The organism is Rhodanobacter thiooxydans, assembly GCF_030291135.1.
GTDB lineage: Bacteria > Pseudomonadota > Gammaproteobacteria > Xanthomonadales > Rhodanobacteraceae > Rhodanobacter > Rhodanobacter thiooxydans_A.
Map to the genome: position 1 here is coordinate 3,342,135 of NZ_CP127409.1, position 57,671 is coordinate 3,399,805.

Genomic DNA, 57,671 nt, shown 5'->3' on the forward strand with positions numbered 1-57,671 from the left:
CCGCAAGACGCAGAAACTTTCGCCGAACGCATCAAATTGCTGATCCAGCGCGTGGGGAGTGCCACGGAGATCGCCCGAATGTGCGGCTTCTCCGAGGGCGTGGTACGCAGCTGGCGCGACGGCAACACCGATCCATCGCGCGCACGTTGCGTGACACTGGCCAAAACGCTGGGCATCTCGCTGGTCTGGCTGGTGGCCGGCGAGGGAACGCTGCAGGTCGACCCCAGCCCCGTCGGCATGGATGAGCAGTACAGCTCGGAAAAGGCCTCGCCGCAGCGCGCCCATGCTCGCCTGGGTGCTGCGCATGACCACATCGCCACCACCACGGCGGTCGATGCGCAGCGGCTGGATACTGCCGTACGCATCCTGCAATCGGAGCTGAGCCTGGCCGACAGCCGTCTGTCGCTGTCCGAGAACACCGACCTGCTCAGTCAACTCTATGAGATGCTCGGTCCCGGCGGGACTCACGTGGATCCACTCGCCATGGTGACGTTCAACCAGCGGCTGGCCGAGCGGATCCGTCAGGAGCGCAACACGGCCTGACTCACGATCTGGTGCACCACCAAGAGAACGCGGCAGCCAACCAGGCTGCCGCGTTTTTTATGGCTTGCTCTCGGACTCAGAGCAGGGCGATGTCGGCGATGGCGCTGAACTGGGCTTTCAGCTGGCTCAGCAGGGCCAGCCGGTTGGCGCGCACTGCCGGGGTATCAGCGTTCACCAGCACGTTGTCGAAGAACGCATCCACCGATGCCTGCAGCTGCGACAGGCGAGCCAGCACCGCGGTGTAGTCGCCGGTGGCCAGGGCAGCCGCGCTGTCCTGCTGTGCCGAGGCCAATGCATCGGCCAAGTCGCGCTCCGCATCCGCCTCGAAGTGCGCCGGGTCGACGACCCGGCCGACCGGCGGCGCGCCGGCCTCTTCGGCCTGCTTGCGCAGGATGTTGGCGACCCGCTTGTTGGCGGCGGCCAGGCTGGCGGCTTCCGGGCGGCGACCGAACTCCGCCACCGCGCGCAGGCGGCGGTCGAAATCCGCCAGGCTGACCGGCTGCACCGCCAGCACCGCCTCGAACTGCGTGTTGTCGAACCCCTGCTCGGCGTAGTAGCCGCGCAGGCGGTCGAACACGAAGTCGTACAGCTCGTCGGTCAGGATCGCCCGCCGCTGGCCCGCGTTCAGGGCCGGCGGCTTGCCATCCTTGCCCGGCTTCAGACCCGCCGCCAGCGCCGCGTCCGGCAGCAGTTCCAGCGCTTCGATGAAGCTGGCACGCAGATCCAGTTCCAGGCCGCCCTCGATCAAGGTGCGGGCCAGGCCCAGCGCGGCGCGGCGCAGGGCGAACGGATCCTTGTTGCCGCCGGGCTTCATGCCTACCGCGAAGATGCCGGCCAGGGTGTCCAGCCGTTCGGCCACGGCCAGTACCTGGCCGAGCCGGTCGGCGGCGATGGTGTCACCACCGAAGCGCGGCTGGTAGTAGCTGTCCAGCGCCTCGGCCACCGCCGTCGTCTCGCCGTCGTGGCGGGCGTAATAGCGACCCATCACGCCCTGCAGTTCGGGGAACTCGCCGACCATGCGGGTCAGCAGGTCGCACTTGCTCAGCGAGGCGGCGCGGGTGGCCGAGGCGGCATCAACGCCGACCCGGTTCGCGACGACCCGTGCCAGTTCGGCCACACGCACGCTCTTGTCCCACAGGCTGCCCAGCGCCTGTTGGTAGGTGACGCCCTTGAGCTGCTCCTGGTAGCCGGCCAGCGGCGTCTTCAGATCCTCGTCCCAGAAGAACTTGGCGTCGGCGAAGCGCGGCCGGATCACCCGCTCGTAACCCTTGCGGATCTCGGCCGGGTCCTTGCTCTCGATGTTCGCGATGCCGATGAAATGCTCGGTCAGCTTGCCGTCGGCGTCGAATACCGGCACGAACTTCTGGTTCGCCACCATGGTGGTCACCAGCGCCTCGGGCGGCACGCCGAGGAACTCGCGCTCGAACGTGCAGGCGATCGCCACCGGCCATTCGGTGAGGTTGGCCAGCTCGTCCAGCAATGCATCGTCCAGCCGCGGCAGGCCGCCGGTGACCGCGGCGGCCACGCCGACCTGGTCGCGGATGCGCTGGCGCCGTTCGTGCGGATCGGCCAGCACGTTGCAGGCGCGCATCGCATCCAGCCAGCCATCCGCGTCGGCCAGGTGCACCGGCTGCGGGTGCATGAAGCGGTGGCCGCGCGACTTGCGGCCGCTGTGCAGGCCCAGCACGCTGCCGTCGATGATGTTGGCGCCGTGCAGGATCACCAGCCAGTGCGCCGGGCGCACGAAGCTGTAGTCATGGTCGGCCCAGCGCATCGGCCGCGGGATTGGTAGCGTCTTCAGCGCCTCGTCGATGATTTCCGGTAGCAGCGCCGCCACCGGCTGGCCCGGCTTGACCGTGCGCCAGACATACCAGCCGCCCTTGTCGGTTTCCAGTTTTTCCAGCTGTTCGACGCCGACGCCGCAGGACTGCGCGAAGCCAAGCAACGCCTTCGACGGCTGGCCCGCCGCATCGAGTGCCGCGGCCAGCGCCGGGCCACGGCGTTCCAGCGCCTGCTCCGGCTGAGTCACGGCTACCGCCGGGATATACGCGGCCAGGCGGCGCGGCGAGGCGTAGGCCTGGGCCAGATCGAGCCCGGCGTCGATGCCGCGCCTGGCCAGGCCGTCGCAGATGCCGCGCAGGAAAGCGGCGGACAGTTCATCCAGCGCCTTCGGCGGCAGCTCCTCGGTGCCCAGTTCGATCAACAGCGACTTGGCGACGCTCATGCGGCCTGCTCCTTCGCGTTCCTGGACGACGCGTGCTTCAGGCCCGGGAAACCGAGCTTCTCGCGCTGCGCCACATAGGTCTCGGCCACGCTGCGCGACAGCGTGCGCACGCGCAGGATGTAGCGCTGGCGCTCGGTGACGCTGATCGCGCGGCGCGCGTCGAGCAGGTTGAAGGTATGGCTGGCCTTCATCACCTGCTCATACGCCGGCAGCGGCAGATTCGCCGCAACCAGCTGGTTGGCAGTGGCCTCGCACACGTCGAACCAGTGCAGCAGCTCGGGCACATTCGCGTGCTCGAAGTTGTAGGTGCTCTGCTCCACCTCGTTCTGGTGGAACACGTCGCCGTAGGTCACGATGCCGCGCGGGCCGTCGGTCCAGACCAGGTCGTAGACGTTGTCCACGTTCTGCAGGTACATCGCCAGCCGCTCCAGGCCGTAGGTGATCTCGCCGGTCACCGGGCGGCATTCGAGTCCGCCAGCCTGCTGGAAGTAGGTGAACTGGGTGACTTCCATGCCGTTCAACCAGACTTCCCAGCCCAGGCCCCAGGCGCCCAAGGTCGGCGACTCCCAGTTGTCCTCGACGAAGCGCAGGTCGTGCACCAAGGGATCGAGGCCCAATTCTTTCAGCGAGCCGATGTAAAGATCGAGGATGTTCTCGGGATTGGGCTTCATCACCACCTGGTACTGGTAGTAATGCTGCAGCCGGTTCGGATTCTCGCCGTAGCGGCCATCGGTGGGCCGGCGCGAGGGCTGTACGTAGGCCGCCGCCCAAGGCTCGGGGCCAAGCGCGCGGAGAAACGTGGCGGGGTGGAAGGTGCCGGCGCCGACCTCGGTATCGAGTGGCTGCAGCAGCACACAGCCCTGCGCCGCCCAGTAGCGGTTGAGGGTCTGGATCACATCCTGGAAGGTGCGTGCGGACATGGTTTTCCGTGACCTTGGGTAAAGCGCGTTAGTATAGCTGCAGCGCGCTTTTCCGCCGGATTCCGGTCGGGAAGCGCATCGCGGGGGACGCATCCGGATGGCCGCTTCACCTCAAATTGCATCCCTGCTCGGCCGGCGTGGCCGACTGGAGCTGGACGAACTGCTGGCGACGCTGGTGGTCGACGGTTACCTGCTGGCCGATGATGCCAAACAGGTGCGCATGGGTGTTCGGGCCGGTCGCAGCACGGTCGAGCTGCATCCGCTGGTGCTGATCGCGAACGCCAGGTTGACGAACCAGCACGATCCGGGCCGCCCACTGAGCCTGGAGGGCCTGACCGAATGGCTGGCCAGCCATGCCGGGCTGCCGTACCTGAAGATCGACCCGATGAAGATCAACGTCGCCGCAGCGACCCAGGTGGTGAGCCACGCCTATGCCAAGCGCCACCGCATCCTGCCGATCGCGGCCGCACCGGGCGAAGTAACGTTCGCCACCTGCGAGCCGTTCGAAGCCGGCTGGGCGCCGGATCTGGCGCAGATGCTGCGGCGGGACATCAAGCGCGTGGTGGCCAGCCCGATCGACATCAACCGCTACCTGCAGGAGTTCTACGGCGTCCAGCGCTCGATCCAGCTGGCGCAGGACGCCAAGGGCGGCAGCGATGCCTCTTCCGCCATCCTCAATTTCGAGCAGCTGGTCGAGTTGGGCAAGAGCGGCGAAGTCGGCGCCGACGACCGCCACGTGGTGCACATCGTCGACTGGCTGTTGCAGTACGCGTTCGAGCAGCGTGCCTCGGACATCCACCTGGAACCACGCCGAGAGACCGGGCACATTCGCTTCCGCATCGACGGCGTGATGCAGAAGGTGTTCGAACTGCCCTCGCCGGTGATGACCGCAGTGACCGCGCGCATCAAGATCCTGGCGCGCATGGACGTGGCCGAAAAGCGCCGCCCACAGGATGGCCGCATCAAGACCCGCTCCTCATCCGGTCGCGAGGTGGAGCTGCGCATCTCGAACATGCCCACCGCATTCGGCGAGAAGGTGGTGATGCGCATCTTCGACCCCGATCTGGTGGTGAAGGATTTCGCCCAGCTCGGCTTCTCGCCAGGTGAGGGCGCCAACTGGCGCAGCATGGTCGAGCGGCCGCACGGCATCGTGCTGGTGACCGGCCCCACGGGCTCGGGCAAGACCACCACGCTGTATTCCACGCTGAAGCACCTGGCCACGCCGGAGCTCAACGTATGCACGGTGGAAGATCCGATCGAAATGGTCTCGCCGGAGTTCAACCAGATGCAGGTGCACGCGGCGATCGAGCTGGATTTTGCCGCCGGTGTGCGCACGCTGCTGCGGCAGGACCCGGACATCATCATGATCGGCGAGATCCGCGACCTGGAGACCGCGCAGATGGCGGTGCAGGCCTCGCTCACCGGCCACCTGGTGCTGTCCACCCTGCACACCAACGACGCACCGAGCGCGGTCACCCGCCTGCTCGACCTGGGCGTGCCGCATTACCTGATCCAGTCCACCCTCACCGGCGTGGTGGCGCAGCGACTGGTGCGCACGCTGTGCCCGCACTGCAAGCGGGCAGCCGCGCAGGACCCGCAGGCCTGGACCGTACTCACTCATGGCTGGAACATGCCGGTGCCGCCGCAGGTGTTCCAGCCGGTCGGCTGCCTGGAATGCCGCAATACCGGCTTCCTCGGCCGCACCGGCATCTACGAGATGCTGAAACTGTCGCCGCGGCTGCGCGGCATGATCTCGGCCCAGCTCGACCTGAGCGGGTTCGGTCAGGCGGCCCTGTCCGAGGGCATGCGCCCGCTGCGCATCTCTGCGGCGGATCAGGTGGCGGCCGGGCTGACCACCGTGCAGGAAGTCCTCACTGTCTTGCCGCCGATCGACGCATTCGATGATACTCAGCCGTAAAGACGTCCAGATGATGCGTGACCGACTCCCTGCATGAAATCCGTACTGATCATCCGCACCGGTCGCGCGCCGGACCGCATCCGGGCCCGTCACGGCGACTTTCCCCACTGGTTTCGGCTTGGCGCTAGATTGCACCCACAGCAGCTGCAGATTGTCGATGTCGCAGCCGGCGAGGCATTACCAGCGCCGCGGGAGGTCGCCGGAGCCATCATCACCGGCTCGGCAGCCATGGTCACCGAACGCTCGGTATGGAGCGAACGCACCGCCGGCTGGATCCGCGATGCGATGGACGTCGAGCTGCCCTTGTTCGGCGTCTGCTACGGCCACCAGCTGATGGCCCACGCGCTGGGCGGACGCGTCGATTATCTGCCGGGCGGTCGTGAAATCGGCACCCAGGCGATCGAGTTGTCAGCTACCGGGGCGCTGGATCCGTTGGCGCGTGGGCTACCGGCCAGCTTCCGCGCGCACACCACGCACGAACAAAGCGTGATCGAGCCACCGGGTGGTGCTGCCGTACTGGCTCGATCGGCGCGGGATCCGCATCAACTGCTGCGTTACGGACCACATGCGCTCAGCGCACAATTCCACCCCGAGTTCAATGCCGATGTGATGCGCGCCTATATCCGTCGCAAGCATGCCGACATGCAGCGCGAGGGTTCGGACCCGCAACAAATCTACAGCGCAGTGGCCGCCACGCCGATCGCCCGCGGACTGCTGCGCCAGTTCTCACGCCGCCACCGCTGGATCGCGGCCGCGGGCTGAAACCTCAGCTGCGCAGGCGGCGGGCGATCGCATCGCGCGAGAACAACGCAAACACCACGCCGAACAGAAAACCGCCGATGTGCGCCCACCAGACATAGGCGCCATAGCTCGGCCCCGCATAGCTGAACAGCAGTTGCAGCAGAACCCAGAGGCCGATCAGCAGGAACGCCGGCACCCGCACGAATTCCAGGTACAGCCCCAGCGGCAGCACCAGGCCGAGCCGCGCACGCGGGAACAGTGCCACATACGTGCCGACCACCGCCGATACCGCGCCGCTGCAACCGATGATCGGCAGGCGGACACCGGTCAGGGACAACGCGCCGATCAGATTCGCCACGACCCCGCCGACCACGAACAGCAGCAGGAACCGCAGCGAACCCAACGCACGCTCGCCCGGCAGCCCGAAGATCGCCAGGAACAGCAGGTTGCTCAGCAGATGCAGCCAGGTCACGTGGATGAACAACGCCGTGAACAGACGCAGCAAGGCCGGATCGGTCAGCTGCGGCAGCAGCGCCTCATGCGGGTCGAAGATATTCGCCGGCACCGTACCCCATTCCAGCAACAGGGAGATTCGCTGCGTGGCAGGCATCAACGCCAGCCCCACGAAACATACCACGCAGACCGTCACCATCAGCAAGGTGGCCCAGTGCCAGCGAGGGCGGCGGCGCGTTTCGACGTGGACAAACAAGGGCGCTCCCCAGGCATGCGCGCGGATCGCGGCGTGCCGACATCATAGGCGATGACGGACGACCCACATAAAGGCAATCAATCGGCCTGTCAGCCGACCGGCAGCCGTTGTTGGTCACGGCCAGCGGTGCCAGCGGCGCAAAAAGAAAAACCCCCACCGTTGCCGGTGAGGGTGTTTCAGGATAAAGCCCCTGGCGGTGACCTACTCTTGCATGGCAAAGCCACACTACCATCGGCGCATGCGCGTTTCACTTCTGAGTTCGGGATGGGATCAGGTGGGACCACGCCGCTATGGCCGCCAGGGAAGGGGTTGAAGCAGCGCAAGATGCGCCCGCTTCAGTCTGGAGACAAAGCCTTTCTGAAGAGTCCGCCATGGATGGCGGGTTTTGCTCTTCGCGAAAAGGACTTCGCGTCAATAAGGTGTAAACGAGTGACAAGCGTCGAGGTGAATTCGAATCAGACAAGCTTCGGGAACAAACGAAGCGTCTTGGGGTTATATGGTCAAGCCGCACGGCTCATTAGTATCAGTTAGCTGAACGCATTGCTGCGCTTCCACACCTGACCTATCAACCACCTGGTCTTGATGGTGCCTTAAGGAGAGTCAAGCTCTCGGGAGATCTCATCTTGGGGCGTGCTTCCCGCTTAGATGCTTTCAGCGGTTATCACTTCCGTTCGTAGCTACCGGGCAATGCCTCTGGCGAGACAACCCGAACACCAGCGGAACGTCCACTCCGGTCCTCTCGTACTAGGAGCAGCCCCCCTCAAATCTCCAACGCCCACGACAGATAGGGACCGAACTGTCTCACGACGTTCTGAACCCAGCTCGCGTACCACTTTAAATGGCGAACAGCCATACCCTTGGGACCGGCTACAGCCCCAGGATGTGATGAGCCGACATCGAGGTGCCAAACACCGCCGTCGATATGAACTCTTGGGCGGTATCAGCCTGTTATCCCCGGAGTACCTTTTATCCGTTGAGCGATGGCCCTTCCATACAGAACCACCGGATCACTAAGACCTACTTTCGTACCTGCTTGATCCGTCGATCTCGCAGTCAAGCACGCTTATGCCTTTGCACACAGTGCGCGATGTCCGACCGCGCTGAGCGTACCTTCGTGCTCCTCCGTTACTCTTTGGGAGGAGACCGCCCCAGTCAAACTACCCACCATACACGGTCCCTGACCCGGATTACGGGCCGAGGTTAGAACGTCAAGCACTTCAGGGTGGTATTTCAAGGATGGCTCCATGCAAACTGGCGTCTGCACTTCAAAGCCTCCCACCTATCCTACACAGAAGAACTCAACGTTCAGTGTAAAGCTATAGTAAAGGTTCACGGGGTCTTTCCGTCTTGCCGCGGGAACGCTGCATCTTCACAGCGAATTCAATTTCACTGAGTCTCGGGTGGAGACAGCGCCGCTGTCGTTACGCCATTCGTGCAGGTCGGAACTTACCCGACAAGGAATTTCGCTACCTTAGGACCGTTATAGTTACGGCCGCCGTTTACTGGGGCTTCGATCAAGAGCTTCGCCTTGCGGCTGACCCCATCAATTAACCTTCCAGCACCGGGCAGGCGTCACACCCTATACGTCCACTTTCGTGTTTGCAGAGTGCTGTGTTTTTGATAAACAGTCGCAGCGGCCAGGTTACTGCGACCCATCAACGCTCAGTCACGCACGTGACCACGTCGATGGGCGCACCTTCTCCCGAAGTTACGGTGCCATTTTGCCTAGTTCCTTCACCCGAGTTCTCTCAAGCGCCTTGGGATTCTCACCCTGCCTACCAGTGTCGGTTTACGGTACGGTTTTTCTACAGCTGAAGCTTAGTGGCTTTTCCTGGAAGCGTAGTATCGGTCACTTCGTCCAATAGGACTCGTCTCGGTGCTCGGCATAAAGGGTCCCGGATTTGCCTAAGACCCATGCCTACCGCCTTTCCCCGGGACAACCAACGCCCGGTAGACCTAACTTTCTCCGTCCCCACATCGCACTGTAGAAAAGTGCTGGAATATTAACCAGCTTCCCATCGACTACGCATTTCTGCCTCGCCTTAGGGGCCGACTCACCCTGCGCCGATGAACGTTGCGCGAGGAAACCTTGGGCTTTCGGCGTGGGGGCTTTTCACCCCCATTATCGTTACTCATGTCAGCATTCGCACTTCCGATACCTCCAGCAGACTTTACAATCCACCTTCACAGGCTTACGGAACGCTCCTCTACCGCGTGCACACAAGTGTGCACACCCCGAGCTTCGGTGCATGGCTTAGCCCCGTTAAATCTTCCGCGCAGACCGACTCGACCAGTGAGCTATTACGCTTTCTTTAAAGGATGGCTGCTTCTAAGCCAACCTCCTGGCTGTCTATGCCTTTCCACATCGTTTTCCACTTAGCCATGACTTTGGGACCTTAGCTGCGGGTCTGGGTTGTTTCCCTTTTCACGACGGACGTTAGCACCCGCCGTGTGTCTCCCGGATAGTCTGTCCTGGTATTCGGAGTTTGCCATGGTTTGGTAAGTCGCGATGACCCCCTAGCCATAACAGTGCTCTACCCCCAGGAAGATTCGTCCGAGGCGCTACCTAAATAGCTTTCGAGGAGAACCAGCTATCTCCGAGTTTGTTTAGCCTTTCACTCCTATCCTCAGCTCATCCCCATCTATTGCAACAGATGTGGGTTCGGTCCTCCAGTGCGTGTTACCGCACCTTCAACCTGGCCAAGGATAGATCACTCGGTTTCGGGTCTACTGCCAGAGACTATGCGCCCTATTCAGACTCGATTTCTCTTCGCCTCCCCTATACGGTTAAGCTTGCCACTGACAGTAAGTCGCTGACCCATTATACAAAAGGTACGCAGTCACCCTTGCGGGCTTCCACTGCTTGTACGTATACGGTTTCAGGGTCTATTTCACTCCCCTCTCCGGGGTTCTTTTCGCCTTTCCCTCACGGTACTAGTTCGCTATCGGTCAGTCAGTAGTATTTAGCCTTGGAGGATGGTCCCCCCATATTCAGACAAGGTTTCACGTGCCCCGCCTTACTCAATTTCACACAAAGTGCCCTTTCGTCGACTGGGCTATCACCATCTATGGCCGGCCTTTCCATGCCGTTTGACTAGAACACAATGTGCTTTTGGGCTAGTCCCCGTTCGCTCGTCGCTACTCAGGGAATCTCGGTTGATTTCTTTTCCTCCGGGTACTTAGATATTTCAGTTCCCCGGGTTCGCCTTGCATGGCTATGTATTCACCATGCAATACCGCTTGCGCGGTGGGTTTCCCCATTCGGACATTGCCGGATCAAAGCTTGTTGCCAGCTCCCCGACACTTTTCGCAGGCTGCCACGTCCTTCATCGCCTCTGACTGCCAAGGCATCCACCGTATACGCTTAGTCGCTTGACCATATAACCCCAAGTCGCCTCGGGGCATGCACCCTCCTCAGGTGCAGCCAAGTTACTTCGTTTTCGTGCCTTAACACTTGCCTCGGTTCGGTTCGAACCAAGACGCTTGTCACTCGTTTACTTGTTTTCAAAGAACATCACGCCGGCCTCAATGCCGGATGATTTCAAAAATCTTTTGTGTGCTGATACTTCACGCGTAGATCGAACCTTGGTGGAGCCTGTCGGGATCGAACCGACGACCCCCTGCTTGCAAAGCAGGTGCTCTCCCAGCTGAGCTAAGGCCCCAAGGAAACCTTGGCATAATGGTGGGTCTGGGTGGACTCGAACCACCGGCCTCACCCTTATCAGGGGTGCGCTCTAACCACCTGAGCTACAGACCCATGAAGGATGAACCCCAGAACCCGCGAGCCAAACTACCTGGACAAACTGCCTAGGCCCAGATTCGAAGCCGCTGTTGATGAAGAGTCCGACCATGAATGGTCGGTCTTGATCTACGCTCTTCGCGACAGGATGTCGCGTGAAGTACAGGTGTCTTGTGTGGACGTCTTGCGTGAAGACTCACGCCGTCTATTACTTGAAAGGAGGTGATCCAGCCGCACCTTCCGATACGGCTACCTTGTTACGACTTCACCCCAGTCATGGACCACTCCGTGGGCGTCGTCCTCCTTGCGGTTAGACTAACGCCTTCTGGAGCAACCCACTCCCATGGTGTGACGGGCGGTGTGTACAAGGCCCGGGAACGTATTCACCGCGGCATAGCTGATCCGCGATTACTAGCGATTCCGACTTCACGGAGTCGAGTTGCAGACTCCGATCCGGACTGGGATCGGCTTTCTGGGATTGGCTCCACCTCGCGGTATTGCAACCCTCTGTACCGACCATTGTAGTACGTGTGTAGCCCTGGCCGTAAGGGCCATGATGACTTGACGTCATCCCCACCTTCCTCCGGTTTGTCACCGGCAGTCTCCTTAGAGTTCCCGACATTACTCGCTGGCAACTAAGGACAAGGGTTGCGCTCGTTGCGGGACTTAACCCAACATCTCACGACACGAGCTGACGACAGCCATGCAGCACCTGTGTTCCGATTCCCGAAGGCACTCCCGCATCTCTGCAGGATTCCGGACATGTCAAGGCCAGGTAAGGTTCTTCGCGTTGCATCGAATTAAACCACATACTCCACCGCTTGTGCGGGCCCCCGTCAATTCCTTTGAGTTTCAGTCTTGCGACCGTACTCCCCAGGCGGCGAACTTAACGCGTTAGCTTCGACACTGATCTCCGAGTTGAGACCAACATCCAGTTCGCATCGTTTAGGGCGTGGACTACCAGGGTATCTAATCCTGTTTGCTCCCCACGCTTTCGTGCTTCAGCGTCAGTGTTGTCCCAGATGGCCGCCTTCGCCACTGATGTTCCTCCCGATCTCTACGCATTTCACCGCTACACCGGGAATTCCACCATCCTCTGACACACTCTAGCTCGCCAGTATCCATCGCCATTCCCAGGTTGAGCCCGGGGATTTCACGACAGACTTAACGAACCGCCTACGCACCCTTTACGCCCAGTAATTCCGATTAACGCTTGCACCCTTCGTATTACCGCGGCTGCTGGCACGAAGTTAGCCGGTGCTTATTCCTCAGGTACCGTCAGCCCCATAGGGTATTAACCCGTGGTATTTCGCTCCTGATAAAAGTGCTTTACAACCCGAAGGCCTTCTTCACACACGCGGCATTGCTGGATCAGGCTTGCGCCCATTGTCCAATATTCCCCACTGCTGCCTCCCGTAGGAGTCTGGGCCGTGTCTCAGTCCCAGTGTGGCTGATCATCCTCTCAGACCAGCTAGCGATCGTCGCCTTGGTGGGCCATTACCCCGCCAACTAGCTAATCGCACATCGGTTCGTCCTGCCGCGCGAGGCCCGAAGGTCCCCCGCTTTCTCCCATAGGACGTATGCGGTATTAGTCCCGGTTTCCCGAGGTTATCCCCCACGTCAGGGTAGATCCCGATGCATTACTCACCCGTCCGCCACTCGCCACCCATCGTATTGCTACGACTGTGCTGCCGTTCGACTTGCATGTGTTAGGCATGCCGCCAGCGTTCAATCTGAGCCAGGATCAAACTCTTCACTTAAGTTTTCGACAACCTTACCCTCGCGGGCTTGGCCATCTATCTTTCTGAAGCGTTCTTCCCAACCAGTCAAAACTCATTACTGACTTTTTACTTGGTGGGACGCTTGCATTGCTTGGACAGGTCGTAACCCTCCAGCACAAGACGTCCACACAATTCACCTGCGCACACTGTCAAAGATCTTCTTTCGCCAACCACCGTTTCGGTGATCGCCCCAAGACCTTTCGTCCCGGGTGAGCCGCCCATTCTACATCGCTTTTCTTGACCGTCAACACCCTCGGTGAAGCTTCTTCGAGGTCCCGCCAGTCCGTCTTGCGACGTTGGGCGACTGCGGGCCGCGAATAATACGGCCTGTGCTTTTTTTGGCAAGTGTTTCTTGAGAGAAATTTCACGGAACCTGCGTAAACAACTGCAGTGACGGCAAATTTTTCTCTCGGGCGTGCTTGCACAACGCCATCCCTCGCCGGAGCGCACGCATCAGGCAGGCACGAGTCTCACCCGGGCAAAGTTGCGCTTGCCCACCTGCAGCACGCCTTCAAAGCCGGCGTGGAATACGCGTTGTGCATCCTCCGCCACTTCGGCATCGATGCGCACGGCACGCTCCTTCAATTTCCGATTCGCCTCGGAGTTGCTGGCGGTGAGCCCGGCCGCGGTGAGCAGGGTCGCCAGGCGCATGCCCTCGGCCGGCACCACGATATCGGCCTGCGGCAGCAGCGAAGTATCGCCTTCGCCACGGACCACCGCATGCCACCCGGCGAGCGCCTGTTCGGCAGCGGCCACGCCATGGAAGCGCGTGACCAGTTCGCGTGCGAGACGCAGCTTGGCGTCGCGCGGGTTGAGGGCGCCGCTGGCGATGTCCTGTTTCATCCGAGCCAGTTCGTCCAGCGACACGTCGAAACTGAGCAGTTCGAACCAGCGCCACATCAGCTCGTCGCCGATCTTCATGGTCTTGGTGACGATGTCGATCGCCGGCTCGTTGATGCCGATGTAGTTGCCCAGCGACTTGGACATCTTGTTGACGCCGTCCAGGCCTTCGAGCAGCGGCATGGTCAGCACGACCTGCGGCGGCTGGCCGTGGTGTTCCTGCAGCGCGCGGCCCATCAGCAGGTTGAACTTCTGGTCGGTGCCGCCCAGTTCCACATCCGCTTTCAGCGCGACCGAGTCGTAGCCCTGCACCAGCGGATACAGGAATTCATGGATCGCGATCGGCTGCTGCGCCGCGTAACGCTTGGTGAAGTCGTCGCGCTCGAGCATGCGCGCCACGGTGTGCTGGGCGGCGAGCCGGATCATGTCGGCCGCGCTCATTTTGCCGAACCACTCGGAATTGAAGCGCAGCTCGGTCTTCTCGCGGTCGAGCACCTTGTAGACCTGCTCGGCATAGGTCTCGGCGTTGGCCAGCACGTCTTCGCGGCTGAGTGGCTTGCGGGTGACATTCTTGCCGGTGGGATCGCCGATCATGCCGGTGAAGTCGCCGATCAGGAAGATCACCTGGTGGCCCAGGTCCTGGAACTGACGCATCTTGTTCAGCAAGACGGTATGACCCAGGTGCAGATCCGGTGCGGTCGGATCGAAGCCAGCCTTGATCCGCAACGGGCGACCGCTTTTTAGGCGCCCGGCCAGATCCTCCCGCTTGATGATTTCGTCGGCGCCGCGCGCAATCGTGGCCAGCGCCTGCTCAAGCTCGCTCATGGGTCTCCCTCTGATGAAGTGGGCCGCGGCCCGCAATGTGACCGTGCCGTCAACGTTAATTGTGTGTTAACCAGAAATGCGTTGCAAACCCTTGATGCGAAAGGCGTTGACGCCCTTTGCACATGACCGTTATGGTACGCGCAGTTTGTTACTTTGTTGCGCGGGCGTGTACAGCATGGCAGAAGAAAAGCAGGGGGCGCGGCAAGCTCGCAAACAGGCGATCTGTCGCAAGGCACAACGTCGGCACTCCCATTTCTATGAGCGCTGTGCACATTGGTCGTTCAATCGCTCGGGCGAGATCGAGCCGATCCACTGGCACCGCGAACGTCTGGTGCTCGCCGGCACCGCGTTGCTGATCACCCTGCTGTCCGGTTTCATCATGCCCGCCTGGGCCAGCGCCATGCGTCCCGCGCCCGCGCCGGAAATCCATTCACTGCTGCCGCTGGCGCTGCCCAAGATCGCGCCGGTCAGCGTCACCACCGCGACCGTGGACGATTGGCAAGTAGTGCGGGTGCAGCCGGGACAGACATTGTCTGACATCTTCACTGCGCGCGGCCTCGGCATGGCCGACCTGCAGAAGGTGATGGACGCTGCCAGCGGCGCGAAATCCGCCCTGCACAGCATTCGTCCGGGCCAGGAATTCGACTTCCTGCTCGGCAGTGACGGCAGCCTCAAGGGCTTCCGCTTCGACCAGGACCAGGCCAGCCGCGCGACCATCCGCCTCGACGGTGCGCAGCCCACCGTCGCGATCCAGCAGCGCGACATGGACCTGCGTGAACAGGTGGCGCATGGCGTGATCCGCAGCAGCCTGTACGCCGCCGGCGACCAGGCCGGCATGGACGCGGCGATGGTCGGCAAGCTCGCCGACCTGTTCAAGTACGACATCGACTTCGTGCAGGACCTGCGCGTGGGCGACAGCTTCACGGTGATCTACGACGACATCTACCGCGATGGCGTGCGCTACGGCCAGGGCAACATCATCGCCGCCGAGTTCATCAACCAGGGCCAGCGCTACACCGCTTACCGCTTCAAGAAGGCCGACGGCAGCTACGGCTGGTACAGCGAGGACGGCCGGCCGATCCAGAAGTCGTTCCTGCGCATCCCGGTCGACTTCACCCGCATCTCCTCGCAATTCACCGCGGCACGGATGCACCCGATCCTCGGCCGCATGCGTGCGCACAAGGGCGTCGATTACGCCGCCCCCAGCGGTACCCCGATCCACGCGGCCGGCGATGGCGTGATCAAGTACCACGGTTGGGAACGCGGCTACGGCAACTTCGTGGTGATCCAGCACGACAGGAGCATCAGCACCGCCTACGGCCACATGTCGCGCTTCGTGAAGGGCCAGCACGTGGGCGAGCGCGTCCGCCAGGGTGAAGTGATTGGCTACGTCGGCATGACCGGACTGGCCACCGGCCCGCACCTGCACTACGAATTCCGCGTCAACGGCGTGCAGCGCAACCCGCAGACCGTCACGCTGCCGAAGCCCGAGCCGCTGCCAGCCGTGCAGATGGCGCGTTTCAAGGCCGAAGTGGTGAAACCCCAGCTGGCACGGCTGACCGAACTGGACGCCCGCATCAAGCTGGCACGTGTCAGCGCCCCCGCCAACCACGACAACTGAGCGCCCGCCGCGCGTGGACGACGATGCCTCGGCGCTTTACCTCGGGCTGATCTCCGGCACCAGCGCGGACAGCATCGACAGTGTGCTGGTCAGCTTCAGCCGCGGCGCACCGCAACTGCTGGCCAGCCACGCGCATCCCTGGCCCACCACGCTGCGTGAACGGATGCTGGCCCTGGCCCAGGGCGAAACCGCGCTGGACCTGGATGCGTTTGGACGGCTGGACGTCGAAATCGGCCACGGCTTCGCCGACGCCGCGATGCAATTGCTCGAACGCAGCGGCACGCCCGCAGCAGCCGTCCGCGCCATCGGCTCGCACGGCCAGACGCTGCGCCATCGCCCCATCGGGGCGTATCCGTTCACGCTGCAGCTGGGCGATCCCAGCGTGATCGCCGAACGCTGCGGCATCGACGTGGTGGCGGATTTCCGCCGAGCCGACGTCGCCGCCGGCGGGCAGGGCGCCCCGTTGCTGCCGGCGTTGCACGCGATGCTGCTGGCCCGAGCGGGACACACCCGGGTAATACTCAATCTCGGCGGCATCGCGAACATCACCGTGCTCGGCAGCGACGGCCGCGTGCTCGGCTTCGACACCGGCCCGGCCAACGGCCTGCTCGATGCCTGGTGCCTGCGCCAGCGCGGCGAGCCGTTCGACCGCGACGGCGCGTATGCGGCCAGCGGCCGGCCCGATGCCGGCCTGCTCGATGTCCTGCTGGCCGATCCCTACTTTGCGCTGCCGCCACCGAAGAGTACCGGTCGCGAATACTTCCACCTGGACTGGCTGGCCGCACACGCGCCGCTCACCGGGCTGGATCCGGCCGACATGCAGGCGACCCTGCTGGAACTCACCGCGCGCAGCGTGGCCGCGGCGATCACGCGGCACGCGCCGGAAGCGGACGAGGTGCTGGCCTGCGGCGGCGGCGTGCACAACGGTGCATTGATGCGACGCTTGGGCGAACTGCTGGCGCCTCGCGTACTGCTGGGCACGTCGCGCTACGGCATCGACCCGGACTTCCTCGAAGCCACGGCGTTTGCCTGGCTGGCGCGACAGCGCCTGCTCGGCCTGCCCGGCAACCTGCCGGCAGTCACCGGTGCACGTGGCCCGCGGGTCCTGGGGGCGATCTACTCCGCACCCGCCGCGGGTTTGCCGTAACCGATGCGCTCCGGTGCCAGCTGGGTCGGATTCGTCTGCGCCAGTGCGCGCAGCGCTTCCTGGAACGCCCCCTGCTCCGCGGCTTCCCACTGACCTTCGAGTACGGCCAGCGTTTCCGGGTCGCGCAAGCTCTCGCTGAAACCCTGGGCGACGGAGATGCCCAGGCCCATGCGCAAGGCGTGCAGCATCACGTCATTGACCGTGCACTGACGATCCCTGGCCAACGCCCGGATGCGTTCGGTGAGCAGACCATCGACGTGCTGCAAGATCATGTCCGGCACAAGCGTCACTCCCTGTTACACGTGCCCCTGTCGTGCGGATGTTGGCACAGCGATGGCAGCACCGGGCGTCGCAGCCGCGATTTCGTGGGTGACTTGGCAGTTCCGCTGTGAACGCCGCCACGCTGCTCCGGTTGGCCGCCTACGCAGCGGCCTCGACCGCCGCACGCGCACGCTCCTCGCCGCGGAAGTAGCGCCACAGGCCGGCGAACAGCAGCATCGCCGGCAGCACCGCCAGCACCGTGATGACGAAGTAGCCGCCGTAGCCGGTGGCGGTGGCGATGCCGCCGGCGAAGAAACCAAGCAGCTTGCCGGGCAGGTTGACCAGCGAACTCAGCAGCGCGTACTGGGTCGCGGTGTGCTGCCGATTGACCAGCGAGGACAGGAACGCCACCGTCGGCGGCCCCAGCATGCCCAGGGTCAGGTTCTCGCCGGAGATCACCAGGGTCAGCACCAGCAGATTGCCCGGATGGGCGATCAGCAGCAGGTACAGCAGGTTGCTGCAGCCGCACAGCACGATGGTGACCCCGAGCGGGCGCCACGCGCCCCAGCGCGCCACCGCGGCGCCGCCGAGGAACACGCCGACGATGCCGATCCAGATCCCGTAGATCTTGGTGATGGTGCCGATCTCGGTCTTGGAGAAACCCATGTCGCGGTAGAACGGGCTCATGATGCCGCCGATCGTGGCCTGCTCGGGCATCTTGAACAGCAGCAGGAACAGCAGCGTCACTCCGGCCAGCACCCAGCCGTAGCGACGGAAGAAATCGGCGAACGGATCGATCACGCCTTCGCGCATGGCGTCGCGCCAGCGCGCGGCCCGCACCCGCAGCACGTCCGGCTCGCGCGCGACCAGCGTGGTCGCCACCGGCACCGCCATCGCCAGCGCCATCAGTGCGTAGACCAGCCGCCACGGCAGGTGGTCGGCCAGGATCAGCGCCACCGCGCCGGCCAGCAGCAGGCCGATCCGGTAGCCGAGCGAGTAGGTGGCGACCAGCGCGCCCTGCGCCTCGATCGGCGCGATCTCGATGCGATAGGCATCCACCGCGATGTCCTGGGTCGCGCCGAAGAACGCCACCACCAGCGTGGCCGCCACGAACGGCGCCAGCTGCACCGGCGTCAGCAGCGCCATCGCCAGCAGTCCGAGCACCACGCCCAGCTGCGCGAACAGCAGCCAGCCGCGGCGCTGGCCGAGGCGGGCGAAACCCGGAATCCGCCAGTGGTCGAGCAGCGGCGCCCACACGAACTTGAACGCGTAGGTCATGCCGGCACTGGCGATCATCGTGATGTCTTTCAGCTCGATGCCGTTTTCCTTCAGCCAGTACGCCAGCGTGCCGGCCACCAGCAGGAACGGCAGACCGGAGGAGAAGCCGAACAGGAACATCGTCCACGCCGCCGGCTGGGCGAACGCCCGCCATACCGACGGCCTGGCCGGCCGGTCTGCCGACTCAGTCGGCATAGTCGACGGTGTACGGCGCGTGGTCGGAGAAGCGTTCGTCGCGATAGATCGAACAGGCCTTCAGGCGTTCACGCAGACCCGGCGAGACGACCTGGTAGTCGATCCGCCACCCCACGTTGTTCTCACGCGCGCGGCCTCGGTTCGACCACCAGGTGTACTCGACCGCGTCCGGTTTGATCGCACGGAAGCTGTCGACCCAGCCACGCTGATGGAACAGCAGGTCCAGCCAGGCGCGCTCCTGCGGCAGGCAGCCGGAGTTCTTCTGGTTGGACGACCAGTTCTTGATGTCGTTCTTCGTGTGCACGATGTTCCAGTCGCCGCAGATCACGTAATCGCGACCGCTCTTCAACCACGCATCGAAGATCGGCGTGATCCACTCCATCGCCCTGAACTTGAACTGCTGACGCTCGTCGCCGGAAGAGCCGGACGGGAAGTACAGCGAGACCACGCTGAGCTTGCCGAAGCGCGCCTCGATGTAGCGGCCCTCGTGGTCGAACTCGTCCCAGCCCAGTTCGGTCAGCACCTGGTCGGGCTCGCGCTTCGCGTAGATCGCCACGCCGCTGTAGCCCTTCTTGCTGCTGGCGTCGCGGTAGAAGCAGTGATGGCCGTCGGGGCGGAACATCGGGTCGCCCAGCTGGTCCTCCTGCGCCTTGGTTTCCTGCAGGCAGACCACGTCGGCATCCTGCTGGCGCAACCAGTCGAACACGCCCTTGGTCGCGGCCGAGCGGATGCCATTGGCGTTCAGGGTGACGATGCGCATGCTGACTCCCGGGGCAATGCGGCCATCATAGCAACCGCGCCACCCCGTCCGCGCCGCCGTGGGCTGTACCATGGCGCCCGCCGTCCGGCTTTCACCGCTTGAGAGATCCACCGTGCACGACTACCAGCGCGAATTCATCGAACTCACCCTGCAACGCGAGGTGCTGCGCTTCGGCGAGTTCACCCTGAAATCCGGCCGCCACAGCCCGTACTTCTTCAACATGGGGCGGATCGATTCCGGTGCCGCGCTGGCCAAGCTCGGCCGCGCCTACGCCGCCGCCATGGTGAATTCCGGCATCGCCATCGACATGTTGTTCGGCCCCGCCTACAAGGGCATCGCGCTGGCCGCCGCCACTGCCATCGCGCTGGCCGATGGTCACGGCCGCGACCTGCCGTGGGCGTACAACCGCAAGGAGGCGAAGGATCACGGCGAGGGCGGCGTGCTGGTCGGCGCTCCGCTCAAGGGCCGCGTGCTGATCGTCGACGACGTGATGACCGCCGGCACCGCGGTGCGCGAGTCGCTGGCGCTGATCCGTGCGCACGGCGCCGAACCGGCCGGCGTGCTGATCGCGCTGGACCGGCAGGAGCGTGGCCAGGGCGAGCGCTCCGCCGCGCAGGAAGTGGCCGCCGACTACGGCATCCCGGTGATCGCGATCACCAGCCTCGACGACGTGCTGGCCTACGCCGGCGAACACCCCCGGCTGGCCGCCGAGCACGCCCGGCTGCTGGCCTACCGCGAGCGCTACGGAGTTCAGCGCTGAGTTCGACAGGCTCAAGCGAACCCGGTCACACTGGCGGCCGCTAGCGCCGGCACGGAGCTAGGCAGCGCGACGGCGCTGGCTATACTGGGCAACGAGAGGGGTATCCATGCGCAAACCATTGCTCGTCATCGCTGCCGTCGTGCTGGCCACAAGCCTGTCGGCGCACGCCCAGAACACCGGCAACATCCGTTACAAGTGGTACGACGCTCAAGGCCTGATGCACTTCAGCGACAGCCTCACCGCCGAGGCGATGAAGTACGGCTACGACCTGGTCAACGACCGCGGCCTCGTGGTGCAACGCGTGCCGCGCCAGTTGAATGCCGCCGAACGCGCCGCCGCCAACAAGCTGGCGGCCGAACAGGCGGCCCAGCAGCGCGCCGCGCAGGAACGCGCGAACGCCGACTCGCAGATGCTGGCGGCCTACCCGGACGAGGAGTCCTACCAGATCTCGCTGCACCAGGCGCTGGACATGATCGACCAGCAGATCCACACCAGCCAGATCAACCTGCGCAGCCAGGAGAAGGCCCTGACCGACCTGCTCAGCCGCGCGGCTGATCTGGAGAACGCCAAGAGCCCGGTGCCGAAACCCCTGGCCGACAGTCTCACGCAGCAGCGCAACGTGGTCGCCGGACTGCGCGACACGCTGCGCCACCAGCAAGCCCTGCGCGCCGAAACCGTGCAACAGCAGGCCGGGCAGCTGGCGCACTATCGCGAAGTCAGGGCGGCGCAGGAGCGGGCGGCGAAGTAGGGCGACGCCAGCGGAGTGAACCTCTCGGCCATCCTGCCCTGCGCACCACTTCCCCCGCGGAGGGAGCCATCACTCCGCACCCGGGCGCTGCTAGAACGGCAACTTCAATCCCGGGTCCACCGCCAGCAGCTGCTGGCGGAAGACCTGCTGGATCCGCTTCAGTACCGCCGGGTTGTCCGCCTCGAAACGCAGCACCAGCACCGGCGTGGTATTCGACGCGCGAACCAGCCCCCAGCCGTCCGCCCAGTCTGCGCGCAAACCATCGAGGGTGATCAGAGTGGCGTCCTCGAAACTGGCCTGCTGGCGCAGCTGGTCCATGAAGCGGTAGTGCTCACCCTCGGCCAGTTCGACCTTCAGCTCCGGCGTGGAAACGCTCTTCGGCAGCGTGGCGAAGATCTGCTCGGCACTGCGCCCCTGCAGGTCGCCGGCGAGGATCTCCAGCAGCCGCGCGGCGGCGTAGATGCCGTCGTCGAAGCCATACCAGCGCTCCTTGAAGAAGAAGTGCCCGCTCATCTCGCCGGCCAGCTCGGCCCCGGTCTCGCGCATCTTCGCCTTGATCAGCGAGTGCCCGGTACGCCACATCAGCGGGCTGCCGCCGGCGTCCAGGATCTGTCCCTTCAGGTGGCTGGTGCATTTCACGTCGTAGATCACCGTGGCGCCAGGCTGGCGTGACAGCACGTCGCGCGCGAACAGCATCAGCAGGCGGTCCGGGTAGATGATCTCGCCGGACTGGGTGACCACGCCTAGGCGGTCGCCATCACCGTCGAACGCCATGCCCAGGTCGGCGCCGGTCTGCCGCACGGCGTGGATCAGGTCTTCCAGATTGGCCGGATCGGACGGGTCCGGATGATGATTCGGGAACGTGCCGTCGACGTCGCAGTACAGCGGGATCACCTCGCAACCGACGCCCTCCAGCACCTGCGGCGCGATCGCGCCGGGAATGCCGTTGCCGCAGTCGACTACCACCTTCAGGCGGCGCTCGGCCAGCACGTCGGAGATGATCTTCTCGATGTAGTCCGGGGCCACGTCGACCTGGCGCAGGCCACCGCCGCCGCCGCTGGCCAGCGCGCCACCGGCAATGCGCTGGTACAGGTCCTGGATCGCCCCTTCGGACAGGGTCTCGCCGCCGACCACGATCTTGAAGCCGTTGTAGTCCGGCGGGTTGTGGCTGCCGGTGACCGCCACGCCGCAACCGGTGTTGAAGCGGTAGGTGGCGTAATACACCACCGGTGTCGGCACCGCGCCGATGTCGATCACGTCCACGCCGGCCTCGCGCAGGCCTTCGGCCAGCGCCCCGGCCAGTTCCGGCCCGGACAGCCGGCCGTCGCGGCCGACCACGATCTCGCGCAGGCCTTTCTCGGCCATCAGCGTGCCGATCGACTGGCCCAGCGCGCGCGCCACCTCCTTGTTCAAGGTCTTGCCGACCACGCCGCGTACGTCGTAGGCGCGGAAGATGCTCGGGTCCACGCCGACCGCCGCGGCAGCCGACGGCTCCGGCGGCTTGGCCCGGGCCGGGGCACTCTGGCGCGCCGGCAGCGGCAGATCGGGCGCCTCGGCTTCCGGCTGCGCTTTCCAGCGCTGGCGCAGGTATAGCAGATAACCGCCACCGCCAAGACCGAGCAGGGCCAGCAGCCCGCTCAACAGCCACCAGCGCGGCAACACGATGAAGGCGCCGGGCAGGCCGGCGCCCACACTGAACGCGCTGCCCGCCACCGGCTTGCCGGCAACCTCGGCCTCGACCGAACCGTTGCCGTGCGAGAACAGCTGCACGTTGCCGCGATCGTCGCCCTGACGCAGGTCGAGCCGGCCACCGGCCGGCGAAATCGCGTCGAAACGCTGCCTCAGCGGAGCAAACGGCAACTCGACCCAGACCCAGGCCTGGGCCTGCTGCGGCGGCCCCAGCGGAATCACCAGGCTCAGCCGGCGATCGCCGTTGCCGTAGGAGACGCTCTGCGCCAGCGGCACGCCTTCCGCACTCTGCGCGGCCATCAGCTGGGCCGCCTTGGCGTAGCCGAACTCGCGGTAATTGGCCTTGAGCACCTCGTTGAGGTCGCCGCTGTAGATATCCAGCCTCTTCGCCTGTGGCAGCTGCTGGCGCAGCGCCGCGGCGGATTGCGCCGGGTTGCTCAACAGGGTCGTCGGGTCCACCCCGGCCAGTACCTTCTCGACCGCGCCACGCTGGCTGGCGATTTCCCGGGACAGCGCCTGCACGGCCTCGTCCTGGGCCTGGTGCACGCGCCGGATCGCATGGCCCTCGTCGGCAATCAGCCAAGTCTGCCAGGCGCAGAACAGTCCCAGCAGCAGCAGCGCGGTGGCGCCGGCCAGCGGCAACAGGTCCCGCCAGTCGACCTGCAGGTTGCGCAGCCGTTCGTTCGCGATGTTCAACGCCATACCCACCCCTGCGACTGTCACTGTAGGCTGGCCCGATTGCCCGGGCCGACCCTGCTGGTTATTGGATACCGGTCGAGCCAAACCCGCCGCCACCACGCTCGCTGGGCGCGAAGTCGGTCACGATGTTCAACCGCGCCTGCGCCACCGGCACCAGCAGCAGCTGGGCGATGCGGTCGCCCACCGCGATGGTGTACGGCTGGCTGCCGCGATTCCAGCACGAAATCATCAACGGGCCCTGGTAGTCGGCGTCGATCACCCCGACCAGGTTGCCCATCACCAGACCATGTTTGTGACCCAGCCCCGAGCGCGGCACGATCAGCGCGCACCAGCCCGGATCGCCGATGTGGATGGCGATGCCGCTGGGCACCAGCGCGCTTTCGCCCGGCGCCAGGGTCAGCGGCACATCCAGCGCGGCGCGCAGGTCCATGCCGGCGCTGCCGGGCGTGGCGGCCTGCGGCAGCGCGATGCTGTCGCCCAGGCGCGGATCGAGGATCTTCAGCTCGACCTCGATCGTCATCCGCGCGTCGCCCGGTAGCGTTCGGCCACGTGGGCGATCAGCCGGCGCGCCAGTTCGGCTTTCGATGTCCGCGGCAGCTCGGCCACGCCATCGGCCCAGTACAGCGTCAACGCATTGTCGGCCGCCTCGAAGCCGAGGCCGCCGCCCACCTGGTTTGCCGCAATCATGTCCAGCCCCTTGTGGCGCAGCTTGCCCTGCGCATAGCTCGCCACATCATGCGTCTCCGCGGCGAATCCGACCAGGAACGGGTGCGCGGTTTGCGCGGAAAGGCTGGCCAGGATGTCCGGATTCTCGCCGAGGCGCAGGGTGAGTTCGCCGCCGTCGCGCTTCTTCAGCTTCTGCGCGGACACTTCCTGCGGGCGATAGTCGCCGACTGCCGCCGCGCCGATGTAGATGTCCGCCTGCGTCGCCGCTTGCAGTACCGCCGCGTGCATCTGCGCCGCGCTGCGCACGTCGATGCGCTGTACGACACCGGGCGGCGTGGCCAGGCTCACCGGCCCGGCCACCAGGGTCACCTCCGCTCCGGCCTGCGCGGCCGCCGCGGCCACCGCGAAACCCATCCGGCCGGAGCTGCGGTTGCCGATGAAGCGCACCGGGTCGATGTCCTCGTAGGTCGGCCCGGCGCTGACCAGCACCTTCAGCCCGGCCAGCGAACGATCGCCAAACGAGGCCACCAGCGCATCGCGCAATTCGTGCGGCTCCAGCATGCGACCACTGCCGACGTCGCCGCAGGCCTGGTCACCCACCGCCGGCCCCAGTAGCTGCGCGCCGTGCTGGCGCAGGGTGGCGATATTCGCCTGCACCGCCGGGTGCGCCCACATCTGCTGGTTCATCGCCGGCGCCAGGTACAGCGGCGCGGCGCTGGCCAGGCACAGCGTGGTCAGCAGGTCGTCGGCCATGCCGTGCGCCAGCCGTGCCAGCAGGTCGGCGCTGGCCGGTGCGACCAGAACGCGTTCCGCCCAGCGCGCCAGCTCGATATGCCCCATCGCTGCCTCGGCCTGCGCGTCCCACAGGCTGACCCGCACGGCCTGGCCGGACAGCGCCTGAAACGTGGTCGGGCTGACGAAATGGGTGGCGCCCTCGGTCATCACCACGCGCACTTCGGCGTCGAGGTCACGCAGGCGGCGAACCAGTTCGCAGGACTTGTAGGCGGCGATGCCACCCGACACTCCGAGCAGGATGCGGCGTTGGGCAAGACTCATGTAAGGCGGGCCTGACAATCGGGCAGAGGCCTAGCTTACCGGATTCACTCGTCTTGCCCGCTGCCCGGCGGCGGCGCCAGCGGGCAAGTTGGGAAGCATGAGCATCCGCGACTGGCCCGAAGGCGAACGCCCCCGTGAAAAACTGCTGGCGCGCGGCAGCGGCGCGCTGTCCGACGCCGAACTGCTGGCGGTGCTGCTGGGCAGCGGCAGCCGCGGCAAGGATGCGCTGGCGCTGGGTCGCGAACTGCTGAACACCGCCGGCAGCCTGGGCGCCCTGCTCGGCCGGACCGAGCACAACATCCGCGTCGGTGGACTGGGTCCGGCCAAGCGCGCCCGCATCGCCGCCGCACTGGAGCTGGCTCGGCGTAGCCTGGCCGAACAGTTGCTGGAGAAACCCAGCCTGGGCAACCCGCGCGACAGCGGCGACTACCTGCGCGCACGCCTGCGCCACCTTCCGTATGAGGTGTTCGGCTGCCTGTACCTGGACAACCGCCACCGCGTGCTGGCGTTCGAGGAGCTGTTCCGCGGCACCGTCGACGGCGCCAGCGTGCACCCGCGCGAAGTGGTGCGGGCCTGCCTGCAGCACAACGCCTGTGCGGTGATCTTCGCCCACAACCACCCGTCCGGCGTGGCCGAACCCAGCGCCGCCGACCGCGCGATCACGCACGAGCTGCGTGATGCATTGCAGCTGGTCGGCGTGCGTGTGCTCGACCACCTGGTGATCGGCAGCGGCGAGCCGGTGTCGATGGCGGCCCGCGGCCTGATCTGAAACCGGCCGGAGACAAAAAAACGGCGTGGCACAAGCCACGCCGTGAGGCCGATTGGGGGAGGTGGGGAGAGCGGCATCCCCGGTCGCCATGTCATGGAGGGGAGTTCATGTTCTGGCCCGTTCAGTATCGCAGTGCCGCATGACAAAACCATGACGCGAACCTCAACCGGAAGCACCGCCCAAGCCGCCGGGACTTATACACAAAGCAGCAATACCGGCACTTGCCACACCTATCGGGCATCGGCTCTAGGTTGACATCTCAATTCATTGATATTCATATTTAATTTCTTGGGGTGAGTCGATGATTGACGGTCTCCGGACCGGCACGGGCCGCAGTCCGCTGCTTTCCCCACAGACTTATCCACAGGTTGACTCGCCGCGGTGCGTCAAAATTCCGACGCGACCCGAAGTGGCACCAGCCGCCCGCGCCGGGCCTCCCTGCCGATGCGTTTCACCGACAGGCGGTCTGTTAGGATTGGCGGTTCCATCACGAAACCGACCCCACCCGTGAAAGAACAGCTGCGCGAACTGGTGCTGCAGGCGATCCAGGCCCTGCAAGACGACGCCACCCTGCCTGCCGATCTCAGCCTGCCCGGCTTCGTGATCGAGCGCGCGCGCAGCCGCGACCATGGCGATTTCGCCAGCAACGTGGCGATGCTGCTGGCCAAGCCGGCGCGCGCCAAGCCGCGCGAGCTGGCGGAGAAACTGGTCGCCGCGCTGCCGGCGAACGCCCTGGTGGAGAAGGTCGAGATCGCCGGCCCCGGCTTCATCAACTTCTTCCTCGCCCCCGGCGCGTATCACGCCGAGGTACGCCGGATCATGGCCGAGGGCGACGCCTACGGCCGCAACGCCAGCGGCCACGGCAAGACGGTCGGCGTGGAATTCGTCTCGGCCAACCCGACCGGCCCGCTGCACGTGGGTCACGGCCGCGCCGCGGCGATCGGCGACTGCCTGAGCCGGCTGCTCGACGCCAGCGGCTGGCGCGTGAAGCGCGAGTTCTACTACAACGACGCCGGCGTGCAGATCGCCAACCTGGCGATCTCGGTGCAGGCGCGCGCGCGCGGAATCACCCCGGACGACAGCAGCTGGCCGGAAAACGGCTACCGCGGCGACTACATCGCCGAGGTGGCGCGCGCCTACCTCGATCGCGAATCGGTGATCGCCGATGGCGAGACGGTGACCGGCGCGGGCGACGTGGACGACCTCGACGCGATCCGCCGCTTCGCCGTGGCCAGCCTGCGCCACGAGCAGGACCTGGATCTGCAGGCGTTCGGCGTGGGTTTCGACACCTATTTTCTGGAGTCCTCGCTGTATACCGACGGCAAGGTCGAGGAGACCGTGCGCGAGCTGGTCGCCCACGGCCACACCTACGAGGAAGGCGGCGCGCTGTGGCTGCGCACCACCGATTTCGGTGACGACAAGGACCGCGTGATGCGCAAGTCCGACGGCACCTATACCTACTTCCTGCCCGACGTGGCCTACCACCTCAGCAAATGGCAGCGCGGCTACGAACGCGCGATCACCGAGCTGGGTTCGGACCACCACGGCTCACTGGCGCGCGTGAAAGCCGGCCTGCAGGCGCTCGATTGCGGCATCCCCAAGGGCTGGCCGGAATACGTGCTGCACCAGATGGTAACGGTGATGAAGGGCGGCGAGGAGGTGAAGATCTCCAAGCGCGCCGGCAGCTACGTCACCTTGCGCGACCTGATCGACGAGGTCGGCAAGGACGCCACGCGCTACTTCCTGATCTCGCGCAAGTCCGACTCGCAGCTGGTGTTCGACATCGACCTGGCGCGCTCGCAGTCCAACGACAACCCGGTGTACTACATCCAGTACGCGCACGCCCGCGTGTGCAGCGTGCTGCGCCAGGCGCCGGAGAAGGGCTACAGCGTCGACCTCGCCGACGGCCTCGCCCACCTCGACCGGCTGGACAACGAGCACGAGCAGATCCTGCTCACCGAACTGTCGAAGTACCCTGAACTGGTCGAAGCCGCGGCGGCGAACCTGGAGCCGCACCTGGTCGCGGCGTGGCTGCGCGAACTGGCGAACGCGTTCCACACCTACTACAACTCGCACCAGTTCCTGGTCGAGGACACCGCGCTGCGCAACGCACGTCTGGCGCTGGTGGTGGCGACCCGCCAGGTGCTGAAGAATGGTCTGGATTTGTTGGGCCTCGATGCCCCGGAGAAGATGTAATGGCAGCACGCAAGGGCAGGGGCCGGCAGGCCGTGCGCAACGGCAACAACGGTTTCCCGGGCTGGGGTTACGCGGTCATCGGCCTGGTCGCCGGCGCGATCCTGATGGCGGTGATGATGCGCGGCAGCCTGCTGACCAGCCTGCGCAAGGCCGACGGCCCGCAGGCGAACCCGCAGGCCACCGCCGAGCGCGGCAGCGCACCGGGCGTGCTCGAATCGAGCGGCGACAATGCACCGAAGAAGCCGCAGTTCGACTTCTACTCGGTGCTGTCGGAAAAAGAAGTGCGCATCCCCGACGCCGAGATCAGCGCACAGGCGCGCGTCGAGCAGCAGCAGAAGCAGCAGCAGGCCGCCCAGTTGCAGGCGCAGCAGGCGGCGCCGGTCGCGGCACCGGCGAACGCGCCGCAGGCGGTCAGCCAGGACGTCACCGCCGCGCCGGCCAGCGCGGTGCCGCAACCTACTGCTGGCAGCGGCTACCTGCTGCAGGTCGGCGCCTTCCCGAACGCCGCCGACGCGGAAACGCTGAAGGCGAAACTCGCGTTGCAGGGCTTCGTGGCGAACGTGCAGTCGGTCAACATCGGCGGGCAGACTTACAACCGCGTGCGCCTGGGGCCGTTCCGCTCGGCCACCGAGCTGGAGTCGACCAAGCAGCGCCTGGCCGGCGCCGGCATCAACGCGATCGCGCTGAAGGAAGGGCACTAGGCTCCCGCCTTCCGGTCATCCCGGCCACCCGAGGCCGCGCCCGCAGCGCGGCCTTTTTATTTCCTTAAGCACGCGTGAAACCCGCCCGGGGTAGCTTTCACGCCCCACTTACGCCAGCACTGCGCACCATCCTCGCCCGCCGCCCGTTACCAACATGCAGGGGAACCTCTGATCCACGCAACGGGACAAGTGCCCGGGGAGATTCGCATGAAAAACAGCACAGTCTGGCTGGCGCTGGCGTTTGCGCTCGCATGCAGCGGCGCGCAGGCGGCTGACAACGCCCGCGCCATCCGCGATTTTACCGACATGGTGGCGCCCGCCGAACAACAGGCGTACGTGGCCGGCTCCAAGGCGTTCAACCAGTGCCTGCGCCAGCACGATTTCAAGTACAACATGATCGCCTGGACGCACGAAACCGGCGATACCTACAGCTATTCCTATGTCACCGACCCGGTGCCATGGAGCACCTTCGACGCAATGGACGCCACGGTGAAAGCCTGCCTGCCGGTGATCGGCTCGCAGGTGAACCCGCACCTGAAGAGCGAGACCAGCGCCTTCATGCAGGCAATGCCCGAGCTGAGCCACCACTCCAGGCAGATGGGCCCGCCGCCGCCGCTGATCGAGGTGACCAATTTCACGCTCAAGTCTGGCCACCAGGCCGTGGCGGCCTTCACGACAGCGGCGAAGAAGATCGCCGCCGCCGCCGCGAAGTCGAACTGGCCCCACGACTACCAGATTGCCCGGCTGGTCGACGCGGGTGAGGGCGCTCCCGACTTCATCCTGGTGGTCCCCGCCAAGAACTGGGCGGACCTGGGCGCGGAACCCGATCCCGGCGTGTGGAAGATGGTCGAGAATGTGTACGGCAAGAGCGACGCTGCCGCGATCCGCCAGTCGCTCAATGACGCGGTCGTCAAGCAGGCCTCGCACGTGGACAGCTACAACGCGGAGCTGAGCTACATCGCCTCCGGCAAGTAAGCGACGCATGCGATCCGGGCGGCCGGCACGGTCGCCCGGATCCACGCCAGCCACTACACTGGCGTGCATGACGACCAAGACTGCCTGGATCACCGGCGCCACCTCCGGGTTTGGCGCCGCCACCGTGGAACGTTTCGTGGCCGGCGGCTGGCGGGTGATCGCCAGCGGCCGCCGCATCGAGCGGCTGCAACAGCTGGTGGACCGGCACGGCGCCGGACAGGTGCATGCGGCGGCGTTCGACATGCGCGACGAGGCGGCGATGCGCGCAGCCATCGACACGCTGCCGGAGGGCTTCGCCGGCATCGACCTGCTGGTCAACAACGCCGGCCTGGCGCTGGGCACCGCGACGGCGCAGCAGGCAAGCCTGGCGCAGTGGAAACAGATGATCGACACCAACGTCACCGCGCTGGTGACGCTGACCCACCTGCTGCTGCCCCGGCTGATCGAACGGCGCGGCGCGATCGCCAACATCAGCTCGATCTCGGGCAGCTACCCCTACCGCGGCGGCAACGTGTACGGCGGCACCAAGGCCTTCGTCACCCAGTTCTCGCAGAACCTGCGCGTGGACCTGCATGGCAGCGGCGTGCGCGTCACCTCCATCGAGCCGGGCATGGCCGAGACCGAGTTCACCCTGGTGCGCACCGGCGGCGACCAGACCGCCTCCGACCAGCTCTACGCCGGCGCCCACCCGATCACCGCGGCCGACATCGCCGACACCCTCTGGTGGATCGCCAACCTGCCGCCGCACCTGGACATCACGCGCCTGGAAATCATGCCGGTGAGCCAGTCGGCGGCCGGGCTGCAGGTGCATCGCGACGCGTAGAAACATCCCGCGCGCGCAGGGCAGGCACTGCCCGCCCTGCGTGCTTGCCCGTCCCGAATCCCGGCGGCTACTGCATGAACCAGCCGTGGCTGACCACGATCGACTGACCGGTCAGCGCCGCGGACGGGAAGGTGGCCAAGTACAGCGCCGTCTGCGCGATGTCCTCGACCGTGGTGAAGGTGGCATCGACGGTGTCCTTCAGCATCACGTTCCTGATCACCTCGTCCTCGCTGATGCCCAGCTCCTTCGCCTGCTCGGGAATCTGCTTCTCCACCAGCGGCGTGCGCACGAAGCCGGGGCAGATCACGTGCGAGCGCACGTGGTGCGGCGCGCCTTCCTTGGCCAGCGTGCGGGCGAGGCCGAGCAAGCCGTGCTTGGCGGCGACATAGGCGGACTTCAGCTTCGACGCCTCGTGCGAATGCACCGAGCCCATGTAGATCACGATGCCGCCGCGGTCATCCTTGTACATGTGCTTCAGCGCCGCCTTGGTGGTGAGGAAGCCGCCGTCGAGGTGGATCGCCAGCATCTTCTTCCAGTCGGCGAAGGCGAACTGGTCGATCGGGTTGATGATCTGCACGCCGGCGTTGGAGATCAGGATATCCAGATGGCCAAACGTGGCGACCACCTTGTCGGTGCCGGCGTTGACCGCGTCCTCGCTGGTCACGTCCATCGCCACGCCGATCGCCTTGCCACCGGCCACGTTGATCTGCGCCGCCACTGCATCGGCGGCCTGCTGGTTGATGTCGGCGATCGCCACGCTGGCGCCATGCTTCGCGTACAGCTCGGCGATGGCCTTGCCGAGGCCGCTGGCCGCGCCGGTGATCAGGGCCACCTTGCCGTTGAGACTTGTCATGTGCTGCTCCTTGGAGGGGATGGGGCGGGCGCGATCACGGGATCGCGCCCATCGGCCGGATTGTAGGCGTCGCCACGGCGGCCGCCATCGGACCTTGGGACAGGCCGTGCGGCCACCACCACACCGTCAGCGAAGGTCCTCGGCCAGGTAGGTGTAGGCGGTGAGCCCGCCGTCGAGCGCGTCGTACAACTGCGTGGCCTCGTCGCCGCCGAGGCCGGCGGCGGCGATGCGCTCGCGATAACTGGCGCGCAGCGCCTCCAGATCGTAGCCGACGTAGTCGAGCATCAGGTCGGTAGTGTCGCCGCGGCGCACGTGGGCGAAGGTGTAGCCGTCGCCGTCCACGCGCACGTTGACCGCGTCGGTGTCGCCGAACAGGTTGTGGATGTCGCCCAAGGTCTCCTGGTAGGCGCCGACCATGAAGATGCCGAGCCGATAGCTTTCGCCGTCCTTGAGCGCATGCAACGGCAGGCTGACGTCGACGCCCTCGGCGTCGACGTAGTGGTCGATGCGGCCGTCCGAATCGCAGGTGAGGTCGACGATCACGCCGCGCCGGGTCGGCTGCTCGTCGAGTCGGGCGATCGGCGCGATCGGGAAGATCTGCCCGATCGCCCAGACGTCCGGGATCGACTCGAACACCGAGAAGTTGACGAAGTACTTGTCGACCAGCTTCTCGTCCAGCTCGTCCAGCGCCTGCCGGTGCGAGCGCTCGGCCGGCAGCAGGCGCAGCCGCACCGCGCCGGCGATCGCGTAGTACATCTCGTCCAGCCGCGCGCGGTCGGCCAGCGCGAGCTGGCCCAGCGCGTACAGCGCCTGGCCTTCGCTGAGGTGATGCTGCGCCTCGTGGAACAGTTCCAGCGCGGGGCGCCGATCCAGCTCCTCCCAGGTCTCGCGCAGGCGGCGCAGTACCGCCGGCTCGTCCGCGCACGGCGGCGGGATCGCGCCGTCCGGCACTTCCTCGACCTCGGTCACGTTGACCACCATCACCGCGTGGTGCGCGGTCATCGCGCGGCCGGCCTCGGTGAGGATGTGCGGCGCCTCCAGGCCTTCGGCGGCCACCGCCTCGGCCAGCGACTGCACGATGGTGGCGGCGTACTGCTCGATCGAGTAGTTGATCGAATTGTGGCTGCGCGAGCGCGAGCCCTCGTAGTCCACGCCGAGGCCGCCGCCGACGTCGACGATCTCCAGCGGCACGCCCATCCGGCGCAGCTCGACGAAGTAACGGGTGGCTTCGCGCATGCCGTTGGCGATGTCGCGCACGTTGGAGATCTGCGAGCCCATGTGGAAGTGCTGCAGCTTCAGCGTGTGCTTGAGGCCGGCCGCGTCGAGCCGCTCGATCAGGGTCAGCACCTGCTGCGGCGACAAGCCGAACTTGCCCTTGTCGCCGCCGGTGTTCTGCCACTTGCCGGCGCCGATCGAGGCCAGTCGCACACGCACGCCGAGCAGCGGTTCAACACCCAGCGCCTGCGCCTCGCTGAACACGTGGTCCAGTTCGGACAGCTTCTCGATCACGATATGCACGCGCAGGCCGAGCTTGCGCCCGATCAGCGCCAGGCGGATGTATTCGCGATCCTTGTAGCCGTTGCAGATCACGATGGAACCGGGCCGCGCCATCGCCAGCACCGCCATCAGTTCAGGCTTGGAGCCCGCTTCCAGGCCGAAGCCGTGCGTGCCGGCGGCAACCAACTCGCCAGCCACGCCACGCTGCTGGTTGACCTTGATCGGGTAGATGGCGGTATAGCCGCCGGCGTAGCCGTGCTCGTCGATGGCCTGGGCGAACGCAGCCTGCAGCCGCGCCAGGCGGTCGGCAAGGATGTCGGGAAAACGCACCAGTAGCGGCAGCCGCAGGCCTTCGGCGCGGGCGCGTTCGACAATTTTTGGCAGCGACAGCGCCGGACCGTACGCACCGCGCGGACGCATCACGATGTCGCCGGCACCGTCCACGTCGACGTAGCCATCGCCCCAGTGCGGTACGGCGTAAGTGTGGCGGGCAGTGTCGGTATTCCAATGGTTCGCCATCAGCGAAATCTCCCTAATGAAAAAGGACGATGTCGTCGCAGCGGCGAGCCTTGACGTCTTGCTCAACAACAGGAGCACGAGCCCGAGCGACCGGAAGCCTCGCACGCCGCGGGGCCGATCGGACTGGTCGGCCGCCGGCGCATTGCCCGGCGAGGCCAGCCGCCATTGTAATGGTCGCCTGTGACGATATGTGCAACGCAGCCGCCCGGCTCGCGGGACGTTCACCACCGATATCGCTACAATTGGCGGTCTTTGTCCATCCACCCGGTTCGTCAGGAACATCACCCATGTCGCAGCAACCCACCTCGAATGAAACCAGCTGGTTCACTGAAGCCCACCAGGCTTCCGGCTCCTCCATCGGTTTCCGTACCGAGCAGCTGCTGCATGCGGAGAAGACCCCGTTCCAGACCATCGAGATCCACCAGACCACCGACTGGGGCAAGCTGATGGTGATCGATGGCTGCGTGATGCTGACCACCCGCGACAACTTCCTCTATCACGAGATGATGACCCACCCGGCGCTGTTCACCCATGCGCGCGCCAAGCGCGTGGTGATCATCGGCGGCGGCGACTGCGGCACGCTGCGCGAGGTGCTGCGCCACGAGGAAGTCGAGCACGCGGTGCAGGTGGAGATCGACGAGCGCGTGACCCGGCTGGCCGAGCAGTATTTCCCCGAACTGTGCGAGTCGAACAACGACCCGCGCGCCGAGCTGCTGTTCATCGACGGCATCAAGTACATGGCCGACGCCGAGCCCGATTCGCTGGACCTGATCATCGTCGATTCGACCGACCCGGTCGGCCCGGCCGAGGGCCTGTTCAACGCCGCGTTCTACGCCAGCTGCTACAAGGCGCTGCGCCATGGTGGCCTGCTGGTGCAGCAGAGCGAATCGCCGCTGGCGCACCTGGAGCTGATCAAGTCGATGCGCTCGGCGATGCGCACCTCCGGCTTCAGCGCGGTGAAGACGCTGCCGTTCCCGCAGCCGTGCTACCCCACCGGCTGGTGGAGCTGCACCATGGCGCGCAAGGGTGGCGACCTGTCCGGCTTCCGCGAGCGCGGCGCTTCAGCCAAGAATTTCCACACGAAGTACTACAACGCCGAGATCCACAAGGCCGCGCTGGCCCAGCCGGAATTCATGCGCGAGGCACTGGGGGAGTAAAGCCGGGATTTGAAATGCGGGATGGAGGATGCGGAGGAGCTACGGCCTGGCGCTTTTCCGAAGCCCAAGCCCGAATCCCTGCCCTCAAAACATCTTCGAGCGCACCTTCGGCAGCAGCACCAGCAGCAGCGTGGCCAGCGGGCCGAACAGCAGCGACAGCAGGAACCACAGCAGGCCGCTGCGGTTCTTGCCCTGCGCCAGGGCGGCATTGATCAAGGCCAGCGTGCCCCAGCCGACAAACCAGGGTGCGCCGCCGGCGAACGTCGTCAGATGATCCACTACGCGTCTCCCGAGCGATAAGCATGGAGGCGCGGTCCTGCGCCGGGGAACCCCATCGTAGCAAGCGGCGCCGCAGCGGCCACCCTTCACCGGCCGATGGATCAGCCGCGCTTAATCCTTGCAAGGTATGCTGCGCGCTTTGTTCGATCACGGAGCCGAGCCCATGATGCGTGGATCGCATTGCCTTGCCCTGGCCTGCGCCCTGTCGCTGGCCGCCGCGCCGGTATTCGCCGGCAAGCCCGCCGCCGGCAAGAACCGCGGCACGCCGGACAAGTCGGCCCAGACCCGCGACAAGGCCCAGCTCGCGTTCCAGCGCGATCTGGTCAGCGTACTGGCGCCCGGCGGCGATCCGTCGCGGCTGCTCGGCGCGGCCCTGCTGGCCCGGCCGCTGTTCAACCAGCCGCCGGAGAACAGCTTCCACCGCCTGATCGAGCGCGCCACGCAGGCCGAAGGCGCCGACGCGGCGGTGTACTGGGTGCAACTGGCCGATTGCGATGCCGCCGCCGATACCTGCCCGAACGATGGGGCCCTGCAGCAACTACTGACCCGGGCGCCGGACAACGCCGCGGTGTGGCTGCTCAAGCTCGGTGTCGATGCGCGCAGCAAAAAGCAGGATGCCGCCCGCGAAGATCTGGCCCAGGCCGCTGCGGCAAAACGCTACGACGACTACACCGGCATCAGCCTGCAGGCGCTGGCCAATGCCGCCGGCGCGCTGCCGCCACCGCCCACCACGCTGGACCCGGCCCACGCGGGCGGCGCGGTGGGCATGCAGGCCGTGCTGGTCTATGGCCTGGCCGGCACCCAGCCGCAGCCGGGCCTGCAGCTGGTCGCCCAACTGTGCGGGAACGCCGGCGGGGACGCCTCGATCAAGGCCGATTGCCTGGCCCTGGGCAAGACGCTGGAATGGGGTTCCAGCCCGCTGGCCCGTTCGCTCGGCCTGCACCTGCGCGAGGTGCTGGCCGACGACCCGGCGCAGCAGCAGGAAGCGAAGGACGCCCGCCGCAACCTGGTCTGGCAGGTGCAGAGCTTCGCCCAGCTGCTGGCCCGGGCGCAGGACGACGCGACGCTGGCGCAGCACCTGCTGGCGCTGGCCCGCCACGGCGGCACCGAGATGAGCCTGCAGCTGGCCGCCCTGCGCGAGAACGGCATCCCGGTCGAGGCACCCGCCGGCTGGCAGCCACATGCAGCGGGAAATCGGGAATAGAGGGCAGGGCATGATCGGGAGCCGTTGGTTCCTCCGATTCCCGATTCCCTATTCCCGGCCTACCGGCTAGGCTTGGTCCACCTTCCGTAGCAGGGGCGATCCGATGCTTACGACGCTGGTGGCAAGCAGCAAGGGTGGTTGCGGCAAGAGCACGCTGGTGACGCAACTGGCGTCGCACTGGGCCCAGGCAGGGCAGCACACCGCGATCCTCGACGCCGACCGGCAACACTCCAGCTTCCACTGGGCCGAGCTCAGACCGGACAACGTCCCCGGCGTACTGGCCCTCGACAGCGGCCGCCGCAGCCTGCAGCGCGTGCCGCCGGACACCCAGCAACTGCTGATCGACACCCCCGCCGGCGCCGATGAGCGCGAGCTGGAACCCTACCTCGACGTGGCCGACGTGCTGCTGGTGCCGGTGCTGCCGTCCTCGTTCGACCTCGACGCCACGCTGCATTTCCTCGGTGAGCTGCAGGCGATCAAACGCATCCGCAGCGGCAAGCTGCCGGTGGCGCTGGTCGCCAACCGGCTCAAGCCGTGGACCCACGCCAGCCAGGACGCGCTCGCCCAGCTCGCCGAACAGTCGCCGTTCCCGATCGCCGCGCAACTGCGCGACAGTCAGGCCTACGTGCTGCTCGCCGGCCTCGGCAAGGGCATCTTCGACTACCAGTCCGAACAGGTGCGCAGCCACCAGCAGGACTGGAAGGCCCTGCTGCGCTGGATCAAGCGCCAGCACTGACGCGCGACCTTCCCGACGTTCACCGCGCCACCACCCCCGGAGCACTCCATGCACGAACTGATCCTGTTGCGACACGCCGAAGCCGTGCCGATGGAAACCACCGGCGACGACCCGCAGCGTCCGCTCAGCGTGCGCGGCGAGCGGGAGGCGCAGGCCGCCGGGCTGTGGCTGGCCGCGCACGGCCTGCACCCCGACCGCGTGCTGTGCTCGCCGAGCCGGCGCACCGACGAGACCACCCGGCTGGCGCTGGCCGCCATCGACAACGCACCGGTGCCGCAACAGGCCGACGAAATCTACGACGCCTCGCCCGGCGAACTGCTGGCCCTGCTCGACCAGCACGCCGACGCCGGCACCGTGCTGCTGGTCGGCCACAACCCTGGCATGGAGCGGCTGGTCGCCCTGCTGGTCGAGGGCCGCTCCGACGAATTCCGCGGCATGCCGCCCGGCGCGCTGGCCGTGCTGCACCTGGATGGCGCGCTGGAGCCGGGCAACGCGCGGCTGGACGCGTTCTGGTCGCCCTGACCCGCGCCGCGGCCCTCCGCCAGCGCTACGCCTCGCCCGCCTCCTCACAGCCCCGGCACGCGCAGAACGTATGATTCGCCCATGCCCGTCCTGCGCCGATTCGCTTTCCCGCTCGTACTCGCCCTGCTGTTGCTGCAGGGCTGCACGGTGCCGCGCGCGCAGATCCGCCGCGCCGATGCGATCGTCGCCGCCGGCGCCGACCGCATCAGTACCTGCGACCGGACCGACCATTGCGCGCTGCCGTCGCCACTGCTGGACGCCGCCAACGCCGCGCTGGCCGCCTCCACCCCGCAGCAGCCGGTGCACGTGGTCACCCTGCTCGACGACTCCGAGCCGGCCATGGCCGCACGGATCAACCTGGTACGCGCGGCGCGCCAGTCGATCGACGTGCAGACCTACATCTGGGACCAGGACGACGCCGGCCAGCTGATGCTGGACGAACTGGTGCGCGCCGCACGGCGCGGCGTGCGCGTGCGCATCCTGGCCGACCAGCTGTTCTCCTTCAACGACCCGGACCTGCTCGACCGGCTGGCACGGATCAGCCCGAACCTCGAAGTGCGGTTGTACAACCCCACCTTCCACAAGGCCCACACCCAGCCGCTGGAATTCGCCGCCGGCTTGTTGTGTTGCTTCATGCAGTTCAACCAGCGCATGCACAACAAGCTGCTGCTGGTGGACGACGCCATCGGCATCACCGGCGGGCGCAACTACCAGGACCGCTACTTCAACTGGGACGACGCCTTCAACTACGTCGACCGCGACGCAATGGTCGGCGGGCCGGCCGCGCGGCAGATGGCGGCCAGCTTCGCGCTGTTCTGGAACCACAAGCGCTCGCTGCCGCTGACCCACCTGCGCGACATCAACCGGCGCATCCTGTCCGACCGTGTGCCGCCGGTGTGGCCGGCCCCACGCTACCGCCGGCCGGTGCGCGTGGCACGGGTGCAACAAGCCGCCGAAGACCCCGCCTGGCTGCAGACCTGGCTGGTGGACGCCTCGCGGCAGGTCGGCCAGGTGGAGTACTTCAGCGACCTGCCGGCGAAGACCGACAAGCCGGACAAGCGACGCGCGCTAGAATTCACCCAGCACATCATGCGCATGATCAGCGAAGCGAAACGCGAGGTGCTGCTGCAGACACCGTACCTGGTGATGAGCAAACGCGCCCAGCACATCTTTCGCACCCTGCACCGGCGCACCGACCCGCCGCGGGTGATCGTCTCCACCAACTCGCTGGCCGCGACCGACGCCTTCGCCGTGTACGCGATGTCGTACAAGCACCGCAAGCGCTACCTGAAGAAATTCGGCTTCGAGGTGCACGAACTGAAGCCACACGCGCCCAGTGCCGCGGTGGACAACGAACTGGCCAACCTCGACCTGGACACGATCGCGCTGCCGCCGTCGGAAGCCGCCAGCCTGGCCCACGTCCCCGCAGCGCGCTTCCACCTGCTCGGCAGCCGCGGCAGCAACAATCGGCCGGCGCCACTGCAAAGCGAAGGCATGCGCTTCGGCCTGCATGCGAAGTCGATCGTGGTCGACGACATCTTCGCGATGGTCGGCTCGCACAACTTCGACCCGCGCTCGGACCACTACAACACCGAGTCGGGCGTGATCGTCTACGACCACGGCTTCGCCGACCAGCTGCGCCACAGCATCCTGCGCAGCACGCAGCCGGAGAACGCGTGGGTGATCGCCCCGCGGCAGTCGAAGGTGCCGGTGCTGACCGACATCAACCAGGCGATCGGCTCGGTTTCCGAGAGCCTGCCGCTGTTCGACCTGTGGCCGTTCCGTTACGCCACCAGCTTCGACCTCAAGCCCGGCTGCCAGCCGCTGCGCGCCACCGATCCGAATTTCTACGCCTGCTACGAACCGGTCGGCGACTTCCCCGATGTGGCGCTGTCGCCGAAACTGATCATCACGCGGCTGGTCACCGCGTTCGGGGTGGGGGCCAAGGGCATCCTGTGAGCGCCGCTCACCGTGCGGAAATCACTTCGCCACCTATTGCCCTGTTCGAAGCTCTTCGCTCTGGAACGACAAAGCGCGAAGCAGCCATGCGACCGGGCAATAGCCCTACGGCAACTGCGCGACGCGATCGCCCCGCGAGGTGAAGCGCATCGGCAGCTCGCCGCTGAGGCCGTCGGGATGGTCCGGCGGCACCGCGAAGCGCCAGCCGCGCACGCTGCGCAGGGCGTGCTGGTCGAGCACCGGGTCGCCGCTGGATTCGGCGAGGCTGGCGGCGCTGACGCGGCCGCCAGCGTCGATGTCGACGTGCAGCAGCACGCGGCCGTCGAGGTGGCCGCGCAACTCGTCCCATGGCTGCGAGGTGTCGGCAGGCGTGGCCAGCGGTAACAGTTCCGGCGCAGGCGCGGGGGTGGCGACGGCGGCCTGCACTTCATCGCCGGCGACCATCGGCGGCAGCGCCCGGCGCGTCGGCACCACGCGGGCCGGGCCGTGCGGGCGGCGCGGGGCAGGGTGGGCACGCATCGCGGTCGACGTGTCGACCCGCGCGGTGTAGCGCGCCGGCGGACCGAGCCAGATGCCGGTCTGGGTGCTGAGCCAGCCGGTGCCGGCGACGCCGACGGCCAGTGCGATCAGGCTGAGGGTGGTGGTAGTGCGCAGGCGAAACATGGCGGTCTTTATGCACCCCGCTGGGCGAATCGCGGCTGAAGCTGCCGAATCCTTCAGCGCTCGAGGATCGCGGTGACGCCCATGCCGCCGGCGGTGCAGATCGAGATCAGCCCGCGGCCGGCGCCCTTCTGTTCCAGCAGCTTCGCCAGTGTGGCGATGATCCGCGCGCCGGTGGCGGCGAACGGATGGCCGACGGCGAGGCTGGAGCCGTGTACGTTGAGCCTGGCCGGGTCGATCGAACCGAACGGCGCGTCCAGGCCGAGCCGGTGCTTGCAGTAGTCGGCCGATTCCCACGCGCGCAGCGTGCACAGCACCTGCGCCGCGAACGCCTCGTGGATCTCGTAGTAGTCGAAGTCCTGCAGGGTCAGCCCGTGGCGCGCCAGCATGCGCGGCACCGCGATGGTCGGCGCCATCAGCAGGCCTTCGCCGTGCACGAAATCCACCGCGGCGACTTCGGCGTCGCGCAGCCAGGCCTGGATTTTCAGCCCACGCTGCGCGGCCCACGCCTCGCTGCCCAGCAGCACCGCGGCGGCGCCGTCGGACAGGCCGGTGGAATTGCCGGCAGTGAGCGTGCCGTGGCCGGAGGTCTTGTCGAACGCGGGCTTCAGCGTGGCCAGCTTTTCCATGCTCGAATCGGGGCGCAGGAAACCATCGCGCTTCAGCCCGCGGAACGGCACCAGCAGGTCCCCGAAGAAACCCGCGTCATAGGCGGCGGCCAGCTTGCGGTGGCTGTCCAGCGCGAGCTGATCCTGCGCCTCGCGGCTGACGTGCCACTCCTTCGCCATCTGCTCGCAGTGGTCGCCCATCGACTTGCCGGTGCGCGGTTCGGCCACGCCGGGGAACGAGGGCTTCAGCTCGCCCAGCGAGAAGCCGCGCAGCGCCACCTTCAGCTTGTCCAGCGGGGTCTTCGCCCGGTTCATCGCCAGCAGCCGCTTGCGCAGGCGGGTGCCGTAGACGATCGGCACGTCGGAGGTGGTGTCCGAACCGCCGGCGATGCCGGCCTCGATCTGCCCGGCGGCAATCTTGTTGGCGATGATGATGGCGTTGTCGAGCGAGGTGCCGCAGGCGCGCGCGGTGGTGATGCCCGGCGTGGTCGGCGCCAGCCCGGAGCTGAGCAGCGCCTCGCGCGCCAGGTTCCAGTCGGACGGGTGCCTGATCACCGCGCCCATCGCCACTTCACCCAGTTCCACCCCGTGCAGGCCGAAGCGCTCGACCAGTGCGCCGAGCACCTTCACCGACATGCCGAAGTTGCCGACGTCGGCGTACGCCGTGTTGTTGCGGCAGAACGGGATGCGCACCCCACCGATCACCCCGACGCGCTTCTGCGTGTTTTCCATGCTCGGAACAGTCCACCACTCAAGTCCGCCAAGGCTAACCCGCCATGCCGCGCGGCGAAAGCCCAAAAGCCTGAATGGTAGAATCGACACTCTTTGTCTGCCGGATCGCCGCCCGTGGAAGCACAAACACTGTCCGCCCTGCCTGTGGTGCTGGCGCTGGAACCGGTCGCAGGCGAAGCACCACGCATGACCCTGAGCCGCGACGAGGCCGCCGAACTGGCCGCGCTGGTCGCCAGCGACCTGCATGCGCTGGTGCCGCAGGTCGACGTCGCGCGGCTGGCGCTGGCCGGCGCGCTATTCGACCAGGTCGAGCTGCTGCGCCCGGGCTTCCCGGTATGGGCCACGCTGGACGAGCTGGCGCGGCGCGTGCCGCGCAACCACCTGGGGAATGTGGTGGCCTTCGGCAGCCACGACGGGCACATGCCGCTGCCATCGCTGGAGCCGTCGCCGACCTACGCCGCGGGCCCGATACGGCTGCTGCCGATGCATCTGCTGGCGCCGGCGGAGCAGGCCGAGGAACTGTCCGAGCAGCTGGAGATCCAGCTGGTCGGCCGCGGCGAGGCCGGCGCGCTGACTGCCGACTGGCTGATGCGCACGCTCGGCATCCGGCTGGAGCACGTGCGCTACCTCAGCCGCAACGACCTGCTGGCGCTGACCTGCGTGCAGTACGAGCACGTCAACCTGGCGCCGCTGTGGGCGCTGCTGGAGACGGCACTGCTGACCCCGGACCGCGAGGAAACGACGATGAGCGCACGCGGGCTGGCCCTGCGCTACGCCGACGGCAAGGTGCTGGTGCAGCCGCCGTCGCAATGGCTGGCCGCGCAAACCGGCGACAGCGCCGAGCGCACGCACGATTTCGCCGGCATCGTGTTCGAGCTGCGCCAGTACGCCGCGCTGCTCGATGCGCACCAGCTGCCGCTGCAGTTGCAGCCGGACGCCACGCGGCAGACCGAGGCGGCCGCCGGCTACCTGCTGGAAACCCTGGCCGCGGCCGACCCCGGCTACGACCCGCCGGCGCTGTTCGCGCACGAGGCGCCCGGCCTCGGCGTGGTGGCGGTCACCCTGGCCCAGCGCGGCGAAGGCGGGCATGCCCGCGCGCTGGCGCACGGCTATCCGCTGCAGCCGCGGGCGCTGGGGCCGCTGCTGGCGCGGCTGGCCGACCGTTACGCGATCGCCGCCGAACTGCATGCGCTGGGCCGGATCGTGCTGGACGCCGACGGCCGGCTCGGCGCACCGGCCACCGCCCTGCATTGATCGCCGCCGGGACGGCTGGGCAACGCCGGCAACTCGGCGCATGATGGCGGCGCGCTGACAGGGGGCGCCATGCTGACGGAATGACCATGCGGCCGCACAAGCCTGCCGAGGTATCGCCATCGCTTCCGGATGAAACCGACTGGCCGGCATGGGTCGCGCACGGCGCGCCCGCACTGCTGGCCTACCTCGACCACGAACAGCGCTTTCGCTACGCCAACGAAACCCATCGCCGCTGGCTTGGCATCGACCCGCAGCAACTGATCGGCCGGCGCCTGATCGACGTGATCGGCCCGCGCAACCATGAGCTGGCCAGCGTGGCGCTGGATAGCGCCTATGCCGGCCACACGGCCAGCTACGAGGGCGAACTGTACAACGGCCGCGAGCGGCGCTATGCCCGCGGCAACTTCGAGCCCGACTTCGATGCCGGGGGCCGCGTCCGCGGCATCTTCACCGCACTGGTCGACATCACCGAGCGGCGCGACCTGGAACTGCAGCTGCACGAGAGCGAGCAGCGCTTCTTCGGCGCGTTCCAGCATGCCGCGATCGGCATGGCGCTGGTTGCACCGGACAGCCGCTGGCTGCGGGTCAACGCGGCGCTTTGCGCGATGCTCGGCTACCACGAGGACGAATTCCTGTCGCGCACGACGCGCGACATCACGCACCCCGACGACATCGCGACCAGCGACTCGCGGCATGAGCAGATGCTGGCTGGCGAGCTGGAATCGTGTCACATCGAGAAACGCTATTTCCACAAGAATGGCGACCCGGTGCATGTGCAGCTCAGCGTGTCGCTGGTGCGCGACAACGACAGCAGTCCGCTTTATTTCGTCGTGCAGATCCAGAACATCAGCCAGCGCAAGGCGTTCGAGGACGCGCTGCACCGCGAGCGCGAACTGGCCGAGGTGACCCTGCGCTCGATCGGCGACGCAGTGATCACCACCGACCCGCAACTGTGCATCACCTCGCTCAACCCGATCGCCGAGGCGATGACCGGCTGGAGCAGCATCGAGGCGCAGGGCCGGCCGATCGAGGAGATCTTCCAGCTGTTCGATGCCCACGACGGCCACGCCGTGGCCAATCCGCTGCGCGCGGCGATCGGCCACAACAGCATCGTCGACCTGGTCGGCAAGACCCTGCTGCGCCACCGCCACGGCTTCGACACGCCGGTGGAGGATTCCTCCGCGCCGATCCACGACCACGCCGGCAACGTGATCGGCGGCGTGCTGGTGTTCCACGACGTCAGCGAGACCCGCGCGCTGGCGCTGAAGATGATCCACCTGACCCAGCACGACACGCTCACCGGGCTGCCCAACCGCAGCCAGTTGCACGGACATATCGGCCAGGCGATCGCCACCGCGAACCGGCGCCAGCAGCGCGCCGCGCTGCTCTATGTCGACATCGACAACTTCAAGCAGGTCAACGAACTGCACGGCCACGCCGCCGGCGACCAGGTACTGCGCGCGTTCACCGCCCAGCTGCAGCGCTGCCTGCCGGGCGACGAGCTGCTGAGCCGCTACGGCGGCGATGAATTCGTGGTGCTGCTGCCGCACCTGGAAAACGTGGGCGAGACGGCCAGCCTGTGCCAGACGCTGATCAACCAGGGCGAGCAGACCCGCGTCGACGGGCTGCCCGAGCTGGACCTGCACCTCAGCATCGGCATCAGCGTGTACCCGGACGATGCGACCGAACCGGAGGGTCTGCTGCAGCATGCGGAGACCGCGCTGGTCGCGGTGAAGACGCAGGGCCTGCACGGCTACCGCTTCTTCACCGCGTCGATGAACGAGCGCACGCAGGCACGCCGGCGGATCGAGACGGCGTTGCGCCAGGCGCTGTCGCGGCACGAACTGGACCTGCACTACCAGCCCAAGGTGGAGGCGCAGAGCGGCCGCATCGTCGGCGCCGAGGCGCTGCTGCGCTGGTACGCGGACGGCCACGAGCAGTACAAGCCGGACCAGTTCATCCCGGTCGCCGAGGACACCGGGCTGATCCTGCCGATCGGCGCCTGGGTGCTGCGCCAGGCCTGCCGCCAGGCGCAACGGTGGCTGTATGCCGGCCACGCGATCCCGGTGTCGGTGAATGTGTCGCCGCTGCAGTTCCAGCACGCCGAGTTCTACCACTGGCTGGACGAGGTGCTGGACGAAAGCGGACTGGATGCCGGCCTGCTCGAACTGGAGCTGACCGAGCGCATGGTGATGTCCGGCGGTGACGCGACCACCGGCCTGCTGCAACGGATCAAGCGGCGCGGCGTGCGGCTGTCGCTGGACGACTTCGGCACCGGCTACTGCAGCCTGTCGTACCTGAAGCATTTCCCGATCGACGCGCTGAAGATCGACCGTGTATTCGTGCATGACCTCACCAGCGACCGCGACACCGCCACCATCACCAGCGCGATCATCGCGATGGCGCGCGGCCTCGACAAGGAAGTGGTCGCCGAAGGCGTGGAGACGCGCGAGCAGGCCGCGTTCCTGCGCCAGGCCGGCTGTTCGCAGCTGCAGGGTTTCCTGTTCGGCGCGCCCATGCCGGCCGCGGAGTTCCAGCGGCTGCTGGCCGAACCCACTCGGATCGCACCCGGCCCGTAGCTGGCTTTCGCTCCGTGTCCCGAGGCGAAGCGGCGGGCAGCGCCCGCCTTACGAAACCGGCTTTGCCAGAGGCGCCTCGTACATGAAGTAGTGGCAGCGTTGCATGCCGAGCCCTTCGTAGGTCGCCTGCGCGCGCTGGTTCTCCGTTTCCACGTACAGCCGCAGGCCGACCGCGCCGGCCGCCGCGGCACGCTGCGCCACTTCGGCGTACAGCGCACGGAACGCGCCGGCGCGGCGCGCGGCGGGCGCCACGTAGACGCTCTGGATCCACCAGAAATCACCGTTGCGCCAGTCGCTCCATTCGTAGGTGACCAGCAGGCAGCCGAGCGCCGCACCGTCGTGCTCGGCCACCAGGTAGAAGCCGCGACGCGGCTGCTCGAACACGCCGCGCACGCCGCGTTCCAGCGTGGCGGGGTCGAGCCGCTTGTGCTCGGTCTCCCAGGCCATCGCCGCGTTCCAGGCGACCAGGTCGGAAACGTCGGCGAGAGTGGCGGCGCGGATCTGCAGTGGCACGGCGTGGCTCCGGTGGAGGCGGGCGCCCATCGTAGCGTGCGCCGTCTTCACATGTCGGCGCGTAGGGTCGAACCGAGCCGGCGGTCGCAGCCCTCGCACGGGTTCCCGCTGGCGCTCCGCCCACATGGACGCCTCGTGGCCGATTCCGCGAGGCCCAAGGAAAACCGCTTTTGAACATCGGCAACCTCCTCGACCGGCTCAAGCTGCGCAGGCTGAATGCGTTCCGCCGGCGCCGCGCCGCCGCACGCACGCGGCCGGAGCAGGAACCGGCGCTGCGCGCGGAGTTGTTCAGCGCCGAGCAGATGGAGCGGCACGGCCGCGCGCTGGCCGGCCAGCACCGGCTCGGTGCGCGGACCAGCATGGATTCGCTGCTGGTGCGGCTGGACGACAACGAGGCGGTGCTGACCCACACCTGCGAGCGGCTGACCGACGCCACCCGCAAGCGGCGGCGGATCACCCCGGCCGCCGAGTGGCTGCTGGACAATTTCTACCTGGTCGAGGAGCAGGTGCGGATCGCCCGCCGGCACCTGCCGAAAGGCTACAGCCGCGAACTGCCGCGACTGGCCAGCGGGCCGTCGGCCGGCCTGCCGCGGGTCTACGACATCGCACTGGAAATCATCTCGCACGGCGACGGCCGGGTCGACACGCACATCCTGCAGCGCTTCATCGACGCCTACCAGGAAGTGAGCCCGCTGAAGCTGGGCGAGCTGTGGGCGATCCCGATCATGCTGCGGCTGGCGCTGATCGAGAACCTGCGCCGGGTGGCCGCGCGGGTGATGGCGGACTGGCGCCACCGCGGCAAGGCCGCGCGCTGGGCCGACGCGATGACCGCCACCGCCGGGCGCGAGCCGAACTCGGTGGTGCTGGTGGTGGCCGACATGGCGCGTTCGGACCCGCCGATGAACGGCCCGTTCGTGGCCGAGATGGCGCGCCGGCTGCAGGGCCAGAGCCCGGCACTGGCGCTGCCGTTGAGCTGGATCGAGCAGCGCCTGGCCACCTCGGGGCAGAGCATCGAGCACCTGGTGCAGCTGGAGGCGCAGCAGCAGGCCGCCAACCAGGTCTCGATCAGCAACAGCATCGGCAGCCTGCGCACGCTGTCGGCGATCGACTGGCGCGACTTCGTCGAGCAGTGCAGCCTGGTCGAGCACGGCCTGCGCGAGGACCCGGCCGGCGTCTATGCGGCGATGGATTTCGCCACCCGCGACCGCTATCGCCACGTGGTCGAGGCGATGGCGCGGCGGCACCGGCTGACCGAGCTGCAGGTGGCCGAAGCGGCGATCGCACTGAGCCAGGCCGCGGCACCCACCGACAGCAGCGTGCCGCTGCCGCAGCACGTCGGCTACTACCTGATCGATCGCGGCCGGCCGCGGCTGGAACAACAGCTGGGCATCCACCCGCCGCTGCGCGAGACGCTGCGCCGCGGCTTCGACCGCGCGCCACTGCCGATCTACCTGGGCCTGCTGGCATTGCTCACCTTCGCCTTCGCGCAGCCGCTGGTGGCCGTCGCCGCGCACCAGCACTGGTCGACGTGGGCGCTGGCCGCGCTGGCGGTGCCCGCGGCGATCCTGGCCAGCCAGCTGGGGCTGAGCCTGCTCAACTGGATCGCCACGCTGTCGATCGCGCCGCGGCAGCTGCCGCGGATGGATTACTCGCACGGCATTCCGGCCAACGCGCGCACGCTGGTGGCGATCCCCAGCCTGATCGCCAGCGCACAGGACGTCGACGAACTGGCCGAAGCGCTGGAGGTCCGCTTCCTCGGCAACCGCGACGAGCACCTGCACTTCGCCCTGCTCACCGACTTCGCCGACGCCGCGCACGAGACCCTGCCCGACGACGAGGCGCTGCTGCGGCGCGCGCAGCGGCGCATCGAGGCGCTCAATGAGCGCTACGCCAGCGCCAGGGCCGACCGCTTCTTCCTGTTCCACCGGCCGCGCCGCTGGAATCCGGGCGAGCAATGCTGGATGGGCCACGAGCGCAAGCGCGGCAAGCTGGCCGACTTGAACGCGCTGCTGCGCGGCAACGCGCACGGCCGCTTCATGCTGATCGTGGGCGACATCGCGTCGCTGGGCCCGGTGCAATACGTGATCACCCTGGACACCGACACCGAACTGCCGCGCGACGCGGCGCAGGCCTTCGTAGGCACCATCGACCACCCGCTCAACCGCGCCGTGTACGACCCTGTCCTGCGCCGCGTGGTCAGCGGCTACGCGATCCTGCAGCCACGCGTGGGGATCAGCCTGCCCAGCACCGCGCGCTCGCGCTACGCCCAGCTGTACGGCAGCGACGCCGGCATCGACCCGTACACGCAGATGGTCTCGGACGTGTACCAGGACGTGTTCGGCGAGGGCTCGTTCATCGGCAAGGGCATCTACGCGATCGACCCGTTCGAGCGCGCCCTGGACGGCCGCTTTCCGGACAACCGCATCCTCAGCCACGACCTGGTCGAAGGCTGCCACGCGCGCGCGGGCCTGCTCAGCGACGTGCAGCTGTTCGAAAGCTACCCGGCGCGCTACGGCGCCGACGTGAAGCGCCGCCACCGCTGGATCCGCGGCGACTGGCAGCTGCTGCCGTGGCTGCTGCCGTGGGCGCCGACCGCGCACGATGGCTGGCGCCGCAACGCGCTGACCGCGCTGTCGCGCTGGAAGATCCTCGACAACCTGCGCCGCAGCCTGGTGCCGGTGGCGCTGCTGGTGCTGCTGGTGGTCGGCTGGCTGCTGATCGGCACGGTGCTGTCGTGGACCCTGGCGGTGCTGTCGATGGTGCTGCTGCCGCCGCTGCTGGCGGCCCTGCTGGAACTGGTGCAGAAGCCACGCGAGGTGCAGCTCGACCAGCACCTGCGCGCCGGCTTCCAGGCCGGCCTGCAGCATCTGGCGCGGATGGCGCTGGGGCTGGCGTGGCTGCCGCACGAGGCGCTGTACCACCTCGACGCGATCGTGCGCACGCTGTGGCGGGTGACGGTCAGCCAGCGCCACCTGCTGCAGTGGCAGACCTCCAGCGAGGTCGAGCGGCGCAGCGGCAACGCGCCGGCCGCGCTGTGGCGGCTGATGGGGATCGGCCCGGCACTGGCGCTGCTGCTGGGCGTGGTGCTGGCGCATGAGCGTCCGCTGGTGCTGTGGCTGGCCGCGCCGTTGCTGCTGCTGTGGCTGGTCTCACCCGCGATCGCGTGGTGGATCAGCCAGCCGCGCGTGCCGGGCGCCTTCGCGCCGAGCACGGCGCAGCAGCGCTTCCTGCGCACGCTGGCGCGGCAGACCTGGGCCTTCTTCGACACCCACGTCGGCGCCGCCGAGCACTGGCTGCCACCGGACAACTTGCAGGAGCAACCCGGCCCGGCGATCGCCCACCGCACCTCGCCCACCAACATCGGCCTGGCGCTGCTGGCGAACCTGGCCGCGCACGACTTCGGCTTCCTCGGCAGCGGCCGCCTGCTCGAACGCACCGGCCACACGCTGGCCACCATGCAGCAGCTGCCGCGCCACCGCGGCCACTTCTACAACTGGTACGACACGCAGAGCCTGCAGCCGCTGGCGCCGCTGTACGTCTCGGCGGTGGACAGCGGCAACCTCGCCGGCCACCTGCTGACCCTGCGCCCCGGGCTGGAGGAACTGGCCGACCAGCCGGTGTTCCAGCCGCGCGTGCTGCACGGCCTGCGCGACACGCTGGCGCTGCTGCACGACACCCTGGATCCCGACCTCTCGCGCGCGCTGGACCCGCTCGACCGGCAGCTGCAGGAGAGCCTGGCTACGCCACCGGCGCGCACCGGCGCGGCCAGCGCGCTGCTGCTGCAACTGCGCGGCCACGCGCAGGCGCTGGTACCGCGGCTGGAGACCGAACCCGGCAGCGAGGCGCGCTTCTGGCTCGACGCGCTGCTCGCGCAGTGCGACGAACTGTGCGCCGAGGCCGCCGCGTTCGAGCTGGACCCGCCGGCCGACGACGTGGCCGGCTTCGAGGGCATCCCCACGCTGCGCCAGCTGGCGCGGATCGAACCGCTGGCGTGGCCCGCCGGGGCCGACGCCGAAGGCGTGCGCGAACGCGCGCGCGAACGCCTCGCCGTGATCGTGCAGCTGGCTCAGCAGGCCGGCGAACTGGCGCTGATGGACTACCGCTTCCTGTACGACAGCGCGCGCGACCTGCTGGCGATCGGCTACAACGTGGACCAGCGCCGGCTCGACGCCAGCTACTACGACCTGCTGGCGTCGGAGGCGCGGCTGGCCAGTTTCGTCGGCATCGCGCAGGGCCAGTTGCCGCAGGACAACTGGTTCGCGCTGGGCCGCCTGCTCACCACCGTGGGCGGCGAGCCGGTGCTGCTGTCGTGGACCGGCTCGATGTTCGAGTACCTGATGCCGCTGCTGGTGATGCCCGGCTACGAAGGCACCCTGCTCGACCAGACCTGCCGCGCGGCGGTGGCGCGGCAGATCGAATACGGCAACCAGCTCGGCGTGCCGTGGGGCGTTTCCGAGTCCGGCTACAACACGCTGGACGCGCACTTCACCTACCAGTACCGCGCATTCGGCGTGCCCGGGCTGGGCCTGAAGCGCGGGCTGGGCGACGACGTGGTGGTGGCGCCGTACGCCACCGCGCTGGCGCTGATGGTGGCGCCGGCGGCGGCCACCAAGAACCTGCAGCGGCTGGCCGAGGCCGGCGCGCGCGGCCGCTACGGCCTGTACGAGGCGATCGACTACACCCCGGCGCGGCTGCCGCTGGGCCAGGACTCGGCGCTGGTGCGGCAGTTCATGGCGCACCACCAGGGCATGAGCCTGCTCGCGCTGGGCCACGCGCTGCTGGGCCGGCCGATGCAGCGGCGCTTCGAATCCGACCCGCAGTTCCAGGCCACCAGCCTGCTGCTGCAGGAGCGCGTGCCGAAGACCGCGGCGGAATACCTGCACGCCTCCGGCTTCCCCGAGTCGGACGGCAGCCCGCGACCGGCCGAGGCGCGGCTGCGCGTGTTCGCCGACCCGGACCGCGCGCGCCCGGCGGTGCAGCTGCTGTCGAACGGCCGCTACCACGTGATGCTGTCCAGCGCCGGCGGCGGCTACAGCCGGCGCGGCGAGCTGGCGCTGACGCGCTGGCACGAAGACATCACGCGCGACGCCTGGGGCATGTTCTGCTACCTGCGCGACGTGGCCAGCGGCGAGTGCTGGTCCACCGCCTACCAACCCACCTTGAAGAAGACCGAGCAGTTCGAGGCGATCTTCTCCGACGCGCGCGCCGAGTTCCGCGTGCGCGAGCGCGAGTTCGACGCGCACACCGAGATCGTGGTGTCGCCGGAAGACGACATCGAGCTGCGCCGCACGCGCATCGGCAACCGCAGCCGCACGCGGCGCACGATCGAGCTGACCAGCTACGCCGAGGTGGTGCTGGCGCCGCCACTCGCCGACGCGGCGCACCCGGCCTTCAGCAAACTGTTCGTGCAGACCGAGCTGGTGCCGGCGCTGCAGGCGATCGTGTGCACGCGCCGGCCACGCTCGGCCGACGAGCAGGTGCCGTGGATGTTCCACCTGCTGGCGGTGCACGACGCCGACATCGACGCGATCTCCTACGAGACCGACCGCGCCCGCTTCATCGGCCGCGGCCGCAGCACGGCCGAGCCGCAGGCGCTCGACCGCGAGCAGGCGCGGCTGTCCGACAGCGCCGGTTCGGTGCTCGACCCGATCGTGGCGATCCGCTGCCGCATCACGCTGGAGCCGGAGCAGTCGGCCACCATCGACTTCGTCACCGGCTACGCCGCGCAGCGCGACGGCTGCCTGCAGCTGATCGGCAAGTACCGCGACCGCCACCTCGCCGACCGCGTGTTCGACCTGGCCTGGACGCACAGCCAGGTGCTGCTGCGCCAGCTCAACGCCAGCCTCGCCGACGCGCAGCTGTACGAACACATGGCCACCGGCATCCTGTACCCGAACGCCGGCCTGCGCGCCGAGCCGGCCGTGCTGCGCGGCAACCGTCGCGGGCAGAGCGGGCTGTGGGGGCAGTCGGTCTCCGGCGACCTGCCGATCGTGCTGCTGCAGATCGCCAGCCCGTCGCGGATCGAGCTGGTGCGCCAGCTGGTGCAGGCGCACGCGTACTGGCGGCTGAAGGGGCTGGCGGTGGACCTGGTGATCTGGAACGAGGACCGCGCCGGCTACCGGCAGGAACTGCACGACCAGATCATGGGCCTGATCGCCTCGGGCAGCGAGGCCAGCCTGCTCGACCGCCCCGGCGGCATCTTCGTGCGCCCGGGCCAGCAGCTGTCCGGCGAGGACCGGCTGGTGATGCTGGCCAGTGCGCGGATCGTGCTCAACGACAGCCGCGGCAGCCTGGCCGAGCAGATCGGTCGGCGCCAGGTGGAAACCCATGCGCCGCGTTTCGAGCCGAGCCGGCCGCGGCGCATCGGCAGCGCCACGCTCGCCGCCAGCGCCCGCGCGCCGGCCACGTTGCAGCTGGCCAACCCGCACGGCGGCTTCAGCAGCGACGGCCGCGAGTACGTGATCACCCTGGCCGCCGGCGACAGCACGCCGGCGCCGTGGGCGAACGTGCTGGCCAACCCGCAGTTCGGCACGGTGATCTCCGAGAGCGGCAGCGCCTACAGCTGGGGCGAGAACGCGCACGAATTCCGGCTCACCCCGTGGCACGACGACCCGGTCGGCGACGGCAGCGGCGAGGCGCTGTACCTGCGCGACGAAGAGACCGGCCAGGTATGGTCGCCGACCCCGCTGCCATGCCGCGGCAGCGGCAGCTACGTCACCCGCCACGGCTTCGGCTACAGCGTGTTCGAGCACCACGAGGACGGCATCCACTCCGAACTGTGGATCTACGTGGCACTGGACGCCTCGGTGAAATTCTCGGTACTGAAACTGCGCAACGACTCCGGCCAGCCGCGCCGGCTAAGCGTCACCGGCTACGTCGAATGGCTGCTCGGCGACCTGCGTGCGAAGACCGCGATGCACGTGGTCACCGAGTCGGACCCGGCCAGCGGCGCGCTGTTCGCGCGCAACGCGTACAACAGCGAGTTCCCGAACCGCGTCGCGTTCTTCGACGTGGACGACCCCGCGCGCGGCATCGACGGCGACCGCGGCGAATTCCTCGGCCGCAACGGCAGCATGCGCGCGCCGGCCGGGCTGGGTCGCGCCAACCTGTCCGGCCGGCTCGGCGCCGGGCTCGACCCCTGCGCGGCGCTGCAGACGCTGGTGACACTGGACGACGGCGAGCAGCGCCAGCTGATCTTCCGCCTCGGCCTGGGCCGCGACGCCGCCGAGGCCAGCGCGCTGGTGCAGCGCTTCCGCGGCAGCGGCAGCGCCGCCGACGCGCTGGACAGGGTGCGCGCGCACTGGGCGCGCGTGCTCGGCGCGGTGCAGGTGCGCACGCCGGAACCCGCGCTCGACGTGCTCGCCAACGGCTGGCTGCTGTACCAGACCATCGCCTGCCGGATCTGGGCACGCAGCGGCTACTACCAGAGCGGCGGCGCGTTCGGCTTCCGCGACCAGCTGCAGGACTCGATGGCGACGCTGCACGCCGCGCCCACGCTGGCGCGCGCGCAGCTGCTGCTGTGCGCCGCGCACCAGTTCGCCGAGGGCGACGTGCAGCACTGGTGGCACCCGCCGCTGGACCGCGGCGTGCGCACCACCTGTTCCGACGACTACCTGTGGCTGCCGCTGGCCATCGCGCGCTACGTGCTGGCCAGCGCCGACCGCGGCGTGCTGGACGAATGCGTCGGCTACATCGAGGGCCGCCCGCTGCACGACGGCGAGGAGTCGTACTACGACCTGCCGCAGCCCTCGGCCCTGCGCGAAACGCTGTATCGGCACGGCGTGCGCGCGCTCGAGCGCAGCTTCAGCCGGCGCGGCGCGCACGGCCTGCCGTTGATCGGTGGCGGCGACTGGAACGACGGCATGAACCGGGTCGGCGAACAGGGCCGCGGCGAAAGCGTGTGGCTGGGCTTCTTCTCCTGCGAAGTGCTGCAGCGCTTCGCCGAAGTGGCCCAGCTGCACGACGACGAGCCGTTCGCGCAACGCTGCGCAGGCGAAGTGGCCAGGTTGCGCACCGCGCTGGAACAGCACGGCTGGGACGGCGCCTGGTATCGCCGCGCCTACTTCGACGACGGCACGCCGCTCGGCTCCGCCGGCAACGACGAATGCCGCATCGACTCGATCGCGCAGAGCTGGTCGGTGCTGTCAGGCATCGGCGCGCCGGCACGGCAGCGACAAGCGATGGCGTCGCTGGATGCGCACCTGGTGCGCCGCGACGCCGGCCTGGTGCAACTGCTGACCCCGCCGTTCGACCAATCCGCGCTCGACCCCGGCTACATCAAGGGCTACCTGCCCGGCGTGCGCGAGAACGGCGGCCAGTACACGCATGCGGCGATCTGGGCCACCATGGCCTTCGCCCAGCTCGGCGACAGCGCGCGCGCGTGGGAACTGCTGCGCATGATCAACCCGGTCAGCCACGGCCTCGACGCCGCGCAAATGGACGTCTACAAGGTCGAACCCTACGTGGTCAGCGCCGACGTCTACGCGGTAGCCCCGCACACCGGCCGCGGCGGCTGGAGCTGGTACACCGGCTCCGCCGGCTGGATGTACCGGCTGATCGTGGAATCGCTGCTGGGCCTGCGCCTGGAAGCCGGCCAGCTGCACTTCGCCCCGGTGCTGCCGCCGGAGTGGGAAGGTTTCACCATCGACTACCGCCACCGCGACACGCTCTACCGAATCCACCTGCGCCAGAGCGACGCCGGCACAACAAGCACGCTATGGCTGGACGGCACCGCGCAGGCCAATGGCTGCATCCCGCTGGCCGACGACGGCGCGGAGCACAGCGTGGAACTGAACTGGCCGCGCCGCCCATGAAGCCGGCCGCAACGGCATGCCCCAGCGCTCAACGGTCCAATGGGCTCAACACGCCGTGGCCGCCGCGATTGAGCACGTGCGTATAGATCTGGGTGGTGGCGACGTCCTTGTGGCCGAGCAATTCCTGGATCGTGCGGATGTCCTGACCCGCCTCCAGCAGGTGGGTGGCGAACGAGTGGCGCAGGGTGTGGCACGTCGCCGGCTTGACGATGCCGGCCTTGAGCCGCGCATTGCGCACCGCGCGCTGCAGGCCGGCCTCGTCCACATGATGGCGCCGCCGCTCGCCGTCGCGCGGATCACGCGACAGTTGCTCCGACGGAAACACGTACTGCCAGCCGGGCTCGCGCGGCGCCGACGGATACTTGCGTGCCAGCGCATGCGGTAGCCACACCGCGCCCAGGCCCGCCGCCAGATCCTGCTGGTGGATCAAACGCACCCGCTCCAGCTGCGCCTGCAGCGCCTCGCGCAGGCGTCGCGGCAACGGCACATGCCGGTCCTTGCCGCCCTTGCCATCGCGCACGCAGATCTGGTTCAGCTCGAAATCCACGTCCTTCACGCGCAGGCGCACGCACTCCATCAGCCGCATACCCGAGCCGTACAACAGCGAGGCCATCAAACCGAAGCGCCCATCCAGCCAAGCGGTTCGTACAAGTTCTAGACGGTGGCACTTGTTACTTCGAACTCAAATACAATCCAAAAACTAAGACGTTTTACGAACTCGGGTTCAACGGCGTAGCGTAACGCGCTGTGGCACCTAACCAGTCATCCAAGCGGACGGCTTCGCCGCCGCTTAATTCCAGCGTTAGACCGCAATGACACAAACTAACTCACGCATTTGGAATATCTTGTGGTGGTCCTATTTCGCCCTGTTAGCCATCGCTACGATTTCGTCATGGTTTCGCGTTCACTCTTTGTCTGACGCGCTGTTGGCTGTGTTCGGAGGTTTCGGACTTGTAGGTCTTTGGGGTTACCTGCGCCGGGTCAACATAGGTTGGCCCAAATTTTGGATCGCGTATTTCGTACTGTTCACAACGTACGCTCTCTACAGCATTGGCCTAATTGCATGGCTCGCTTGGCAGGCGCATGCGGTAACTTACTACTACGTAGCCATTGGTGCGGCCTTGCTTGTCACACCTCAATGCTTGGCGTTATGGCGTTATGGATTTCGTAGCGGCTCACTCTGGCGGGCCGCGTAGGCTGCGGTCTAACATTTCGTTCAAGGCGGACGGCTTCGCCGCCGCTTAACTCCAGCGTTAGGCGCCTATGCAAAGTAATCACATGCCAAGCCCTCAGTACCTGATAGCTCACGCCTGCTTTGGTTGCCACAAGAGCTTCAAAGTGGCCCCGCGCCAAGACGGCACGGCCATTTGTCCAAACTGCGGTGGTCAGCTGCACCAGATGGGCCGATCGTTCAAGGCACCGCCAGCCAAGGATGCCGAGCAATGGGCCAAAGTGCAGGCTTTGTACAACGCTGGCTTTCGCTTTTTTAGTTATCGCAGCACATCCGGGCCTCCACTACCGGCTAAGCTCTCGGAGGTCGAGTCCTTCATCCAAGACAATCCGACGCATCCACTCCGCGTAGCGGCGCCTAACATCTCGTTCGAGGCGGACGGCTCCGCCGCCGCTCAACTCAAGCGTTAGGCATCAAGGGGATGCGTACCGTGAACTGGAACAAGATCGTTAAGCTCGCACTGGCTCTGCTCTTGGGACAGTTCACCATCGGCCTTCTTGAAGGTGCCTTCATGCCCCCGGGCTTGGGTGGGGTGTGGGACATCGTCAGCGCCGCAGGTTCATTTGTTGTCTGTGCCGTGATATTTGCTTACTTCGCAAACAACCAGCCAAACAAGCCTTTCGTTCATGCTTGGCTAGCTGTTCTAGTTTGTGTGGTAGTCGCCGGCGTACTTGTGCGAGTACTTGCGGATTGGTTTGAGGCTGCACCATGGCTTGTGGTTATGATTGAGTGGGTTGCTCTCGTCCTGGCTCTACTTGTTGGCACTTCAATCGGTTCAGCTCGTAGGCTCCGCGGGGTCAATCCTGCTGAGGCCTAACAGTTCGTTCAAGGCGGACGGCTACGCCGCCGCTTAACTCCAGCGTTAGCGCTCAAGATGAACTTTCCCAAATATTGGCAGGCCTTCGTTAGCGCCCACGAGCTTGTTGGGGCGTCGGCTTGCGTCGACGAGGAGCACGACCTCTCGGGTATGGGTGTAGAGCTCACTTTCCTAACGGAGCTGCAAGCACACGAAGAACTCACTCTTTGTTGGCCTGGTATCGGCGTGGCTGCTGACGGTTACATGCCCGTTGCGTGGTGTTCTGAGGGTAGTGGCGACTACTACTACATCAACAGCAGCGACGGTGCCAACGGACCGCTTTACCGCATCTACCATGACTCGGTCGATCCGCAAGGTTATGATCCGGAAGAAGCCGTAGCCAAGGTCTTCGAGAACTACGAGGCGATTCTTGACTATGTTGAGCGCTAACAACTCGTCCAAGCGGACGCGCGAAAAGCCGCGCGCCGCTTAACTCCAGCGTTAGACGCTTCTTGGAGGCATCGTATGAAGTCTGACAATTTTCCGATCGCGGCCTCTGTTGCGCTCGCAGTTGGAATTTTGCAGACTTTCCTTCTGCAGTACTTCGACGCCTACATATCAGCCTATTCCCCAGTTCCTATCTGGCTCGCTTCGCATGTTGTGACGAGCTTCTTTTTGCTCTTGCTATTGTCCTTATATATCTGGACCGTCAGCATTTTGCCCTGCCTTCCAGCCGCCTATATCTTATGCAAATTGCGTCCACGCAAGCTCTCCGTCTACCTAATTCTTGCTGTTGTTCCAAGCTTTCTCTGGCAACACCGCCTTTTATTCAGCGAGCCCGCTCGATTTGGTCATTTCATGGTTATTTTTGACAGTGTCCTGCCTGCTTTGTTCATGCTTCCAGCGGCGGCAGCAATCGTTCGCTTGTCCACGAAGAGCAGGTCACATCTACGCACGCCATGGTCACAAAGGCCGCACGCCTCCAAGCAGTTAACCGTTCCAACAAGTATCTGAGTCCAGCATTCTTTATTGTCACGGGTGTCTTGTTCGCCACATGGGGCTTCGTGAGCGACCGTGGCGTGGCAAATTTCACCTTTGGCCTTGGCGTCGTCTTCCTCTTGTATGGCGCTTTCCTTCTAAGTGCTGTCCGCAAAGCGTATGCGCGGCCTCAGGCC

39 protein-coding genes, 2 tRNA genes, 3 rRNA genes and 1 pseudogene (1 of these 45 only partly in view) are annotated in these 57,671 nt (G+C 66.8%); 23 read left to right on the top strand and 22 right to left on the bottom strand.

The window, feature by feature from the left end; genetic code table 11:
* Positions 1-543, top strand: the 3' portion of a protein-coding gene (locus QQA13_RS15385) for a helix-turn-helix domain-containing protein (RefSeq protein ID WP_108471885.1). It extends 24 nt beyond the left edge of the window; 543 of the gene's 567 nt are visible here — the last part of the coding sequence; the start codon falls outside the window, past its left edge; the stop codon is at positions 541-543.
* A 76-nt stretch (positions 544-619) separates the two neighbouring features.
* Here QQA13_RS15385 and glyS read toward each other — a convergent pair whose 3' ends face one another.
* Both glyS and glyQ read right to left on the bottom strand, forming a co-directional pair.
* Positions 620-2,767: a glycine--tRNA ligase subunit beta gene (gene glyS / locus QQA13_RS15390; protein ID WP_108471886.1), complete on the bottom strand. Its 2,148-nt coding sequence runs from the start codon at positions 2,765-2,767 to the stop codon at positions 620-622.
* The gene (gene glyQ / locus QQA13_RS15395) at positions 2,764-3,687 is read right to left on the bottom strand and encodes a glycine--tRNA ligase subunit alpha (protein ID WP_108471887.1); all 924 of its coding nucleotides are present in this window, start codon (positions 3,685-3,687) and stop codon (positions 2,764-2,766) included. Before glyQ ends, glyS begins: the two co-directional genes overlap by 4 nt.
* Before the next feature lie 97 nt (positions 3,688-3,784).
* Between glyQ and QQA13_RS15400 the strand changes: the two genes are divergently transcribed.
* Together QQA13_RS15400 and QQA13_RS15405 are read left to right on the top strand one after the other, a co-directional pair.
* Positions 3,785-5,605, top strand: a complete 1,821-nt coding sequence (locus QQA13_RS15400; RefSeq protein WP_108471888.1) for a GspE/PulE family protein — start codon at positions 3,785-3,787, stop codon at positions 5,603-5,605.
* Between the two features lie 33 nt (positions 5,606-5,638).
* The gene (locus QQA13_RS15405) at positions 5,639-6,367 is read left to right on the top strand and encodes a glutamine amidotransferase (RefSeq protein ID WP_108471889.1); all 729 of its coding nucleotides are present in this window, start codon (positions 5,639-5,641) and stop codon (positions 6,365-6,367) included.
* Between the two features lie 4 nt (positions 6,368-6,371).
* On the opposite strand, the gene QQA13_RS15410 is transcribed toward QQA13_RS15405, so the two are convergent.
* The 7 genes from QQA13_RS15410 to tyrS all read right to left on the bottom strand — a co-directional run bounded on the left by QQA13_RS15410 (position 6,372) and on the right by tyrS (position 14,240).
* Positions 6,372-7,055: a rhomboid family intramembrane serine protease gene (locus tag QQA13_RS15410; RefSeq protein WP_108471890.1), complete on the bottom strand. Its 684-nt coding sequence runs from the start codon at positions 7,053-7,055 to the stop codon at positions 6,372-6,374.
* Between the two features lie 188 nt (positions 7,056-7,243).
* Positions 7,244-7,357, bottom strand: a 5S ribosomal RNA gene (gene rrf / locus QQA13_RS15415).
* A gap of 194 nt (positions 7,358-7,551) precedes the next feature.
* A 23S ribosomal RNA gene (locus tag QQA13_RS15420) occupies positions 7,552-10,433 on the bottom strand.
* Between the two features lie 208 nt (positions 10,434-10,641).
* Positions 10,642-10,717: transfer RNA gene (locus QQA13_RS15425), tRNA-Ala, on the bottom strand.
* A gap of 18 nt (positions 10,718-10,735) precedes the next feature.
* Positions 10,736-10,812 (bottom strand) — tRNA-Ile (locus QQA13_RS15430).
* A gap of 197 nt (positions 10,813-11,009) precedes the next feature.
* Positions 11,010-12,554: ribosomal RNA gene (locus QQA13_RS15435) — 16S ribosomal RNA — on the bottom strand.
* The 16S, 23S and 5S rRNA genes sit together here with 2 tRNA genes alongside, the layout of an rRNA operon.
* A 474-nt stretch (positions 12,555-13,028) precedes the next feature.
* Positions 13,029-14,240, bottom strand: coding sequence for a tyrosine--tRNA ligase (gene tyrS / locus QQA13_RS15440; protein WP_108470296.1), 1,212 nt, complete (start codon positions 14,238-14,240; stop codon positions 13,029-13,031).
* 175 nt (positions 14,241-14,415) lie between these two features.
* On the opposite strand from tyrS, the gene QQA13_RS15445 reads away from it, so the two are divergent.
* On the top strand, positions 14,416-15,861 hold the full coding sequence (locus tag QQA13_RS15445; protein ID WP_108470295.1) for an OapA family protein: 1,446 nt from the start codon (positions 14,416-14,418) through the stop codon (positions 15,859-15,861).
* 13 nt (positions 15,862-15,874) lie between these two features.
* Positions 15,875-17,008, top strand: coding sequence for an anhydro-N-acetylmuramic acid kinase (locus QQA13_RS15450; RefSeq protein ID WP_108470294.1), 1,134 nt, complete (start codon positions 15,875-15,877; stop codon positions 17,006-17,008).
* Here the strand turns inward: QQA13_RS15450 and QQA13_RS15455 are convergent.
* From QQA13_RS15455 to QQA13_RS15465, 3 genes are all read right to left on the bottom strand, one after another.
* Entirely contained in the window at positions 16,978-17,280 is a 303-nt protein-coding gene (locus tag QQA13_RS15455; RefSeq protein WP_234411241.1) for a hypothetical protein, read from the bottom strand. The two genes, QQA13_RS15450 and QQA13_RS15455, sit on opposite strands and share 31 nt — an antisense overlap.
* A 148-nt stretch (positions 17,281-17,428) precedes the next feature.
* Positions 17,429-18,667, bottom strand: a complete 1,239-nt coding sequence (locus QQA13_RS15460) for an AmpG family muropeptide MFS transporter (protein WP_108470293.1) — start codon at positions 18,665-18,667, stop codon at positions 17,429-17,431.
* A 64-nt stretch (positions 18,668-18,731) separates the two neighbouring features.
* Positions 18,732-19,502, bottom strand: coding sequence for an exodeoxyribonuclease III (locus QQA13_RS15465; protein ID WP_108470292.1), 771 nt, complete (start codon positions 19,500-19,502; stop codon positions 18,732-18,734).
* A gap of 112 nt (positions 19,503-19,614) precedes the next feature.
* Between QQA13_RS15465 and pyrE the strand changes: the two genes are divergently transcribed.
* Positions 19,615-20,262 (top strand): orotate phosphoribosyltransferase, encoded by a 648-nt coding sequence (pyrE, locus tag QQA13_RS15470; RefSeq protein ID WP_108470291.1) that lies wholly within the window; start codon positions 19,615-19,617, stop codon positions 20,260-20,262.
* Positions 20,263-20,368: 106 nt separating this feature from the next.
* Positions 20,369-21,010 carry a DUF4124 domain-containing protein gene (locus QQA13_RS15475; RefSeq protein ID WP_108470290.1) on the top strand — a complete coding sequence of 214 codons (642 nt, stop codon included), beginning with the start codon at positions 20,369-20,371 and terminating at the stop codon, positions 21,008-21,010.
* A 90-nt stretch (positions 21,011-21,100) separates the two neighbouring features.
* Here QQA13_RS15475 and QQA13_RS15480 read toward each other — a convergent pair whose 3' ends face one another.
* From QQA13_RS15480 to coaBC, 3 genes are read right to left on the bottom strand one after another with little or no spacing between them, the layout of a single operon-like run.
* Complete coding sequence (locus QQA13_RS15480; protein ID WP_108470289.1) at positions 21,101-23,401, bottom strand: phosphomannomutase/phosphoglucomutase; 2,301 nt, start codon at positions 23,399-23,401, stop codon at positions 21,101-21,103.
* 58 nt (positions 23,402-23,459) lie between these two features.
* The gene (gene dut, locus QQA13_RS15485) at positions 23,460-23,918 is read right to left on the bottom strand and encodes a dUTP diphosphatase (RefSeq protein WP_108470288.1); all 459 of its coding nucleotides are present in this window, start codon (positions 23,916-23,918) and stop codon (positions 23,460-23,462) included.
* On the bottom strand, positions 23,915-25,120 hold the full coding sequence (coaBC, locus tag QQA13_RS15490; protein WP_108470287.1) for a bifunctional phosphopantothenoylcysteine decarboxylase/phosphopantothenate--cysteine ligase CoaBC: 1,206 nt from the start codon (positions 25,118-25,120) through the stop codon (positions 23,915-23,917). The genes dut and coaBC overlap by 4 nt, the downstream gene beginning before the upstream one ends.
* 97 nt (positions 25,121-25,217) lie before the next feature.
* Here coaBC and radC point away from each other — a divergent pair, with 97 nt between their 5' ends.
* The 5 genes from radC (at position 25,218) to QQA13_RS15515 (ending at position 30,584) form a co-directional block, all read left to right on the top strand.
* Complete coding sequence (radC, locus tag QQA13_RS15495) at positions 25,218-25,889, top strand: RadC family protein (protein WP_108470286.1); 672 nt, start codon at positions 25,218-25,220, stop codon at positions 25,887-25,889.
* A 507-nt stretch (positions 25,890-26,396) separates the two neighbouring features.
* Positions 26,397-28,085 carry an arginine--tRNA ligase gene (gene argS / locus QQA13_RS15500; protein WP_108470285.1) on the top strand — a complete coding sequence of 563 codons (1,689 nt, stop codon included), beginning with the start codon at positions 26,397-26,399 and terminating at the stop codon, positions 28,083-28,085.
* Entirely contained in the window at positions 28,085-28,786 is a 702-nt protein-coding gene (locus tag QQA13_RS15505; RefSeq protein WP_108470284.1) for an SPOR domain-containing protein, read from the top strand. Before argS ends, QQA13_RS15505 begins: the two co-directional genes overlap by 1 nt.
* A 207-nt stretch (positions 28,787-28,993) precedes the next feature.
* Complete coding sequence (locus QQA13_RS15510) at positions 28,994-29,761, top strand: hypothetical protein (protein ID WP_108470283.1); 768 nt, start codon at positions 28,994-28,996, stop codon at positions 29,759-29,761.
* 67 nt (positions 29,762-29,828) lie between these two features.
* Positions 29,829-30,584 carry an SDR family NAD(P)-dependent oxidoreductase gene (locus tag QQA13_RS15515; RefSeq protein WP_108470282.1) on the top strand — a complete coding sequence of 252 codons (756 nt, stop codon included), beginning with the start codon at positions 29,829-29,831 and terminating at the stop codon, positions 30,582-30,584.
* A 67-nt stretch (positions 30,585-30,651) separates the two neighbouring features.
* Here QQA13_RS15515 and QQA13_RS15520 read toward each other — a convergent pair whose 3' ends face one another.
* A complete protein-coding gene (locus QQA13_RS15520; protein WP_108470281.1) occupies positions 30,652-31,437 on the bottom strand; it encodes a 3-hydroxybutyrate dehydrogenase in 786 nt (261 codons plus the stop codon).
* 126 nt (positions 31,438-31,563) lie between these two features.
* Entirely contained in the window at positions 31,564-33,453 is a 1,890-nt protein-coding gene (gene speA / locus QQA13_RS15525; protein ID WP_108470280.1) for an arginine decarboxylase, read from the bottom strand.
* Positions 33,454-33,740: 287 nt separating this feature from the next.
* Between speA and speE the strand changes: the two genes are divergently transcribed.
* Positions 33,741-34,610, top strand: coding sequence for a polyamine aminopropyltransferase (gene speE, locus QQA13_RS15530; protein WP_108470279.1), 870 nt, complete (start codon positions 33,741-33,743; stop codon positions 34,608-34,610).
* 84 nt (positions 34,611-34,694) lie between these two features.
* On the opposite strand, the gene QQA13_RS15535 is transcribed toward speE, so the two are convergent.
* Positions 34,695-34,889 (bottom strand): antitermination protein NusB, encoded by a 195-nt coding sequence (locus tag QQA13_RS15535; RefSeq protein ID WP_108470278.1) that lies wholly within the window; start codon positions 34,887-34,889, stop codon positions 34,695-34,697.
* Between the two features lie 163 nt (positions 34,890-35,052).
* On the opposite strand from QQA13_RS15535, the gene QQA13_RS15540 reads away from it, so the two are divergent.
* From QQA13_RS15540 to QQA13_RS15555, 4 genes are all read left to right on the top strand, one after another.
* Entirely contained in the window at positions 35,053-36,093 is a 1,041-nt protein-coding gene (locus tag QQA13_RS15540) for a hypothetical protein (RefSeq protein WP_108470303.1), read from the top strand.
* A gap of 103 nt (positions 36,094-36,196) precedes the next feature.
* Positions 36,197-36,829: a ParA family protein gene (locus QQA13_RS15545; protein WP_108470277.1), complete on the top strand. Its 633-nt coding sequence runs from the start codon at positions 36,197-36,199 to the stop codon at positions 36,827-36,829.
* Positions 36,830-36,877: 48 nt separating this feature from the next.
* Positions 36,878-37,351, top strand: a complete 474-nt coding sequence (locus tag QQA13_RS15550) for a SixA phosphatase family protein (protein WP_108470276.1) — start codon at positions 36,878-36,880, stop codon at positions 37,349-37,351.
* Positions 37,352-37,432: 81 nt separating this feature from the next.
* Positions 37,433-39,310 carry a phospholipase D-like domain-containing protein gene (locus QQA13_RS15555; RefSeq protein WP_108470275.1) on the top strand — a complete coding sequence of 626 codons (1,878 nt, stop codon included), beginning with the start codon at positions 37,433-37,435 and terminating at the stop codon, positions 39,308-39,310.
* A 105-nt stretch (positions 39,311-39,415) separates the two neighbouring features.
* On the opposite strand, the gene QQA13_RS15560 is transcribed toward QQA13_RS15555, so the two are convergent.
* Both QQA13_RS15560 and QQA13_RS15565 read right to left on the bottom strand, forming a co-directional pair.
* Positions 39,416-39,973, bottom strand: coding sequence for an energy transducer TonB family protein (locus tag QQA13_RS15560; protein ID WP_108470274.1), 558 nt, complete (start codon positions 39,971-39,973; stop codon positions 39,416-39,418).
* Positions 39,974-40,026: 53 nt separating this feature from the next.
* The gene (locus QQA13_RS15565; RefSeq protein WP_108470273.1) at positions 40,027-41,310 is read right to left on the bottom strand and encodes an acetyl-CoA C-acetyltransferase; all 1,284 of its coding nucleotides are present in this window, start codon (positions 41,308-41,310) and stop codon (positions 40,027-40,029) included.
* A gap of 114 nt (positions 41,311-41,424) precedes the next feature.
* Here QQA13_RS15565 and QQA13_RS15570 point away from each other — a divergent pair, with 114 nt between their 5' ends.
* Together QQA13_RS15570 and QQA13_RS15575 are read left to right on the top strand one after the other, a co-directional pair.
* Entirely contained in the window at positions 41,425-42,564 is a 1,140-nt protein-coding gene (locus tag QQA13_RS15570; RefSeq protein WP_108470272.1) for a hypothetical protein, read from the top strand.
* A gap of 86 nt (positions 42,565-42,650) precedes the next feature.
* Entirely contained in the window at positions 42,651-45,143 is a 2,493-nt protein-coding gene (locus QQA13_RS15575) for a sensor domain-containing protein (RefSeq protein WP_108470302.1), read from the top strand.
* 48 nt (positions 45,144-45,191) lie between these two features.
* Here QQA13_RS15575 and QQA13_RS15580 read toward each other — a convergent pair whose 3' ends face one another.
* On the bottom strand, positions 45,192-45,656 hold the full coding sequence (locus QQA13_RS15580) for a GNAT family N-acetyltransferase (protein ID WP_108470301.1): 465 nt from the start codon (positions 45,654-45,656) through the stop codon (positions 45,192-45,194).
* A 170-nt stretch (positions 45,657-45,826) separates the two neighbouring features.
* Here QQA13_RS15580 and QQA13_RS15585 point away from each other — a divergent pair, with 170 nt between their 5' ends.
* Positions 45,827-54,469: a GH36-type glycosyl hydrolase domain-containing protein gene (locus QQA13_RS15585; RefSeq protein WP_108470271.1), complete on the top strand. Its 8,643-nt coding sequence runs from the start codon at positions 45,827-45,829 to the stop codon at positions 54,467-54,469.
* Between the two features lie 28 nt (positions 54,470-54,497).
* Here the strand turns inward: QQA13_RS15585 and QQA13_RS15590 are convergent.
* Positions 54,498-55,109: pseudogene (locus QQA13_RS15590) on the bottom strand (integron integrase); the annotation flags it as partial.
* Positions 55,110-56,130: 1,021 nt separating this feature from the next.
* Here QQA13_RS15590 and QQA13_RS15595 point away from each other — a divergent pair.
* The 3 genes from QQA13_RS15595 (at position 56,131) to QQA13_RS15605 (ending at position 57,510) form a co-directional block, all read left to right on the top strand.
* Positions 56,131-56,517 (top strand): hypothetical protein, encoded by a 387-nt coding sequence (locus QQA13_RS15595; protein ID WP_159082139.1) that lies wholly within the window; start codon positions 56,131-56,133, stop codon positions 56,515-56,517.
* A gap of 57 nt (positions 56,518-56,574) precedes the next feature.
* Complete coding sequence (locus QQA13_RS15600; RefSeq protein WP_108470269.1) at positions 56,575-56,946, top strand: hypothetical protein; 372 nt, start codon at positions 56,575-56,577, stop codon at positions 56,944-56,946.
* Positions 56,947-57,021: 75 nt separating this feature from the next.
* Entirely contained in the window at positions 57,022-57,510 is a 489-nt protein-coding gene (locus QQA13_RS15605) for a hypothetical protein (RefSeq protein ID WP_159082138.1), read from the top strand.
* Positions 57,511-57,671: the final 161 nt, after the last annotated feature.

What these genes read in the sequence shown, in the direction of transcription:
- speE (WP_108470279.1), top strand. Translation starts at nt 33,741, where the DNA reads ATGTCGCAGCAACCCACCTCGAATGAAACCAGCTGGTTCACTGAAGCC.
- radC (WP_108470286.1), top strand. Translation starts at nt 25,218, where the DNA reads ATGAGCATCCGCGACTGGCCCGAAGGCGAACGCCCCCGTGAAAAACTG.
- QQA13_RS15545 (WP_108470277.1), top strand. Translation starts at nt 36,197, where the DNA reads ATGCTTACGACGCTGGTGGCAAGCAGCAAGGGTGGTTGCGGCAAGAGC.
- glyS (WP_108471886.1), bottom strand. Translation starts at nt 2,767, where the DNA reads ATGAGCGTCGCCAAGTCGCTGTTGATCGAACTGGGCACCGAGGAGCTG.
- QQA13_RS15555 (WP_108470275.1), top strand. Translation starts at nt 37,433, where the DNA reads ATGCCCGTCCTGCGCCGATTCGCTTTCCCGCTCGTACTCGCCCTGCTG.
- QQA13_RS15600 (WP_108470269.1), top strand. Translation starts at nt 56,575, where the DNA reads ATGAACTTTCCCAAATATTGGCAGGCCTTCGTTAGCGCCCACGAGCTT.
- QQA13_RS15445 (WP_108470295.1), top strand. Translation starts at nt 14,416, where the DNA reads ATGGCAGAAGAAAAGCAGGGGGCGCGGCAAGCTCGCAAACAGGCGATC.
- QQA13_RS15465 (WP_108470292.1), bottom strand. Translation starts at nt 19,502, where the DNA reads ATGCGCATCGTCACCCTGAACGCCAATGGCATCCGCTCGGCCGCGACC.
- QQA13_RS15565 (WP_108470273.1), bottom strand. Translation starts at nt 41,310, where the DNA reads ATGGAAAACACGCAGAAGCGCGTCGGGGTGATCGGTGGGGTGCGCATC.
- QQA13_RS15475 (WP_108470290.1), top strand. Translation starts at nt 20,369, where the DNA reads ATGCGCAAACCATTGCTCGTCATCGCTGCCGTCGTGCTGGCCACAAGC.
- QQA13_RS15460 (WP_108470293.1), bottom strand. Translation starts at nt 18,667, where the DNA reads ATGTTCCTGTTCGGCTTCTCCTCCGGTCTGCCGTTCCTGCTGGTGGCC.
- QQA13_RS15550 (WP_108470276.1), top strand. Translation starts at nt 36,878, where the DNA reads ATGCACGAACTGATCCTGTTGCGACACGCCGAAGCCGTGCCGATGGAA.
- QQA13_RS15510 (WP_108470283.1), top strand. Translation starts at nt 28,994, where the DNA reads ATGAAAAACAGCACAGTCTGGCTGGCGCTGGCGTTTGCGCTCGCATGC.
- glyQ (WP_108471887.1), bottom strand. Translation starts at nt 3,687, where the DNA reads ATGTCCGCACGCACCTTCCAGGATGTGATCCAGACCCTCAACCGCTAC.
- QQA13_RS15560 (WP_108470274.1), bottom strand. Translation starts at nt 39,973, where the DNA reads ATGTTTCGCCTGCGCACTACCACCACCCTCAGCCTGATCGCACTGGCC.
- speA (WP_108470280.1), bottom strand. Translation starts at nt 33,453, where the DNA reads ATGGCGAACCATTGGAATACCGACACTGCCCGCCACACTTACGCCGTA.
- QQA13_RS15520 (WP_108470281.1), bottom strand. Translation starts at nt 31,437, where the DNA reads ATGACAAGTCTCAACGGCAAGGTGGCCCTGATCACCGGCGCGGCCAGC.
- QQA13_RS15605 (WP_159082138.1), top strand. Translation starts at nt 57,022, where the DNA reads ATGAAGTCTGACAATTTTCCGATCGCGGCCTCTGTTGCGCTCGCAGTT.
- QQA13_RS15505 (WP_108470284.1), top strand. Translation starts at nt 28,085, where the DNA reads ATGGCAGCACGCAAGGGCAGGGGCCGGCAGGCCGTGCGCAACGGCAAC.
- QQA13_RS15400 (WP_108471888.1), top strand. Translation starts at nt 3,785, where the DNA reads ATGGCCGCTTCACCTCAAATTGCATCCCTGCTCGGCCGGCGTGGCCGA.
- QQA13_RS15455 (WP_234411241.1), bottom strand. Translation starts at nt 17,280, where the DNA reads ATGATCTTGCAGCACGTCGATGGTCTGCTCACCGAACGCATCCGGGCG.
- coaBC (WP_108470287.1), bottom strand. Translation starts at nt 25,120, where the DNA reads ATGAGTCTTGCCCAACGCCGCATCCTGCTCGGAGTGTCGGGTGGCATC.
- QQA13_RS15405 (WP_108471889.1), top strand. Translation starts at nt 5,639, where the DNA reads ATGAAATCCGTACTGATCATCCGCACCGGTCGCGCGCCGGACCGCATC.
- QQA13_RS15480 (WP_108470289.1), bottom strand. Translation starts at nt 23,401, where the DNA reads ATGGCGTTGAACATCGCGAACGAACGGCTGCGCAACCTGCAGGTCGAC.
- QQA13_RS15540 (WP_108470303.1), top strand. Translation starts at nt 35,053, where the DNA reads ATGATGCGTGGATCGCATTGCCTTGCCCTGGCCTGCGCCCTGTCGCTG.
- tyrS (WP_108470296.1), bottom strand. Translation starts at nt 14,240, where the DNA reads ATGAGCGAGCTTGAGCAGGCGCTGGCCACGATTGCGCGCGGCGCCGAC.
- QQA13_RS15575 (WP_108470302.1), top strand. Translation starts at nt 42,651, where the DNA reads ATGCGGCCGCACAAGCCTGCCGAGGTATCGCCATCGCTTCCGGATGAA.
- QQA13_RS15515 (WP_108470282.1), top strand. Translation starts at nt 29,829, where the DNA reads ATGACGACCAAGACTGCCTGGATCACCGGCGCCACCTCCGGGTTTGGC.
- dut (WP_108470288.1), bottom strand. Translation starts at nt 23,918, where the DNA reads ATGACGATCGAGGTCGAGCTGAAGATCCTCGATCCGCGCCTGGGCGAC.